The organism is Paracoccus sp. MC1854 (genome assembly GCF_014164635.1).
Classification (GTDB): domain Bacteria; phylum Pseudomonadota; class Alphaproteobacteria; order Rhodobacterales; family Rhodobacteraceae; genus Paracoccus.
Genome location: NZ_JACJFU010000002.1, coordinates 56,863 through 111,697 on the forward strand (window position 1 = coordinate 56,863; position 54,835 = coordinate 111,697).

Annotated in this window: 57 protein-coding genes and 3 pseudogenes (2 of these 60 running past the window's edge); 21 read left to right on the plus strand and 39 right to left on the minus strand. The window is 67.9% G+C overall.

From position 1 onward, the window contains the following. On the plus strand, positions 1-412 hold the final stretch of the coding sequence (locus H5395_RS02275) for a cytochrome b/b6 domain-containing protein (protein WP_182790919.1). Its footprint begins 818 nt before the window's first position; only the last 412 of its 1,230 coding nucleotides appear in the window; its start codon lies off the left edge, out of view; the stop codon is at positions 410-412. Positions 413-473: 61 nt separating this feature from the next. On the opposite strand, the gene ndk is transcribed toward H5395_RS02275, so the two are convergent. From ndk to H5395_RS02290, 3 genes are all read right to left on the minus strand, one after another. Next, positions 474-896, minus strand: a complete 423-nt coding sequence (ndk, locus tag H5395_RS02280) for a nucleoside-diphosphate kinase (RefSeq protein ID WP_182790920.1) — start codon at positions 894-896, stop codon at positions 474-476. A 148-nt stretch (positions 897-1,044) separates the two neighbouring features. Continuing rightward, the gene (locus H5395_RS02285; RefSeq protein WP_182791100.1) at positions 1,045-1,251 is read right to left on the minus strand and encodes a cold-shock protein; all 207 of its coding nucleotides are present in this window, start codon (positions 1,249-1,251) and stop codon (positions 1,045-1,047) included. Positions 1,252-1,307: 56 nt separating this feature from the next. Then, positions 1,308-1,469 (minus strand): hypothetical protein, encoded by a 162-nt coding sequence (locus H5395_RS02290; protein ID WP_182790921.1) that lies wholly within the window; start codon positions 1,467-1,469, stop codon positions 1,308-1,310. Between H5395_RS02290 and H5395_RS02295 the strand changes: the two genes are divergently transcribed. The 4 genes from H5395_RS02295 (at position 1,450) to H5395_RS02310 (ending at position 5,093) form a co-directional block, all read left to right on the plus strand. Continuing rightward, positions 1,450-3,294, plus strand: a complete 1,845-nt coding sequence (locus tag H5395_RS02295) for an ABC-F family ATP-binding cassette domain-containing protein (RefSeq protein WP_182790922.1) — start codon at positions 1,450-1,452, stop codon at positions 3,292-3,294. The two genes, H5395_RS02290 and H5395_RS02295, sit on opposite strands and share 20 nt — an antisense overlap. Before the next feature lie 59 nt (positions 3,295-3,353). After that, positions 3,354-4,103, plus strand: coding sequence for a MipA/OmpV family protein (locus H5395_RS02300; protein ID WP_182790923.1), 750 nt, complete (start codon positions 3,354-3,356; stop codon positions 4,101-4,103). 70 nt (positions 4,104-4,173) lie between these two features. Further along, on the plus strand, positions 4,174-4,539 hold the full coding sequence (locus tag H5395_RS02305) for an SUF system Fe-S cluster assembly protein (protein ID WP_182790924.1): 366 nt from the start codon (positions 4,174-4,176) through the stop codon (positions 4,537-4,539). After that, positions 4,539-5,093, plus strand: a complete 555-nt coding sequence (locus H5395_RS02310; protein ID WP_182790925.1) for a sugar O-acetyltransferase — start codon at positions 4,539-4,541, stop codon at positions 5,091-5,093. Before H5395_RS02305 ends, H5395_RS02310 begins: the two co-directional genes overlap by 1 nt. 55 nt (positions 5,094-5,148) lie before the next feature. On the opposite strand, the gene H5395_RS02315 is transcribed toward H5395_RS02310, so the two are convergent. Then, entirely contained in the window at positions 5,149-5,835 is a 687-nt protein-coding gene (locus tag H5395_RS02315; protein WP_255440471.1) for a DUF1523 family protein, read from the minus strand. A 143-nt stretch (positions 5,836-5,978) separates the two neighbouring features. On the opposite strand from H5395_RS02315, the gene H5395_RS02320 reads away from it, so the two are divergent. The 4 genes from H5395_RS02320 to H5395_RS02335 all read left to right on the plus strand — a co-directional run bounded on the left by H5395_RS02320 (position 5,979) and on the right by H5395_RS02335 (position 10,235). Further along, entirely contained in the window at positions 5,979-6,278 is a 300-nt protein-coding gene (locus tag H5395_RS02320; protein WP_182790926.1) for a septum formation initiator family protein, read from the plus strand. A 74-nt stretch (positions 6,279-6,352) separates the two neighbouring features. Further along, positions 6,353-7,396, plus strand: a complete 1,044-nt coding sequence (gene pdhA / locus H5395_RS02325) for a pyruvate dehydrogenase (acetyl-transferring) E1 component subunit alpha (RefSeq protein WP_182790927.1) — start codon at positions 6,353-6,355, stop codon at positions 7,394-7,396. Between the two features lie 10 nt (positions 7,397-7,406). After that, entirely contained in the window at positions 7,407-8,837 is a 1,431-nt protein-coding gene (locus H5395_RS02330; RefSeq protein ID WP_182790928.1) for a pyruvate dehydrogenase complex E1 component subunit beta, read from the plus strand. 12 nt (positions 8,838-8,849) lie between these two features. Continuing rightward, entirely contained in the window at positions 8,850-10,235 is a 1,386-nt protein-coding gene (locus tag H5395_RS02335) for a pyruvate dehydrogenase complex dihydrolipoamide acetyltransferase (protein ID WP_182790929.1), read from the plus strand. 119 nt (positions 10,236-10,354) lie between these two features. Here the strand turns inward: H5395_RS02335 and H5395_RS02340 are convergent, their stop codons facing one another. The 11 genes from H5395_RS02340 to ffh form a co-directional block, all read right to left on the minus strand. Further along, positions 10,355-13,411, minus strand: a complete 3,057-nt coding sequence (locus H5395_RS02340; protein ID WP_182790930.1) for an efflux RND transporter permease subunit — start codon at positions 13,409-13,411, stop codon at positions 10,355-10,357. Next, a complete protein-coding gene (locus tag H5395_RS02345) occupies positions 13,408-14,667 on the minus strand; it encodes an efflux RND transporter periplasmic adaptor subunit (protein WP_182790931.1) in 1,260 nt (419 codons plus the stop codon). Before H5395_RS02345 ends, H5395_RS02340 begins: the two co-directional genes overlap by 4 nt. A gap of 86 nt (positions 14,668-14,753) precedes the next feature. Continuing rightward, a complete protein-coding gene (locus tag H5395_RS02350) occupies positions 14,754-15,530 on the minus strand; it encodes a division plane positioning ATPase MipZ (RefSeq protein WP_182790932.1) in 777 nt (258 codons plus the stop codon). A 481-nt stretch (positions 15,531-16,011) separates the two neighbouring features. Next, positions 16,012-16,233: a 50S ribosomal protein L31 gene (gene rpmE, locus H5395_RS02355; protein WP_090752488.1), complete on the minus strand. Its 222-nt coding sequence runs from the start codon at positions 16,231-16,233 to the stop codon at positions 16,012-16,014. Positions 16,234-16,244: 11 nt separating this feature from the next. Then, complete coding sequence (gene rplS / locus H5395_RS02360) at positions 16,245-16,643, minus strand: 50S ribosomal protein L19 (protein ID WP_182790933.1); 399 nt, start codon at positions 16,641-16,643, stop codon at positions 16,245-16,247. Positions 16,644-16,656: 13 nt separating this feature from the next. Beyond that, positions 16,657-17,508, minus strand: a complete 852-nt coding sequence (gene trmD / locus H5395_RS02365; RefSeq protein WP_182790934.1) for a tRNA (guanosine(37)-N1)-methyltransferase TrmD — start codon at positions 17,506-17,508, stop codon at positions 16,657-16,659. Next, entirely contained in the window at positions 17,501-17,854 is a 354-nt protein-coding gene (locus tag H5395_RS02370) for a hypothetical protein (protein WP_182790935.1), read from the minus strand. Before H5395_RS02370 ends, trmD begins: the two co-directional genes overlap by 8 nt. Beyond that, on the minus strand, positions 17,847-18,353 hold the full coding sequence (gene rimM / locus H5395_RS02375; protein ID WP_182790936.1) for a ribosome maturation factor RimM: 507 nt from the start codon (positions 18,351-18,353) through the stop codon (positions 17,847-17,849). Before rimM ends, H5395_RS02370 begins: the two co-directional genes overlap by 8 nt. Before the next feature lie 65 nt (positions 18,354-18,418). Then, positions 18,419-18,844, minus strand: coding sequence for a 30S ribosomal protein S16 (gene rpsP / locus H5395_RS02380; protein WP_182790937.1), 426 nt, complete (start codon positions 18,842-18,844; stop codon positions 18,419-18,421). Positions 18,845-18,869: 25 nt separating this feature from the next. After that, positions 18,870-19,166: a chorismate mutase gene (locus H5395_RS02385; protein ID WP_182790938.1), complete on the minus strand. Its 297-nt coding sequence runs from the start codon at positions 19,164-19,166 to the stop codon at positions 18,870-18,872. Between the two features lie 103 nt (positions 19,167-19,269). Next, on the minus strand, positions 19,270-20,766 hold the full coding sequence (ffh, locus tag H5395_RS02390; protein ID WP_182790939.1) for a signal recognition particle protein: 1,497 nt from the start codon (positions 20,764-20,766) through the stop codon (positions 19,270-19,272). A gap of 270 nt (positions 20,767-21,036) precedes the next feature. On the opposite strand from ffh, the gene H5395_RS02395 reads away from it, so the two are divergent. Continuing rightward, complete coding sequence (locus tag H5395_RS02395; RefSeq protein ID WP_182790940.1) at positions 21,037-21,738, plus strand: hypothetical protein; 702 nt, start codon at positions 21,037-21,039, stop codon at positions 21,736-21,738. A gap of 62 nt (positions 21,739-21,800) precedes the next feature. Further along, a complete protein-coding gene (locus H5395_RS02400) occupies positions 21,801-22,382 on the plus strand; it encodes a peroxidase-related enzyme (RefSeq protein ID WP_182790941.1) in 582 nt (193 codons plus the stop codon). 3 nt (positions 22,383-22,385) lie between these two features. On the opposite strand, the gene H5395_RS02405 is transcribed toward H5395_RS02400, so the two are convergent. Then, entirely contained in the window at positions 22,386-23,162 is a 777-nt protein-coding gene (locus tag H5395_RS02405; protein WP_182790942.1) for an HpcH/HpaI aldolase/citrate lyase family protein, read from the minus strand. Positions 23,163-23,343: 181 nt separating this feature from the next. Between H5395_RS02405 and H5395_RS02410 the strand changes: the two genes are divergently transcribed. Then, on the plus strand, positions 23,344-23,868 hold the full coding sequence (locus H5395_RS02410) for a fasciclin domain-containing protein (RefSeq protein ID WP_182790943.1): 525 nt from the start codon (positions 23,344-23,346) through the stop codon (positions 23,866-23,868). A gap of 79 nt (positions 23,869-23,947) precedes the next feature. Here H5395_RS02410 and H5395_RS02415 read toward each other — a convergent pair. Further along, positions 23,948-25,912, minus strand: a pseudogene (locus H5395_RS02415) (methylmalonyl-CoA mutase family protein); the annotation flags it as partial. 231 nt (positions 25,913-26,143) lie between these two features. Between H5395_RS02415 and ccrA the strand changes: the two are divergent. Next, entirely contained in the window at positions 26,144-27,436 is a 1,293-nt protein-coding gene (ccrA, locus tag H5395_RS02420) for a crotonyl-CoA carboxylase/reductase (RefSeq protein ID WP_182791102.1), read from the plus strand. Beyond that, positions 27,429-28,316 (plus strand): FRG domain-containing protein, encoded by an 888-nt coding sequence (locus tag H5395_RS02425; protein ID WP_182790945.1) that lies wholly within the window; start codon positions 27,429-27,431, stop codon positions 28,314-28,316. Before ccrA ends, H5395_RS02425 begins: the two co-directional genes overlap by 8 nt. Positions 28,317-28,396: 80 nt before the next feature. On the opposite strand, the gene H5395_RS02430 is transcribed toward H5395_RS02425, so the two are convergent. Both H5395_RS02430 and H5395_RS02435 read right to left on the minus strand, forming a co-directional pair. Then, entirely contained in the window at positions 28,397-28,954 is a 558-nt protein-coding gene (locus H5395_RS02430) for a lipocalin family protein (RefSeq protein ID WP_182790946.1), read from the minus strand. Positions 28,955-29,025: 71 nt separating this feature from the next. Continuing rightward, entirely contained in the window at positions 29,026-29,334 is a 309-nt protein-coding gene (locus H5395_RS02435) for a hypothetical protein (RefSeq protein WP_182790947.1), read from the minus strand. Positions 29,335-29,469: 135 nt separating this feature from the next. On the opposite strand from H5395_RS02435, the gene H5395_RS02440 reads away from it, so the two are divergent. Beyond that, entirely contained in the window at positions 29,470-31,020 is a 1,551-nt protein-coding gene (locus tag H5395_RS02440) for an ATP-dependent RecD-like DNA helicase (protein WP_182790948.1), read from the plus strand. A 60-nt stretch (positions 31,021-31,080) separates the two neighbouring features. Here the strand turns inward: H5395_RS02440 and H5395_RS02445 are convergent, their stop codons facing one another. Together H5395_RS02445 and H5395_RS02450 are read right to left on the minus strand one after the other, a co-directional pair. Next, positions 31,081-31,893: an EcsC family protein gene (locus H5395_RS02445; protein WP_182790949.1), complete on the minus strand. Its 813-nt coding sequence runs from the start codon at positions 31,891-31,893 to the stop codon at positions 31,081-31,083. Positions 31,894-31,990: 97 nt separating this feature from the next. Then, a pseudogene (locus H5395_RS02450) lies at positions 31,991-32,473 on the minus strand (GNAT family N-acetyltransferase); the annotation flags it as partial. A 134-nt stretch (positions 32,474-32,607) separates the two neighbouring features. Between H5395_RS02450 and H5395_RS02455 the strand changes: the two are divergent. Together H5395_RS02455 and H5395_RS02460 are read left to right on the plus strand one after the other, a co-directional pair. Beyond that, complete coding sequence (locus H5395_RS02455) at positions 32,608-33,207, plus strand: flavin reductase family protein (RefSeq protein ID WP_182790951.1); 600 nt, start codon at positions 32,608-32,610, stop codon at positions 33,205-33,207. Continuing rightward, on the plus strand, positions 33,204-33,743 hold the full coding sequence (locus H5395_RS02460) for an adenine phosphoribosyltransferase (protein WP_182790952.1): 540 nt from the start codon (positions 33,204-33,206) through the stop codon (positions 33,741-33,743). The genes H5395_RS02455 and H5395_RS02460 overlap by 4 nt, the downstream gene beginning before the upstream one ends. Here the strand turns inward: H5395_RS02460 and H5395_RS02465 are convergent. The 11 genes from H5395_RS02465 to coxB all read right to left on the minus strand — a co-directional run bounded on the left by H5395_RS02465 (position 33,713) and on the right by coxB (position 43,270). Next, entirely contained in the window at positions 33,713-34,165 is a 453-nt protein-coding gene (locus tag H5395_RS02465; protein ID WP_182790953.1) for a PACE efflux transporter, read from the minus strand. The two genes, H5395_RS02460 and H5395_RS02465, sit on opposite strands and share 31 nt — an antisense overlap. A gap of 93 nt (positions 34,166-34,258) precedes the next feature. Continuing rightward, positions 34,259-35,653: an FAD-binding oxidoreductase gene (locus tag H5395_RS02470; protein WP_182790954.1), complete on the minus strand. Its 1,395-nt coding sequence runs from the start codon at positions 35,651-35,653 to the stop codon at positions 34,259-34,261. A 93-nt stretch (positions 35,654-35,746) separates the two neighbouring features. Then, a complete protein-coding gene (locus tag H5395_RS02475; RefSeq protein ID WP_182790955.1) occupies positions 35,747-36,331 on the minus strand; it encodes a GNAT family N-acetyltransferase in 585 nt (194 codons plus the stop codon). After that, positions 36,331-37,596: a pitrilysin family protein gene (locus tag H5395_RS02480; RefSeq protein ID WP_182790956.1), complete on the minus strand. Its 1,266-nt coding sequence runs from the start codon at positions 37,594-37,596 to the stop codon at positions 36,331-36,333. Before H5395_RS02480 ends, H5395_RS02475 begins: the two co-directional genes overlap by 1 nt. After that, positions 37,593-38,981, minus strand: coding sequence for a threonine synthase (gene thrC, locus H5395_RS02485; protein ID WP_182790957.1), 1,389 nt, complete (start codon positions 38,979-38,981; stop codon positions 37,593-37,595). The genes H5395_RS02480 and thrC overlap by 4 nt, the downstream gene beginning before the upstream one ends. A gap of 10 nt (positions 38,982-38,991) precedes the next feature. Continuing rightward, positions 38,992-39,666 (minus strand): SURF1 family protein, encoded by a 675-nt coding sequence (locus H5395_RS02490; RefSeq protein ID WP_182790958.1) that lies wholly within the window; start codon positions 39,664-39,666, stop codon positions 38,992-38,994. Positions 39,667-39,757: 91 nt separating this feature from the next. Beyond that, the gene (locus H5395_RS02495) at positions 39,758-40,576 is read right to left on the minus strand and encodes a cytochrome c oxidase subunit 3 (protein ID WP_182791103.1); all 819 of its coding nucleotides are present in this window, start codon (positions 40,574-40,576) and stop codon (positions 39,758-39,760) included. Between the two features lie 33 nt (positions 40,577-40,609). Continuing rightward, positions 40,610-41,191, minus strand: coding sequence for a cytochrome c oxidase assembly protein (locus H5395_RS02500; RefSeq protein WP_182790959.1), 582 nt, complete (start codon positions 41,189-41,191; stop codon positions 40,610-40,612). Then, positions 41,188-41,454, minus strand: a complete 267-nt coding sequence (locus tag H5395_RS02505; RefSeq protein WP_182790960.1) for a hypothetical protein — start codon at positions 41,452-41,454, stop codon at positions 41,188-41,190. The genes H5395_RS02500 and H5395_RS02505 overlap by 4 nt, the downstream gene beginning before the upstream one ends. Continuing rightward, the gene (gene cyoE, locus H5395_RS02510; RefSeq protein ID WP_234450787.1) at positions 41,454-42,386 is read right to left on the minus strand and encodes a heme o synthase; all 933 of its coding nucleotides are present in this window, start codon (positions 42,384-42,386) and stop codon (positions 41,454-41,456) included. The genes H5395_RS02505 and cyoE overlap by 1 nt, the downstream gene beginning before the upstream one ends. A gap of 5 nt (positions 42,387-42,391) precedes the next feature. Beyond that, positions 42,392-43,270, minus strand: coding sequence for a cytochrome c oxidase subunit II (gene coxB, locus H5395_RS02515; protein WP_370576360.1), 879 nt, complete (start codon positions 43,268-43,270; stop codon positions 42,392-42,394). Positions 43,271-43,465: 195 nt separating this feature from the next. Between coxB and tldD the strand changes: the two genes are divergently transcribed. Continuing rightward, positions 43,466-44,884: a metalloprotease TldD gene (gene tldD / locus H5395_RS02520; protein ID WP_182790961.1), complete on the plus strand. Its 1,419-nt coding sequence runs from the start codon at positions 43,466-43,468 to the stop codon at positions 44,882-44,884. A 62-nt stretch (positions 44,885-44,946) separates the two neighbouring features. Then, positions 44,947-46,302, plus strand: a complete 1,356-nt coding sequence (gene dprA / locus H5395_RS02525; RefSeq protein WP_234450786.1) for a DNA-processing protein DprA — start codon at positions 44,947-44,949, stop codon at positions 46,300-46,302. 599 nt (positions 46,303-46,901) lie between these two features. On the opposite strand, the gene H5395_RS02530 is transcribed toward dprA, so the two are convergent. The 5 genes and pseudogenes from H5395_RS02530 to H5395_RS19390 form a co-directional block, all read right to left on the minus strand. Next, positions 46,902-48,023, minus strand: a complete 1,122-nt coding sequence (locus H5395_RS02530; protein WP_182790963.1) for a FliM/FliN family flagellar motor switch protein — start codon at positions 48,021-48,023, stop codon at positions 46,902-46,904. 123 nt (positions 48,024-48,146) lie between these two features. Further along, on the minus strand, positions 48,147-48,989 hold the full coding sequence (locus H5395_RS02535; RefSeq protein ID WP_182790964.1) for an ATP-binding protein: 843 nt from the start codon (positions 48,987-48,989) through the stop codon (positions 48,147-48,149). Continuing rightward, positions 48,979-49,833, minus strand: coding sequence for a twin-arginine translocase subunit TatC (gene tatC / locus H5395_RS02540; RefSeq protein WP_182790965.1), 855 nt, complete (start codon positions 49,831-49,833; stop codon positions 48,979-48,981). The genes H5395_RS02535 and tatC overlap by 11 nt, the downstream gene beginning before the upstream one ends. Before the next feature lie 3 nt (positions 49,834-49,836). After that, entirely contained in the window at positions 49,837-50,355 is a 519-nt protein-coding gene (gene tatB, locus H5395_RS02545) for a Sec-independent protein translocase protein TatB (RefSeq protein ID WP_182790966.1), read from the minus strand. A 153-nt stretch (positions 50,356-50,508) separates the two neighbouring features. Continuing rightward, positions 50,509-50,715: pseudogene (locus tag H5395_RS19390) on the minus strand (twin-arginine translocase TatA/TatE family subunit); the annotation flags it as partial. Between the two features lie 223 nt (positions 50,716-50,938). Here H5395_RS19390 and H5395_RS02555 point away from each other — a divergent pair. After that, the gene (locus H5395_RS02555) at positions 50,939-51,514 is read left to right on the plus strand and encodes a TIGR02281 family clan AA aspartic protease (protein ID WP_182790968.1); all 576 of its coding nucleotides are present in this window, start codon (positions 50,939-50,941) and stop codon (positions 51,512-51,514) included. Positions 51,515-51,726: 212 nt separating this feature from the next. On the opposite strand, the gene H5395_RS02560 is transcribed toward H5395_RS02555, so the two are convergent. Together H5395_RS02560 and H5395_RS02565 are read right to left on the minus strand one after the other, a co-directional pair. Continuing rightward, on the minus strand, positions 51,727-52,176 hold the full coding sequence (locus H5395_RS02560) for a DNA polymerase III subunit chi (protein ID WP_182790969.1): 450 nt from the start codon (positions 52,174-52,176) through the stop codon (positions 51,727-51,729). A 9-nt stretch (positions 52,177-52,185) separates the two neighbouring features. Beyond that, positions 52,186-53,799: a leucyl aminopeptidase gene (locus H5395_RS02565; protein WP_182790970.1), complete on the minus strand. Its 1,614-nt coding sequence runs from the start codon at positions 53,797-53,799 to the stop codon at positions 52,186-52,188. Between the two features lie 142 nt (positions 53,800-53,941). Here H5395_RS02565 and lptF point away from each other — a divergent pair, with 142 nt between their 5' ends. Next, on the plus strand, positions 53,942-54,835 hold the 5' portion of the coding sequence (lptF, locus tag H5395_RS02570; RefSeq protein ID WP_182790971.1) for an LPS export ABC transporter permease LptF. 246 nt of this gene lie beyond the right edge of the window; the window shows 894 of its 1,140 coding nt (coding positions 1-894); its start codon is at positions 53,942-53,944; its stop codon lies beyond the right edge, outside the window.

Sequence of the window (54,835 nt, forward strand, 5' to 3'; positions counted from 1 at the left end):
CCAGTTCGGCACCTGGACCGCCGCCATCACCTATGACGAGGCCACCGGCACGGGCGAGGTCGTGGCCGAGGTCAACATCGCCTCGCTGACCCTGGGCGCGGTCAGCGGCATGGCGACCGGGCCGGACTTCCTGAACGCGAGCGCCTTCCCGACCGCCCGCTTCGAGGGCGCGATCATCCGCGCCCCCGAGGGCGGGACCGCGTATCAGGCCACCGGCACCCTGACGGTCGCGGGCCAGTCGCAGCCCGCCGCCCTGCCCTTTGACCTGACGATCGAAGGCGATCAGGCGACGGCGACGGGAACCCTGACGCTGGACCGCCGCGATTTCGGCGTGGGGGCGAACTATGCGGATGAAAGCATGGTCTCGTTCCCCGTGGCCGTGGCCGTCGATCTGACGGCCGCCCGCAGCTAGGCGCACGGACGAAAAAGGGCCGCCCCGAAAGGCGGCCCTTGTCATTCCTGCGGCGAATGGATCAGCCGACCAGTTCCAGCCCCGAGAAGAAGAAGGCGATCTCTTCCTTGGCCGTTTCCGGCGCGTCCGAGCCGTGGACCGAGTTCTCGCCCACCGACAGCGCGAATTCCTTGCGGATGGTGCCTTCGTCGGCATTGGCGGGGTTGGTCGCGCCCATCACCTCGCGGTTCTTGGCAATGGCGTTCTCGCCTTCCAGCACCTGCACGACAACGGGTTCCGAGGCCATGAACTCGACCAGCTCGCCATAGAAGGGACGGTCCTTGTGGACCTCGTAGAACTTGCCGGCCTGGGCGGGCGACAGGTGGATGCGCTTCTGCGCGACGATGCGCAGGCCCGCCTCCTCGAACTTGGCGTTGATCTTGCCGGTCAGGTTGCGGCGGGTGGCGTCGGGCTTGATGATGGAAAGCGTGCGTTCGGTGGCCATGATATCCTCGGACTCCGGGAGTTGTCTGATCGGCCGGGCGGCTAGCACGAGGCTTCCGCGAAGGAAACCCCGCCCCGACGACCACGCGCGAACGGAAAAGGGCGGACCCGCAGGTCCGCCCTTTCCGATTCACGTCGCTGGAATGCGATCAGGCGAAGCGGACGTTGATCGCCGATTCGCGGCCATCGCGGCCTTTTTCCAAGTCGTAGCTGACCTTCTGACCGTCGGCGGGGGCCTGCAGGCCGGCGCGTTCCAGCGCCGAGATGTGCAGGAACACGTCGCGGTTGCCGTCGTCCGGCTGGATGAAGCCGAAGCCTTTGGTCGAGTTGAACCATTTCACGGTGCCGTTGGCCATCGTGAGATCTCCTGTCATGTTGCCATCCGCGACATGCGATGGCCCGGCGCAGTCAGTCATAGCAGCATACTGAAGCCGGTAGACGGAGACAGAGAGCAGTAGAAAAACGTTGCCAAGCCCATATAGCCCGGATCGATCCTCCCGGCAAGGGCAATAGCCGCGTTGACGCCGCCGCGCCGCTGCTGCAATCCCGCGCCCATGCTGCGGATCGACGACATCTCTTATTCCATTGCGGGCAGGCCGCTGTTCCAGAACGCCTCGGCGGTGATCCCGACGGGGCACAAGGTCGGCCTTGTCGGCCCCAACGGGGCGGGCAAGACGACGCTGTTCCGGCTGATCCGGGGGGAACTGACGCTGGACGGCGGCGCGATCAGCCTGCCATCCCGCGCCCGCATCGGCGGCGTCGCGCAGGAATCGCCTGCAAGCGGCGTTTCGGTGCTGGACACCGTGCTTGCCGCAGACACCGAGCGTCACGCCCTGCTGGCCGAGGCGGACACCGCCGCCGACCCCCACCGCATCGCGGAAATCCAGACCCGGCTGGCCGACATCGACGCCTGGTCGGCGGAAGGCCGGGCAGCCTCGATCCTGCAGGGCCTTGGCTTTTCCACCGAGGACCAGTCGCGGCCCACGGCCGACTTCTCCGGAGGCTGGCGGATGCGGATGGCGCTGGCGGGGGTGCTGTTCGCGCAACCCGACCTTTTGCTGCTGGACGAGCCGACGAACTACCTCGACCTCGAAGGCGCGCTGTGGCTGGAGGGCTATCTCGCCCGCTATCCCCACACGGTCATCGTCATCAGCCACGACCGGGGGCTGCTGAACCGCGCCGTGGGCTCGATCCTGCATCTGGAAGACCGCAAGCTGAACCTCTACGCGGGCGGCTACGACAGCTTCGCCCGCATCCGGGCCGAGCGCCGGGCGCTGCAGGCCGCCGAGGCGAAGAAGCAGGAGGTCCGCCGCGCCCATTTGCAAAGCTTCGTGGACCGCTTTCGCGCCAAGGCCACCAAGGCCGCGCAGGCGCAGTCGCGCCTGAAGGCGCTGGCGAAGATGGAGCCGATCACCGCCCCCGAGGAAGCGAAGTTCCACCGCTTCACCTTCCCCCAGCCCGACCAGTTGTCGCCGCCGATCCTCGCGCTGGACGGCGTGTCGGTCGGCTATGGCGACCGCGCCGTGCTGAAACGGCTGAACCTGCGGATCGACCAGGACGACCGCATCGCCCTGCTGGGCCGCAACGGGCAGGGCAAATCCACCCTGTCCAAGCTGCTGGCCGACCGCCTGCCGGCGATGGATGGCCGGATCGCACGATCGTCCAAGCTGCGCGTCGGCTACTTCGCCCAGCATCAGGTGGACGAGCTGCATCTGGACGAGACCCCTCTGGACCACGTCCGCCGCCTGCGCCCGGACGAGGCCCCCGCCCGGCTGCGCGCGCGGCTGGCAGGCTTCGGGCTGATGGAGGCGCAGGCGGAAACCAAGGTCCGCGCCCTCTCGGGCGGGCAGAAGGCGCGGCTCTCGCTGCTGCTGGCGACCATCGATGCGCCGCACTTGCTGGTGCTGGACGAGCCCACGAACCACCTCGACATCGAATCGCGCGAGGCGCTGACCGAGGCGCTGAACGACTATACCGGCGCCGTGGTGCTGGTCAGCCACGACATGCACCTGCTGGAACTGGTGGCCGAGCGGCTGTGGCTGGTAGCTGGGGGCGCTGTCTCGCCCTATGCGGATGATCTTGAGACCTACCGCAAGTCGCTGCTGACGGCCGAGGAACCCGAGCGGCCCAAGGAAGCCCCCAAGCCCCCGAAAAAGGCCGGCCGCGACGAGATCCTCGACCTGCGGGCCGAGGTGCGGCGCGGGGAAGAACGGGTCGGGAAGCTGACCGACATGATGGCGAGGATCAGCGAGAGGATGGCCGACCCTGCGCTTTACGACGACCCCGCCGAGGCCGAGAAATGGGGCCGCAAGCACGCCGAGGCGGCCGAGGCCTTGCCCCGCGCCGAGGCCCTGTGGCTGGACGCGCTGGAACGGCTGGAAGCGGCCGAACGCAACTGATCGCCCTTGCGCCGAACCGCGCGCCGGCAAATGCTTGTTCTGAACACCGGAGACATCCCATGCGCGCCAGCCTGCCCCTGCTTCTCGCCGCCCTTGCCCTGCCACTGGCCGCTCATGCCCAGGACGGCTGGGGCCTTGCCGCCGACATCGGCCTTGGCGCCGAGGTCGAGCCGGACTGGCTCGGCTCGGACGATATGGAGACCTCGCCCTGGGTCATCTTCCGCAACCTCGACGTGATGGCGCCGGGACAGCCCGCGACGCGGGACGGATCGTCCGACGGGCTGCGGGTGGTGCCGACGATCAACTGGCGCAGCGGGCGGGACGCGGATGATTCGGACGCGCTGACCGGGCTTGACGACATCGACCGCACCATCGAGGCCGGTGTCCGCTTCCGCTATACCCAGGGGCCCGCCAGCGGCTACCTGGTGGTCCGCAAGGGCTTTGACGGGCATGAGGGGCTGGTGGGCGCGGTCGGCGCGAAATACCGCATCGCCCCGAATGACCGCCTGACCATCTGGCCGGGGATCGAGGGCAAGTTCGGCGACGACCGCTTCACCCGCACCTTCTTCGGCGTGACCGGGGACGAATCGCTGCGCAGCGGCTATGCGGCCTATCGCCCCGATGGCGGCTTCTATGCGGTCGGCGCCAGCATCGAGGCGCGCTACGCCCTTTCCCCCACTCTCGCCGTGGTGGGCGAGGCGGAATATTCGCGCCTGACGGGCGATGCCGCCGACGCCCCGTTCATCGAGGAAAAGGACCAGCCCGCCCTGCGGATCGGCCTCGTCAACCGCTTCAGCCTGCGCTTCTGATCCCTTCGGCCTTCCGTCCTGGGCACAAAGCCCCTATATCCGCCCGGAACCTGAGACGGGAGCCGATGCCATGTATCAGCCGCAGACGCAGCCGGGCGAGGGCGAGCCGCTGATCGCGCCCTCGACCACCGACCATCCGCTTTACGACGGCGTCGTGGAAGCCTGCCGGTCGGTCTACGACCCGGAAATCCCGGTCAACATCTACGACCTCGGGCTGATCTACACGATCGCCATCGACGACACGAACGCGGTCCGCATCCTGATGACCCTGACCGCGCCGGGCTGCCCGGTGGCCGGTGAAATGCCTGGCTGGGTCGCCGATGCCGTCAGTGCCATGCCCGGCGTGCGGCAGGTGGACGTGGACATGGTGTTCCAGCCCCCCTGGGGGATGGAGATGATGTCGGACGAGGCGAGGCTGGAGCTCGGCTTCATCTGATGGCCTCCGAGCGGCAGAAGATGCTGGCGGGGCAATCCTACGACCCCGCCGACCCCGAGCTTGCCGCCATGCGGACCCGCGCTCAGACCCTGATGCGCGAGTTCAACCGCACCATCGAGGGCGAGGATGCCGGCATCCTGTCCCGGCTGCTGGGCACCTGGAACGGTGCCGTGATCCGGCCGCCCTTCTACGTCGATTACGGCAGCCACATCCATTTCGGCCCCGGCTGCTTCCTGAACTACGGCTGCGTCTTCCTGGACGTGACCGAGATCCGCCTGGGCGCCCGCGTCCAGATCGGTCCCATGGTGCAGGTCCTGACCGCCGACCACCCGCGCGAGGCCCATCGCCGCGCCGCAAGGGAAGAATGGGGCCGCCCCATCACGATCGGTGACGATGTCTGGATCGGTGCCGCCGCCCTCATCCTGCCCGGCGTCACGATCGGCGCAGGCGCCATCATCGGCGCGGGCACCGTGGTCACGCGCGACGTGGCCGCCCTCGCGACCGTCGCCGGCAATCCCGCGCGTCCTGTCGGAAACCCGCGCCCTCTTTCATAATCCCCCGCATAGGCTTCTTTCTGGCCCAAATACCCATGCGGCGGTGACGAAAGCCTCAGCGCCGGGGCGGCCGCCAGCTTTGCGTCCAGCTTCGGAAACGCCCCCGCCCTTCGCGGGTGCCCGCGGGCGGCTGCCCCTCGGCCCCTGCCTCTGCACTGACGCGCCGGCGATGGACACGCCGCACGGCCGCGTCGATGCGCCGGTCGCGCAGCCGGTTCCACCAGCGCCAGAACAGCGCCAGCAGCAGCCCAAGGATGCCGAGAATAGTCAGCGCCTGCCAGTTCAGCGGCCGCTCGTTCGGACCCGCCACCGGCGTGATTGCGATGGCGTTCGGGAAGATCGTCACCAGGTCGTTGCGCCACCCGTAAGAGGTCACGCTGACCCAGCGCGGATTGTCCGCCGTGGATCTCAGGTCCCCTGCGACGGCATGCAGGTTCGAGCTGTCGTATTTGAAGTAGGGCGGCCAGATCAGCCCGGTATCCTCGTTGCGATAAACCCTCGGCTTGCCGTTCGGGCGCACCGTGTCGATGAAGCGGACATCGCGCGACCCTTGCGCGTTCTCGACCGTGCCGGTCCTGGACGACGCATAGAAGATCCGGTTGCTCCAGTTCAGGTCAGTCAGCTTGTTGTAGGTGTTGGTGATCCGCACTGTTTCGCGCGAGGGCAGCGCGTAATCCAGGAACAGGAACACAGCGACGCCGAACACCACCCCCAGAACGACCTGGACGTTACGCATGAACATGGGACTCTCCTGAGGCTGCGGCGGCTGGGATCATAGACGGGACCATGTGCGGGGGAAACGTCCCTCCGGCATAAACGGCGGTGCGGCACCCACCGTTCCGCTTCGCGCGCCGCCATGCGATAGGGGCGGAAAGACATGAGGCCATGACCGTGACCAGGAACCTGCCGATCGCGTCGCTGATCTACTTCCTCGCGACATTGCTGTTGTCGCTTTATTTCGCCTTCGCCGCCGTGCAGGGCCCGTCCGGTATCCTGCGCCGCGTGCAACTGGAAGCCGAGACCGTCGAGCTGATCGCCGAACGTGACCGGCTGACCGCCGAAGTGGACCGGATGCGCAACCTGACCCGGCGCTTGTCGGACCAGTATCTGGACCTGGAACTTCTGGACCAGCGCGCCCGTGACGTGCTGGGGCTGGTCCGCGCCGACGAACTGATCGTCCGCTGAATCGGCTTGCACCTGCGGAACCGGCCGCCGTAACGTTGGTTCAACGCTGAACTATCCCGTGCCGGAGGATGCAGATGGCCAGAAAGCCGACCGAGACTGCCGCGCCAGCCCCGCCCGCCAATGTCTCGCGCGACGAACTGCTGAAATACTACCGCGACATGCTGCTGATCCGCCGGTTCGAGGAAAAGGCCGGCCAGCTTTACGGCATGGGCCTGATCGGCGGCTTCTGCCACCTGTATATCGGGCAGGAAGCCGTCGTCGTCGGGCTGGAAGCCTCGGCCAAGGAAGGCGACAAGCGCATCACCAGCTACCGCGACCACGGCCACATGCTCGCCTCGGGGATGGAGGCGCGGGGCGTGATGGCGGAACTGACCGGGCGTATCGGCGGCTATTCCAAGGGGAAGGGCGGCTCGATGCACATGTTCAGCCGCGAAAAGCACTTCTACGGCGGCCATGGCATCGTCGGCGCGCAGGTGCCGCTGGGGGCGGGCCTTGCCTTCTCCGACAAGTACAAGGGCAACGACAACGTCACCTTCACCTATTTCGGCGATGGCGCGGCCAACCAGGGCCAGGTCTACGAGACCTACAACATGGCGGAACTGTGGTCCCTGCCGGTCGTCTTCGTGATCGAGAACAACCAGTATGCCATGGGGATGAGCGTCCAGCGATCCACCAAGTCCACCACCTTCTTCGGCCGGGGCGAGGCCTTCGGCATCCCCGGCGAGCAGGTGGACGGCATGGACGTGCTGGCGGTGAAAGCTGCCGGGGGAAAGGCTGTCGCCCACTGCCGTGCCGGGAACGGGCCGTATATCCTCGAGGTGATGACCTACCGCTATCGCGGCCATTCGATGTCCGACCCCGCGAAATACCGCACCCGCGAGGAGGTGCAGAAGATGCGCGAGGAACGTGACGCCATCGAGCACGTCCGCCAGCTTCTGCTGCAGGGCGGCCACGCCTCGGAAGACGATCTCAAGTCCATCGACAAGGAGATCAAGGACATCGTCAACGACTCGGCCGACTTCGCCCGCGAAAGCCCCGAGCCTCCGGTCGAGGAGCTTTGGACCGACATCTATGCCGACGACGTGCCGCAGAAGACGGCCGAAGACGTGAATGTGTGAGGGCTGACGCATGGCAACCGAAATCCTGATGCCCGCCCTGTCCCCCACGATGGAGGAGGGGACTCTGGCCAAATGGCTGGTCAAGGAAGGCGATACGGTGAAATCCGGCGACATCCTGGCCGAGATCGAGACCGACAAGGCCACGATGGAATTCGAGGCGGTCGATGAAGGCACCGTCGGCCGCCTGCTGGTGTCCGAAGGGACGCAAGGCGTGAAGGTGAACACTCCCATCGCCGTGCTGGTGGCCGAGGGCGAATCCGCCGATGCCGCGCCGCAGGGCGGCTCCGACACCTCGGTCCCTCACGCCGTCCAGCCCCCGGCCCAGTCCGGCAAGGGGGAAGCCAGCAAGGACGAAACCGGCGAGGCCCCTGAACGCGCCCCCGCCGCCGCGAAATCGGCGGTCGAGGCGGTGAACACCCCCGAGCCCGACGACTCCCCCGACTGGCCGGAAGGCACCACCGTCAAGCAGATGACCGTCCGCGAGGCGCTGCGCGAGGCCATGGCCGAAGAGATGGACCGCGAGGAGACCGTCTTCCTGATGGGCGAGGAAGTCGGCGAATACCAAGGCGCCTACAAGATCAGCCAGGGGCTGCTGGACAAGTTCGGCCCCCGCCGGGTCGTGGACACGCCCATCTCGGAAATGGGCTTTGCCGGCATCGGTGTCGGCGCGGCCTTCGGGGGCCTGCGCCCCATCGTCGAGTTCATGACCTTCAACTTCGCCATGCAGGCGATGGACCAGATCATCAACTCGGCGGCCAAGACCCTGTATATGTCGGGGGGCCAGATGGGCTGCCCCATCGTCTTCCGCGGCCCGAACGGCGCCGCCGCCCGTGTGGGCGCGCAGCATTCGCAGGACTTCGCCGCCTGGTATGCCGCGATCCCCGGCCTCAAGGTGGTGATGCCCTACACGGCCGCCGACGCCAAGGGGTTGCTGAAGACCGCGATCCGCGACCCGAACCCGGTGATCTTCCTCGAAAACGAGATCCTCTACGGCCGCAGCTTCGACGTGCCGCAGATGGACGACTTCACCGTTCCCTTCGGCAAGGCCCGCGTCGCCCGGAAGGGCAAGGATGTCACCCTCATCAGCTTCGGCATCGGCATGGCTCATTCCTTGGAAGCGGCCGAAAAGCTGGCGGCGGACGGCATCGACGCCGAGGTGCTGGACCTGCGGACCCTGCGCCCGATCGACTATCCGGCGATCCTGAAGTCGGTGCAGAAGACGAACCGCGTGGTGACGGTCGAGGAAGGCTTCCCGGTCGGCGCGATCGGCAACCACCTGTCGGCCTGGATCATGGAAAACGCCTTCGACTGGCTCGACGCCCCGGTGATCAACTGCACCGGCAAGGACGTGCCCATGCCCTATGCGGCGAACCTGGAACGCCTTGCGCTGATCACGGCGGACGAGGTGGTCGAGGCCGTCCGCAAAGTGACCTATCGGTAAGAGGACAGACAGATGGCAACGCAGATCCTGATGCCCGCCCTGTCCCCGACGATGGAGGAAGGGACGCTGGCCAAGTGGCTGGTGAAAGAGGGCGACGAGGTGAAATCCGGCGACATCCTCGCCGAGATCGAGACCGACAAGGCCACGATGGAGTTCGAGGCCGTGGACGAGGGCGTGATCGGCAAGATCATGGTCGCCGAAGGCACCCAAGGGGTGAAGGTCAACACCCCCATCGCCGTGCTGGTCGAGGAAGGCGAAAGCGTGGATGACGCGGTGGGTGCGTCGGCACCTGCCCCAGCGGCTTCCGGCGGCGAGGCCAAGGCACCTGCTGCGGAAGAAAAGGCCGCTGCCGAAAAAGGCTATGGCGGACCGATCGGCGCTCCGGTCGCGGGTCAGGGCGGCGGGGAAAGCGGCACGCAAGCTGCTGCGGCCCCGGCGAAGAGCAAGGGCGAGCGCATCTTCGCCTCGCCCCTCGCCCGCCGCATCGCGGCGGAACGTGGCCTCGACCTGTCGGCCATCACCGGCAGCGGGCCGAAGGGCCGGATCGTCAAGGCGGATGTGGAAAAGGCCCAGCCCGGCGCTGCCAAACCCGCGGCTCAGCCCGCAGCCGCGCAGGCCCCCACGCAACCTGCCGCCGAGGCGCCCAAGCCTGCCGCCGCTGCGCCGCAGGGCATGGGCTACGAAACCGTCAGGAAGATGCTGGACGGCCGCGAGTTCGAGGAGGTCGCGCTGGACGGGATGCGCCGCACCATCGCCGCGCGTTTGTCCGAGGCCAAGCAGACGATCCCGCATTTCTACCTGCGCCGCTCGGCCAAGCTGGATGCGCTGATGGAGTTCCGGGGCACGCTGAACAGCCAGCTCCAGTCGCGGGGCGTCAAGCTTTCGGTCAACGACTTCATCATCAAGGCCTGCGCACTGGCGCTGCAGCAGGTGCCGGATGCCAATGCCGTCTGGGCGGGCGACCGGATCATCAAGCTGAAACCCTCGGACGTGGCGGTGGCCGTCGCCATCGAAGGGGGGCTGTTCACCCCGGTCCTGAAGGACGCCGACAAGAAGACGCTGTCGGCGCTGTCGGCCGAGATGAAGGATCTCGCCAATCGCGCCAAGACCAAGAAGCTCGCGCCGCATGAATACCAAGGCGGCAGCTTCGCCATCTCGAACCTCGGGATGTTCGGGATCGAAAACTTCGACGCCGTGATCAACCCGCCCCATGGCGCGATCCTGGCCGTGGGCGCGGGCATCCAGACCCCGGTGGTCGAGGACGGGGAAATCGTCATCCGCAACATCATGTCGATGACGCTGTCGGTCGATCACCGGGTCATCGACGGGGCGCTGGCAGCACAACTGCTGCAGGCCATCGTCGGGCACCTGGAAAACCCGATCGGGATGCTCGCCTGACCCCCCGCAAGACCGCATTGGAAAAGGGCGCCCCGAAAGGCGCCCTTCTTCTTTCCCAGGTATTTTTTTTCTGGCCCGGATACCGTGAGGAGGCGCAACGCGCCGGGGGGCGAAGCATCCTACTCCGCCGCGGCAGGCGCGGCCCGGTTCAGCCCCAGCCGGCGCCGCAGCCAGCCGCCGACCCGCTCCTGCCCGCCATGCAGCAGAGAGAAAAGCGAAGGCACGAACAGCAGCGACAGCATCGTGGACAAAAGCAGCCCCCCGATCACCGCAATCGCCATGGGGGAACGGAACTCGGACCCCTCGGCGGTCGAGATCGCCGAGGGCAGCATTCCCGCCGCCATGGCGATGGTCGTCATGATGATCGGCCGCGCCCGCTTGTGGACGGCGTCAAGGATCGCCTCGCGCTTGGGCGCCCCCCGCTCCATGGCCTGAACGGCGAACTCGACCAGCATGATCGCGTTCTTGGTCACGATCCCCATCAGCATCAGGAAGCCGATGACCACGGCCATGCCGATGGCGTTGCCGGTGACGAACAGCGCGAGGATCGCGCCGCCGATGGCCAGCGGCAGCGACAGAAGGATGCTTATCGGGGTCACGAAGTTCTGGAACAGCAGCACCAGCACGACATAGACGAACAGCACCCCCGCCCCCATGGCGAAGCCGAAGGCGCCGAAGACCTCGCCCATGATCTCGGCATCGCCCGATGTCTGGAACTCGGTCCCCGGCGGCAGTTCGATCCGGTCCTGCAACGCCTGCACCTGGGCTGCGACCGGCCCCAGCACCGCGCCATCGGCAAGGTTCGCCGACACCGTCGTGCGATAGCGCTGATCATAGCGGGAAATCTGCGTGGCCCCCGCCGACAGCGACACGTCGGCCACCGCCCCCAGCGGCACCTGCCCCACTGACGAGGGCACCCGCAGGTTCCGCAACTGCATCAGATCCTCGCGCGCGGGTTCGTTCAGTCGGACCATGATCGGCACCTGCTCGTCGCCGGCATTGAACTTTGGCAGGTTCGCCTCGGCATCCCCCAGCGTCGCCACCAGCAGGGTCTGCGCCATGGCCGCCGTGGACACCCCAAGCTGCGCCGCGATGTCGGTGCGGGGCGTGATCTGAATCTCGGGCCGCTGCAGCGCCGAGGAGGAGGTGACGCTTTCCAGTTCCGGCATCTGCCGCATCTGCGCCACCAGCAGATCGGCCGCGCGTGCCGCCCCTGCCTCGGTATCGCCCATCACGCTGATGGTCAGGTCGTTGCCGCCCGCCTCGTTCTGGAAGTTCAGGCGCACGTCGGGCGTGTCGGCCAGCAGCAGCTTCAACTGCTCCTCGATCTCGAACTGGCTGCGCTCGCGGCTGGCCTTGGTTCCATAATTGATCATCAACCGCGACTTGGTGGGTTCCGAGGTGCCGCCCATGACAAAGACCGACTGCACCTCGGGGATGACGGCGACGCGGGCGGTCAGGGCGCTCGTGATCCCTTCGTTCTGGTCCACGGTTGATCCGGGGGGCAGTTCGACCTCGATCTGGCTGCGGCCGACATCGCCCGAGGCGATGAACTCGGTCGGCAGCAGGGTCGCCGACCATATCGAGCCCGCGAAGACGCCCACCCCCAGCAGCAGCGTCAGGCCGCGATGCCGCATGGTCCAGGCCAGCACGCCCATCAGCCCCCGCATGGCACGGCCATCGCGCGGCTCTTCGGGGTGGCCGGTGCCGCGGATGAAATAGGCCGACAGCATCGGCGTGATGATCCGTGCCACCAGCAGCGAGAACAGCACCGACACCGCGACAGTCAGGCCGAACTGCTTGAAATACTGCCCCGCGATCCCGCCCATGAAGGCCACCGGCGCAAAGACCGCGACGATGGAAAAGCTGATGGCGATGACGGTCGTGCCGATCTCGTTCGCGGCTTCCTCGGAGGCCTGATAGGGCGACGAGCCCATGTGCATGTGCCGGACAATGTTCTCGATCTCGACGATGGCGTCGTCCACGAGGATGCCCGTCACCAGCGTGATCGCCAGCAGGCTGATCCCGTTCAGGGTGAAGCCGAGCCATTGCATGACGAAGAAGGTCGGGATCACCGACAGCGGCAGCGCGATGGCCGCGATCACCGTCGCTCGCCAGTTGCGCAGGAACAGCAGCACCACGATCACCGCCAGCGCCGCGCCTTCATACAGCGTGTGCATCGCGGTCTCGTAGGACTGTTCGGTATAGGTCGTGGTGTCATCGACCAGCGTGATCGTCAGGTTCGGATAGCGTTCGGCCATCTCGGCCAGCCGCTCCTTGGCATTGTCCCCGGCCATCAGGTCGGATTCGCCGGTCGCCCGATAGACGCCGAAAGCCACCACGGGCTTTCCGTCCAGCAGGGCGAAGCTGCGCTCGTCGCTGGGGCCGTCGGTCACGGTCCCCAACTGGTCCAGCCGCACGGTCTTGCCATCCGCGATGGAAATGGGCGTCGCCGCAAGCTGCGCCACCGTGTCGGCTGAGCCGAGGGTGCGGATGGAATATTCCGTCCCCGCCAGATCGCCGCGCCCGCCGCCGGCGTTCAGGTTCTGCGAGCGCAGCGCGTTCGAAACCTCGGCCGCCGTCAGCTCATGGGCGAGCAGCCGGTCGGGGTCCAGCGCGACCTCGATCTGGCGGTCGGCGCCGCCGATGCGGCTGACCTGCCCGATACCCCGCAGGGTGGTCAATTCGCGGGCGATCACGTCGTCCACGAATTTCGACAAGCCCTCGATGGACCGCGTCGGGTCGCCCACCGCATAGGTCAGGATCGGCATCCCCGTCACGTCAAGGCGGCGGACAAGCGGTTCGGTGATCGACTGCGGCAGGTCGGAACGAACGCTCGCCACCGCGTCCTTGACATCGTTCAGCGCCCGGTCGCTGTCGGTTTCCAGCTCGAACTCGACGGTCAGGCTGGCGGCGCCGTCCGAGGCCGTCGAGGTCACATGGCGCATCCCTTGGATGTTGGATATCTGGTCCTCGATGGGCCGGACGACCTGCGAGATCAGCTCGGTCGGCGCGGCGCCGGGCTGGCCGACCGTGACCTGGATGATCGGCAGGTCGATGTTCGGCATCGCCGTGACCGGCAGCCGCATGAAGCTGACCAGCCCCAGCACCAAGAGCACAAGGAAGATCGCGATGGGCGGGACCGGGTGGCGGATGGACCAGGTGGAGAGGTTCATGGCTGCGCCCCCGCGGGCGCCGCCGTTCCTGCCTCGGCGTCAGGTGCGACGGCCACGGCCAGCGCCACGCTGGGCGGCGCATCGAGACTGTCGGTCGTGACATTCACCCGGTCGCCGGTGGTGAAGAAGGCGCCTGCGCGGGCGATCACCGTTTCGCCGGCCGCAACGCCCGCGCGGATCTCGCGCCTGTCCTGCCACAGAAGGCCCGCGTCGATGGCGCGGGTTTCCACGGTCCCGTCGGTGACGACCTGAACCCGCTCGCCCGAGGCATCGGCAAGGATGGCCGAGGCAGGCACCGTCACCGCCTCGCGCCGTTCGGTGATGATGTCGCCGCTGGCGAAAAGGCCGGTCAGCAGCCGGTCGTCATAATCCAGCCCCACCCGGACAAGGCCCAGCCGCGTCGTCGCATCGACCGCTGCCGGCAACTGGCGCACCCGGCCCTCGACGCGGCCCACGCCCGCGACCTCAAGCTCGACCGGCTGGCCGGGCTGCAGCAAGGGCAGGTCGGTTTCGATCACCTCGCCCTGAAACTCGATCGAGCCATCCGCGATCAGGATGAACATCGGCCCCGCCGCCGCCGAGGCGATGGTGCCCAGTTCGGCGTTGCGGCTGGCCACCCGGCCCTCGACGGGCGAGGTGATGCGGGTGCGGTCCAGGTTCAACTGTGCGATCTCGCGCGCAGCCCGCGCCTGCGCCTCGACCGCCTGCGCAACGGCCAGACCTTCGCGGACGCTCGCCGCCGCCGCGCGGGCCGAAGCTTCCGCCACCACTGCCTGATCCAGAGAGGCCTGCGTGCCGCTGCCGCTTTGCCGCAGCGATTGCGCGCGTTCCAGCGCAGTCACCGCCTGCGTCAGCGCCGCCTCGGCCGAGGAAATCTGGCTTTGCGCTTGGGCGACGCTGGCCACCGCCCGCTGCAATTCGGCGTCGGCCTGCGCCAGTTGCGCCCGCAGGGTAGTGTCGGACAGCCGAACGAGTTCCTGCCCGGCCTCGACCCGGTCGCCCGGCTCGGCGCCGAGCGCGACGATTTCCAGCCCCTCGACCTGCGGATAGACCTGCACCTGCGCCCGCGCGACCAGGGTGCCGGACAGCGGCACCCGGCGCTGCACCTCGGCCGGGGCCGCCGCCGCGATCGTCACCGTCGGCAATGCAGCCTGCACCTGGCCCGCAGCGGGCTGTTCGGGCGGCGCGCCCCCCATCGGCAAGGCTGCGGCAGGAGCCAGCAGGAACAGGGCTGCGATAAGGGAAAGGCGCCGCATGGGTGATGTCTCTCTGGTGCCGGTGGCACATAGGCGCGAGCATATCCTGCGGCAATGGCGGCGTCTGCGGCTGCGGGGGGCAGTGTCTAGATGTTGACCTTGACGCCGGGCAGCCGCAGTTCCGTCAGCAGGTCGCGCAGTTCCTGCCTGGCGGCGATGTTCGACATCGACAGGGCTTGGGTTCCGACGTCGCGCAGATCCAGCAGTGTCAGCCCGCGCGGGAACAGTTCGCGGAAAATCACCCGCTCGGCAAAACCCGCGGCGACGCGGAAGCCGATGCGGCGCGACAGCCGGGTCAGCGCCTCGCCGACCTTGCGCTTGTTGTGCATTTCCGTGGTGCCGAGGCGGTTGCGCAGCACCACCCAGTCGATCGCCCCCGCCCCCGCCTGCCCGCGCAACTGGCGCGCGGACCAGACCATCTCGGCATAGATCGACGGTCCCAGCACCTCGCCCTGCGGCGAGATGCGGGCCAGCAGATCGAAGTCGATGAAGCTGTCGTTCATCGGCGTGACCAGCGTGTCGGCCAGCGTATGCGCCATCTGGCTCAGCTTCGTATGCGAGCCGGGGCAGTCGATCACGATGAAATCATGCTCGGCGTCCAGAGCGGCCACGGCCGGGGAGAGCGGGTCCGTGCCCTCGTCGCGCGACAACTCGCCCAGCGTAGGGCCGGGCAGGTCCAACCCCTCGCCTTCGACAAAGGCCCTGCGGTTTTCCAGATAGCGGGCGAAGCTGCGCTGGCGAACGTCAAGATCCAGCGCGCCGACCCGATGCCCCATCCGCGCCAGCGCGGTTGCGACATGCATCGAGGTCGTGGACTTGCCCGAACCGCCCTTCTCGTTGCCTACGACGATGATATGCGCCACGAATCGCCCCGCTTCAAACCAGCCGCAAGGTAACGGGAGAGCCGCCGCAAGTCATGGTGGCTGGCAGGGGCGGCAGAGCCCGGCCCCCCAAGTCAGCAGCGCACCGCCCATCGGATGAGCCAACGAAACAAATGCAGCCTTGACGGGAACGCCTTTGTGACACGAAGGTTAATAACCGGTTAACGATTTGTGTTTGCGAGTAAGCCGATGTTGCAATCCGTCAAGAACAAGGTTTCTGCACAGTACTGTTCTGTCGCAGCGGTTTCGCTGGGCAGCGGTGGCACTGTCCAGGGCAGGATCGTCGCCGTCTCGCCGGATGGGCGGGTGACACTGGACACGCCGCAGGGCAGCGTGACGGGCCGTCCGGTGGTCCCCGAGACGACGCGGGGCCAAGGGCTTCTTGCCACGATCTTCCGTCTCTGACCTGCGAACGAGAACGCCGCCCCTCGGGGCGGCGTTTTCGTCATTCCGACACGCGGGATCAGAAGCCCAGGCCGGCGTATTTGTTCTTGAACCGGGACACGCGCCCCCCGGTGTCCATCAGCTTGGCCGAGCCGCCGGTCCACGCGGGATGCGAGGTCGGGTCGATGTCCAGGGACATCGTGTCGCCCTCTTTCCCCCAGGTGGAACGGGTCTGGTAAGTCGTGCCATCCGTCATCTTGACGGTGATCATGTGGTATTCGGGATGGGTATCGGCTTTCATGGCGCGCGACCTCAGACGTTCTGGTTGGCGTCGGCCTTGGCGGCCTTCGGCTTGTAGTTGGAGACTTCGGCGATGCGGGCGGATTTGCCGCGGCGATCGCGCAGGTAATACAGCTTGGCGCGGCGGACGCGGCCACGGCGCACGACCTCGATCGAATCGACGTTGGTCGAATACAGCGGGAAGACGCGCTCGACGCCCTCGCCGAAGGAGATCTTGCGGACGGTGAAGGACGCGGCCAGCGTGTCGCCGCCCCTGCGGCTGATGCAGACGCCTTCGTACATCTGCACGCGGGTGCGGGTGCCTTCCGTCACCTTGTAGCCGACGCGGACGGTGTCGCCGGCCTTGAAGTCGGGAATGGTCTTGGCCAGAGCGGCGATCTGCTCGGCTTCCAGTTGGGCGATCAGGTTCATCGCGGGTTCCTTGTCATGGCTCGCGGTGGTCCCGCGATTGGTCTGATGCGCCCGAGAGCTGCGTCCTTTGGTCCGGGTCCATACCGTCACGGTATGCCCGCCACAGGTCGGGGCGGCGTTGCTTTGTCAGCCTTTCGGCCTCGTCCTGCCGCCAACGCGAAATTGCCGCGTGATTTCCCGACAGAAGAACATCTGGAATCGCACGGGCTTCCCATTCGGCGGGCTTCGTATACTGCGGATGCTCAAGCAGGCCGTGGGAAAAGGACTCCTCGGCCAGAGATTCCTGATTCCCCAGCACGCGGGGTATAAGGCGGATCGTCGCGTCGATCAAGACCTGAGCGGCGATCTCTCCGCCGGTCAGGACGTAATCGCCGATGCTGATTTCCGTGACGTCGAAGGCGTCCAGAACGCGCTGGTCCACGCCCTCGAAGCGCCCGCAGATGAGGGTGACGCCGGGGCCTTGCGCCAGACGGCGAGCGATAGCCTGGGTCAGCGGGCGGCCTCGGGGGGAAAGATAGACCACCGGCAGGTCAGGAGCGGCGGCCCTGGCCTCGCGCAGCGCGGCGGCCATGACATCGGCGCGAATGACCATGCCTGCGCCGCCGCCCGCCGGCGTGTCGTCCACGTTGCGGTGCCGCCCGATGCCATGGTCGCGCAACTGGATCGTGCGCAGCGACCACAAGCCCTCGGTCAGCGCGCGGCCGGTCAGCGACAGGCCCAGCGTGCCGGGGAAGGCCTCGGGGAACAGGGTGATGACCTGCGCGGTCCAGGCGCCCGCGAGTTCGGGCGGCGCCATCAGGTCGCGCGGCCGCAGCGAGGGGCGCACCGCGACCCGGCCGTGGGAGCGGGAGGGTGGCTCAGCCATCGCCGCCTCTGACCGGGAACCAGCCGGTTCCCGCCAGCACCGCGCCCGCGGCCGACAACGCCAGAGGGCCGAGGCCGCCCCAGTTGCCCGACCAGCCGAGGCTGCGGCTGACGGCATCGGCGCCGACATACAAAGCCACGCAGCCCAAGGCGGCCAGCGCCGTGACCGCTGCGAGATGAAAGGGCGAGCGCCAGCTTTCCGCAGGCGCGGCCAGCACCAGCCCAAAGACGGCGAGCAGCGCGAACAGCCCCACCGTCCAGCCTCCTCGACTACCCAAACCCGCCAGCACCGGCCCGGTGACGATCAGCGCCCGGCCGATCCACAGACGCAACGAGGCCCTATTCATCCGAACCCGGCGGGTCCGCGACAATGCGCCTTGCGGCCAGATCGACGGTCGGCACCGCCGCTTGCGTGAATGGAATCAGCAGCACGCCCGAGGGGCCGTAAACCTCAAGGATGTCGCCCGCACCGTGGTCGTAGATGGCGCGGACGCGGCCGAGGCTCGCGCCGCCCGTGTCCATCACCTCCAGCCCGATCAGGTCGGCGTGGTAGAACTCGTCGTCCGGCAGCGAGGGCAGCGCCGCGCGGTCAGCCCAGAGCGTCACGCCCTTCAGCGCGTCGGCCTGCTCCTTGGTTTCCACCCCTGACAGACGCGCGCCCAGCCCGCCATTGACAGGCCGGGTCAGCTTGACCGTGAAGCGGCGCCCGCCGTCCTCGCTGGTCAATTCGCCATAGGTGGCGATGTCCTCGGCGACAGTGCAGAAGCTTTTCAGCCGCACCTCGCCGCGCACGCCGAAGGCGCCGGCGATGGCGCCGACGCAGATGCGGTTGGACGGTTCAGCCATGCGGGTGCCCCTTGCCGAACGTCGGACGGGCGGGCGCAAACGCGCGCCCGCCGGTGATCCGTGGATCAGGGCGACTCGGTGCCGCTGGTCGATTCCGAGGCGTCCAGCGCGGTCTCGTCGGTCGCGGCGGGCGCATTTGCAGCCTCGGCGGCGGCGGCTTCGCGGGCGGCGCGCTTCTCGGCGCGGTCCTTGGCGGCCTTGCCCGGCTCGCCCTTCTTGAGGTTGGCGCGCTCGGTCTTTTCCTTCACGCCGGCGGCTTCCAGGAAGCGGGCCACGCGGTCGGTCGGCTGGGCGCCCTGGGACAGCCAGTGCTGCACGCGCTCGACATCCATCTTGATCCGGTCTTCCGAATCCTTGGGCAGCAGCGGGTTGTAGGTGCCCAGCTTCTCCAGGAAGCGGCCGTCGCGCGGCATGCGCGAGTCGGTGGCGACGATGGCATAATGGGGACGCTTCTTGGACCCGCCGCGGGCGAGCCGGATCTTCATGGCCATAGGTTCATCTCCTTGATATGGCGTTTTATTTCTGGAACTGCTCGTGATGCCGGATGACCTCCGAGATCACGAAATTGAGGAACTTGCGGGCGAAGGCGGGGTCCAGATCCGCCTCGGCCGCCAGCCGTTCGAGCCGGGCGATCTGGGCGGCCTCGCGCGCGGGGTCCGAGGGCGGCAGGTCGTGCTGCGCCTTCAGCCGCCCGACGGACTGGGTGTGCTTGAACCGCTCGGCCAGGGTGAAGACCAGCACGGCGTCCAGCCGGTCGATGCTGGCGCGATGGTCGGCCAGCAGCTCGGCGGCGCGGGCGGAAAGGTCGGTCATGGGGCAAAACCGGGCAGTGCATCCGATGCACGGACCATGCACAGGCGATGCACGGACGGTATGAACCGCCCGGTCCCAGTCACCGGGATGCCGGTCAGCGCCGTCATTTCTTGCCGAACAGCCCCGAAAGCCCGCCGGGCAGGTTCATCCCGCCCAACTGGCCGCCAAGGCCCTTCTGGTCCTGCAGCATCTTCGTGGCCTCGGCCATCTTGGCCGGATCGACGTCGCCCAGATCGGGCAGCCCGCCGCCCTTGCCGGACATGGCGCGCATGGCCTGCTTCATCATCGCGCCCTTGCCCATCTTGCTGACCTTCTTCATCGTGTCGGCCATCTGGCGCTGCATCTTCAGCAGCTTGTTCAGTTCCGCCACCTCCATCCCCGCGCCCGCGGCGATCCGCTTCTTGCGGCTGGCCTGCAGCAGATCGGGGTTGGCGCGTTCCTTCTTGGTCATCGAATTGATCAGCGCGACCTGGCGGCGCAGCATGGTGTCGTCGATGCCCGCGGTTTCGGCCTGCTTCGCCATCTTCCCCATGCCCGGCATCATGCCCATGATGGACTGCATCCCGCCCATCTTCTGCATCTGCTCAAGCTGGTTCCTCAGGTCGTTCATGTTGAACAGGCCCTTGGCAAAGCGCTTCATCATGCGCTCTGCCTGCTCGACCTCCAGCACCTGCTGGGCCTTCTCGACCAGGGCCACGATGTCGCCCATGCCGAGGATGCGGCCCGCGACACGTTCCGCGTCGAAGCTTTCCAGCGCGTCCATCTTTTCGCCGACGCCGACGAAGCGGATGGGCTTGCCGGTGATCTGGCGCATCGACAGCGCAGCACCGCCGCGCCCGTCGCCGTCCATCCGGGTCAGGACCACGCCCGAGACGCCGAGCTTGGCGTCGAACTCGGTCGCGACGTTCACGGCGTCCTGGCCGGTCAGGCCATCGACGACCAGCAGCGTCTCGCGCGGGTTCGCCACGTCGCGGACGGCCTGCACCTCGTCCATCAGCACGTCGTCGATGTGCAGGCGGCCCGCGGTGTCGAGCATGTAGACGTCATAGCCGCCCAGCGTCGCCTGCTGTTTCGCGCGCTTGGCGATCTGGACCGCGTTCTCGCCCTTGATGATCGGCAGGGTATCGACGCCGACCTGGCTGCCGAGGATCGCCAACTGCTCCATCGCCGCGGGTCGGTTGGTGTCCAGCGAAGCCATCAGGACGCGCTTCTTCTCGCGGTCCTTGAGCCGTTTCGCCAGCTTGGCAGTGGTGGTGGTCTTGCCGGACCCCTGCAAGCCGACCATCAGGATCGGCGCAGGGGGCACGTCGATCTTCAGCGTCTCGGGCGCATCCTCGCCCTGCAGGGTGCGGATCAGCTCGTCATGGACGATCTTGACGACCTGCTGGCCGGGGCTGACCGACTTGGTGACATTGGCGCCCGTGGCCTTCTGCGTGACAGCGCGGACGAAGCTGCGCACCACCGGCAGCGAGACGTCGGCGTCCAGCAGCGCCTGGCGTACCTCGCGCATGGCGGCGGTGACGTCATCCTCGGACAGCGCGCCCTGCCTGGTCAGGCGGTCGAAGACTCCGCCGAGGCGGTCTGACAGGCTCTCGAACATCGGCGGCCTCCGTGGCAGCGACGAAAACAGGACGGCCCCCGTGGGCGCAACGCGCTGACGGGGGTCGATCCCCGCGCAAGATCGGGGACCGGAAGGCAGAGCTTCCGGGCGTGGAACCCCGTTACGCCAGACAAGCGCCCGAGTCAACCGCCGGGCTGGAAAGCCGACCGGCAGCACCTTGCCGATGCGGCGCTTCCTCGTGCGACAGAATCATGACAATCTGTTAACGATAAAATGTTTGTTCTGTTAACGATGGGATCGGGTTTGCACATGGCGTGGCCGAATGTGACTGTGAATGGCGCGGCGGCTTGGGGGGCCGGTTCGTCGCGGCTCCATGCGCCCCTGCTGACGGCGGCCTATGGGATCTGGGCGGTGCTTCTGTGCCTGCACCTGCTGCAGACGCTGTCCGGACCCTGGCCTGCGCCCCTGCCCCGCCTTCTGGACCCGAACGAGGAAAGCAGCCTTTACACCTGGTTCTCGGTGCTGGCGCTGGGGGTTGCGGGGCTTCTGATGCTGGACCTCGGGCTTCGCACCCCGCCGTCCGACCGCATCCTGCGCTGGGGCTGGATCGGCGTCGGGCTGGCGGTGCTGGCGGTGTCGGCCGACGAGCTGCTGATGATCCACGAGGCCGTCGCCGTGCGGCTGCATGACCATTTCCAATGGGGCGGTTTTCTCAGGTTCGCCTGGGTGGTCCCGGCGATCGCGGTGGTCGCGCTGGGCGGGTTGCTGGTGCTGCCGTTCCTTGGACGGCTGCCCGCATCGACCCGCCGGTGGATGATCGCCGCAGGCGTCGTCTTTGTCGCGGGCGCGGTCGGGATCGAGATGATCGGCGGCAAGCTGTGGGACGACGGGCTTGAGGACAGCATCTCCTACGCGCTGGTCAGCGGCGCCGAGGAGGCTTTCGAGGGTCTGGGCGTCCTGATCCTGCTGGGCGGGATTCTGCGATATCGGCAGATGACCGGGGTCTCCTGACCCGCGGCTTTTGCCGAAGGGGGCGGTCATGGTAAGCCCGGACGAACATCAAGGGACCGACCATGACCCAAGCCATCAGCCGCTTCGACATTCCCAACCTGCGCAGCCTTCCGCCCGACATTCAGGAGATGATCCGCGCCGTGCAGGAGAAGTCGGGCTTCGTGCCCAACATCTTCCTTGCGCTGGCCCATCGCCCGGCCGAGTTCCGCGCCTTCTTCGCCTATCACGACGCGCTGATGGAAAAGGACGAGGGGCTGTCGAAGGCCGAGCGCGAGATGATCGTGGTTGCCACCTCGGGGCTGAACCGCTGCCAGTATTGCGTGGTGGCCCATGGGGCGATCCTGCGCATCCGGGCGCGTGACCCGATGATCGCGGACAAGGTTGCGATCAACTGGCGCAAGGCGGGCCTGAGCGAGCGGCACTATGCCATGCTGTATTACGCTGAACTTGTGGCGACGGATGCCGACAATATCACCCAGGACGATTACGAGGACATGATCGAGGCGGGCTTCACCCCCGACGAGATCTGGGACATCGGCGCGATCACCGCCTTCTTCGGGATGTCGAACCGGCTGGTGAACATGGCCGACATCCCCCCGAACGACGAGTTCTTCCTGCTGGGGCGGCTGCCGAAGCAGGGCTGAATCTTACGGCTTCAGCGCCAGCCCGCGCGCGGCCGCATCGCGGATCGCGGTGGCATAGGTGGTGACGTCGATGGCGGTCGCGACAAAGCGGGCGCCGTCGGCCACGGCGTTCCGCGCATTCGCCTCGTCGGTCCAGAGGATGCCGGGCGCCTTGCCCGAAGCAGCGATCACCCGGAGCGCGGCGCGGACCGCCTGCTGCACCTCGGGGTGGTCCAACTGGCCCGGAAAGCCCATGTCGGCGGCAAGGTCCGAGGGGCCGATAAAGACGCCGTCCACGCCCTCGACTGTCAGGATCCCGTCCAGGGCGGCAAGGCCCGCGCGGGTTTCCACCTGCACCCCCAGCCAGATCTGCGCATCCGCCGTGGCAAGGTAGTCCGGGATCGCGGAAAAGCCCGAGGCCCGCGCCAGCGCCGCCCCCACCCCGCGGTTGCCGTTCGGCGCATAACGGGTGGCGCGGACCAGTTGCACGGCCTGCGCGGCGCTTTCGACCATGGGGATCAGCAGCGACTGAGCGCCGATGTCGAGCGCCTGCTTGATCGCCCAGGTCTCTCCCATCGGCAGGCGCACCACGGGGGCGCTGCCGGACGCCTCGACCACCCGCAGTTGCGCGAGGATCGAGCGGAGGTCGTTCGGCGCGTGTTCCCCGTCGATCAGCAGCCAGTCGAAGCCGGCGGTGGCGGTGATCTCGGCGGCATAGGCGTCGGCCAGCCCGACCCAGGCGCCGATCAGGGTCTCTCCGGCCGCAAGGCGGGATTTGAAGCGGTTCTCGGGGGCGGGCATGTGCAGGCTCCGGTCTGTGCGGGGGCAGAGTGGGGAAGGCGCGGCGCTTGTGCAAGCGGGTGGCCGGGGCGGCCGGGCGGCGCGGGGTTCACGCGCAAGTGATGGCAACAAATGTGAGCGTGCAGAGTTGGTCGGCACTATCCTGTAACACCTGTAACAATCCATCCCAGGAGACAGCCCGATGACCTTCGCAAGAACTTCCGCCGCTGCCGCCCTTTTCGCCCTTGGTGCAAGCGTGGCCTTTGCCCAGACCGCCCCGGCGACCGTTGTCGATGTCGCGGTAGGGTCGCCCGATCACACCACGCTGGTGCAGGCCGTGACCGCTGCCGGACTTGCCGAGACGCTGCAGGGCGCCGGTCCCTTCACCGTCTTCGCGCCGACGAACGCGGCCTTCGCGGCGCTGCCCGCGGGCGCGCTGGATGACCTGCTCAAGCCCGAGAACAAGGACCAGCTTGTTGCCGTGCTGGGCTGCCACGTCGTCGAGGCCAAGGCCATGGCCGCCGACGTGGCGCAGATGATCGCCAACGGGAACGGCACGGCCACGGTCCCCGCGCTGGGCGGCTGCAGCCTGACGGCCACGGAATCGGGCGGCACCGTGACGATTGCCAGCCCCGGCGGCACTTCGGCCACCGTGGCGACGGCCGACCTTGAGGCCGGGAACGGCGTCGTCCATGTCATCGACGGGGTGCTGCTGCCGGCCTCGTGACCGGAACTTCCGCTGTCCGGGAAGCCTGCCGACCCGGCAACTCAGGGGGCGCCTCTCGCGCCCCCTTTTTTCATGGCGGTCAGGCCGCCTGCGCCTCAGGGTCGACCAGCGCGACCAGGTCCATCATGATCCGGTTCAGCTCGAAGTCCTTGGGGGTGTAGACGCGGGTCACGCCCATCTCGGCCAGCCGCTTGGCGTCGTCGTCGGGGATGATGCCGCCGACGATCACCGGGATGTGGCCCAGACCCGCCGCCCGCATCCGGTCCATCACGTCGCGGACCAGCGGCAGGTGGCTGCCCGAGAGGATCGAGAGGCCGACCACATGGGCGTCCTGTTCGCGGGCGGCGGCCACGATCTGTTCCGGCGTCAGGCGGATGCCGTCATAGGTGATGTCGATGCCGCAGTCCCTTGCACGGAAGGCGATCTGCTCGGCCCCGTTGGAATGGCCGTCGAGACCGGGCTTGCCGACCACGAACTTCATCCGGCGTCCGAGGCGGGTGCTGACGGCGTCCACCGCCTCGCGGATCGGCTCCAGCCCCTCGGTGCGGTTGGAGGGGTTCGGGGATACGCCGGTCGGGCCGCGGTATTCGCCGTGGACCTGCCGCATGACGCCTGCCCATTCGCCGGTTGTCGCGCCTGCCTTCGCCGCGGCGATGGAGGCGGGCATGACGTTGCGGCCGGCCTGCGCGTCTTCGCGCAGGCGCGACAGGGCGGCCTCGACGGCCGCAGTGTCGCGATCCTGCCGCCATTGGTTCAGCCGGGCGATCTGGTCCTGTTCCACCGCCGGATCGACGACCATGATGCCGCCGTCGCCTGCGGTCAGCGGCGAGGGCTCGCCCTGCTGCCAGCGGTTCACGCCGACCACGACCGTCTCGCCGTCCTCGACCCGGTTCAGCCGCGCGGCGTTCGATTCGACCAGCCGCCCCTTCATGTAGTCGATGGCGGCGATGGCGCCGCCCATTTCGTCCAGCAGCTTCAGTTCCGCGCGGGCTCCGTCCTTGAGTTCCTCGACCTTGGCCGCGACGGCCGGATTGCCGTCGAAGAGATCGCCGTATTCCAGCAGGTCGGTTTCATAGGCCATGATCTGCTGCATCCTCAGCGACCATTGCTGGTCCCAGGGGCGCGGCAGGCCCAGCGCCTCGTTCCACGCCGGAAGCTGGACCGCGCGGGCGCGGGCGTTCTTGGACAGCGTGACGGCCAGCATCTCGATCAGGATGCGGTAGACGTTGTTTTCCGGCTGCTGTTCCGTCAGGCCGAGGCTATTCACCTGCACGCCATAGCGGAAGCGGCGGTATTTCTCCTCCTCGATGCCGTAGCGGTCGCGGCAGATCTCGTCCCAAAGCTCGGTGAAGGCGCGCATCTTGCAGAGTTCGGTGACAAAGCGGATGCCCGCGTTCACGAAGAAGCTGATGCGGCCGACCATCGCCGGGAAATCCGCGGGCGCGACCTTGCCCTTGAGGTCGTCCAGCACCGCGATCCCCGTCGCCAGCGCATAGGCGAGTTCCTGTTCCGGCGTCGCCCCGGCTTCCTGCAGGTGATAGGAACAGACGTTCATCGGGTTCCACTTGGGCAGGTGCTGCGCCGTATAGGCCGCAACATCCGTGATCATCCGCAGCGACGGCTTGGGCGGGCAGATATAGGTGCCGCGCGACAGGTATTCCTTGATGATGTCGTTCTGGACGGTCCCCTGAAGCTTGGACACGTCCGCCCCCTGTTCCTCGGCAACCGCGACATAGAGCGACAGCAGCCACGGGGCGGTGGCGTTGATCGTCATCGAGGTGTTCATCTGTTCCAGCGGAATGGCGTCGAACAGCGCCCGCATGTCCCCCAGATGGCCGACGGGGACGCCGACCTTGCCGACCTCGCCCCGCGCCAGCACGTGGTCGCTGTCATAGCCCGTCTGGGTGGGCAGGTCGAAGGCCACCGACAGGCCGGTCTGCCCCTTGGACAGGTTGTTGCGGTATAGCTCGTTCGACTTGGCGGCGGTGGAATGGCCGGCATAGGTGCGGAACAGCCAGGGTTTGTCCTTCTGGGCCATGCGGCGCCCCTTATGAAAGAATCTGTCGCTTGGGGCGAGTTAAGGGACAGGATGCTGCGCCGTCAACTCGCCGCAGTGCGGCACAAGGCTAACGCAGGCCCTGAAAGATTGTTTCGCCTGCCAGACATATTGTTGCGTCACTTTCCGCTGCATCTATTGCAATGTTGCTTGGCCGCGCATAGCACTCGACTCGCAAGCCCGGCTTCTGCGCTGCGGCATGAACGCGAGGAGATCATGATGGCCCTGGACGCCCCGTCCGCGATCGCCCCCTACGACGCGCCGATCAAGGACCTGTACGAAATCGGCGAGATGCCGCCCCTCGGCCATGCGCCGAAACAGATGTATGCCTGGGCGATCCGTCGCGAACGCCAGGGCGAACCAGACCAGGCCATGCAGCTTGAGGTCGTCGACACCCCCACCATCGACAGCAACGAGGTGCTGGTCCTGGTGATGGCGGCAGGCGTCAACTACAACGGCATCTGGGCTGGTCTTGGCGTTCCGATCAGCATGTTCGACGTCCACAAGCAGCCTTATCACATCGCGGGGTCCGACGCCTCGGGGATCGTCTGGGCGGTCGGCGACAAGGTCCGCAACTGGAAGGTGGGCGACGAGGTCGTCATCCATTGCAACCAGGACGACGGCAACGACGAGGAATGCAACGGCGGCGACCCGATGTATTCCCCCACCCAGCGCATCTGGGGCTACGAGACGCCGGACGGCAGCTTCGCCCAGTTCACCCGCGTCCAGGCCCAGCAACTGATGCCGCGCCCCAAGCACCTGACCTGGGAGGAATCGGCCTGCTACACCCTGACGCTGGCCACGGCCTACCGGATGCTGTTCGGGCACGAGCCGCATGAGTTGAAGCCCGGCATGAACGTGCTGGTCTGGGGGGCTTCGGGCGGCCTCGGGTCCTATGCGATCCAGTTGATCAACGCAGCGGGGGCGAATGCCATCGGCGTGATCTCGGACGAGGACAAGCGCGAGTTCGTCATGGGCCTTGGGGCCAAGGGCGTCCTGAACCGCAAGGACTTCAACTGCTGGGGCGCGCTGCCCAAGGTCGGGTCCGAGGAATACAAGGACTGGTTCAACGAGGTCCGCAAGTTCGGCAAGGCCATCTGGGACATCACCGGCAAGGGCCAGAACGTCGACATCGTCTTTGAACATCCCGGCGAATCGACCTTCCCGGTGTCGGTCTTTGTCTGCAAGAAGGGCGGCATGGTGGTGATCTGCGCCGGCACCACCGGCTTCAACTGCACCTTCGACGTGCGCTACATGTGGATGCACCAGAAGCGCCTGCAGGGATCGCACTTCGCCCATCTGAAGCAGGCGGCGGCGGCCAACCGGCTGATGCTGGAACGCCGGCTCGACCCCTGCATGTCCGAGGTCTTCCCCTGGGCCGAGATCCCGCAGGCGCATGTGAAGATGCTGCGCAACGAACACAAGCCGGGCAACATGGCGGTGCTGGTGCAGGCCCCGCGCACGGGCCTGCGGACCTTCGAGGACGCGCTGGAAGCAAGGGAAAATGGCTGACTCCGAAACGGTCCCCAAGCGCCGGCAGATCAGCAGCGTTGGCGACCTTATCGCTTGGGTCAAGGACGTGAAAGGCTGTCCCCTGTTTGAAAAGGCAGGGGAGGTTTGCTATCGCGGCCATGAGGACGCCGCATTTTCGCTGCTGCCGTCCGTCCAGCGCAGCCTGCGCGCTGACGCGGAACAGAACATCATCAGCGAACTGCTGCTGTATTCAAGCGATGCGTTCCTGTCGGACCGCACCATGTTCGAAAAACTGGTACGGGCGCAGCATTACGCGCTGCCGACACGATTGCTGGATGTGACCATGAATCCGCTTGTCGGGGCCTATTTCAGCCTTGGGACCGACGACCGGACGGATGGCCAATTGTATATGTTCGGCTTCGCCCCGGACAGGATCAAATATCCCGACAGCGACTCGGTTGCGCTGATCTGCAACATCGCCCGTCTCACCAGCAAGGAACGAGAGGATCTGCGCAATGCCTGTAGTCAGGTCAAAAGCGACGATCCGGCGGAGGTAGAGAAGTTCCGCAGTCACAAGTCCATGCGCCGGCTGCTTCATTTCGTGCGCGATGAAAAGCCGGCGTTTGAGGATCGCGTCGAACCAAAGGATCTGACGACCTATTACTTGGTCAGGGCCAAGCAGAGCAATCGCCGCATCATTGCACAAAGCGGGGCGTTCATCGCGTCGGGGCTCAATTCCTACCAAAGGGTCGGCGGCAGTTCGACATTCCCAAGGGCCGAAGCCATCATCCCAAAGGAGGCCAAGCCGGACCTTCGCCGCGAACTAGAACTGTTTGCCATAAACCACCGGACCATGTTCCCTGACCTAGAAGACGTGGCTAGGCATATCGCGCGCAAGTGGAAGGTCGAAAGCATCTGATCCGATAACCGCAAGATAAGGATCGGCGCCAGCGAATCTTGGCGCCGATCTTGGGCATTGCAGCCTTCTCCCGTGAAGGATTACTGGCCGGGCTGGTAGCTCTGCGGCGGCTGCGCGGTGTCGGTCAGTTGCGACACGTCGAGGCCCGTTTCAGCCAGCGCCGCCTCGGCCTGCTGGCGGGTCTCGGCGTCGATCTGCGGCTCGCGCGCGAGAATCCAGCCGATCGGGCCTTCGGGCGACTGCACGGCCGCCCATTGGTATTGCCCGTCCTCGATGTCGCTGGCGGCGGCCACGACATAGTTCACGCCCTGGCTTTCCTCACCGACCGAGAACGAGACGTTCAGGGTGTTGAAGTTGTTGTTCACCACCTCGGCCTCGCCGGTGATGCCCTGAGTCTCGCCACCCTCGGCATCACAGCGGTTCGTGACCTTGACGGTGGCCTCATCGATCAGCTCGTAGGTCGCGGTCACGCCGCCCGCGCACATCTCCTGGAAGGGGGCGGGGGTGCGGGCGATCTCGTACCAGGTGCCGATATAGGCCTGCGGGTCGATCTCGGTCGCGGCGGTGGTGCCGGCGTCCTGTGCGAAGGCGGGGGCGGTCGTCATCAGCGTTGCGGCAAGGCCGAGGGTGAATCTCATCTGGGGTCTCCTGTGTGGTGTGGCGGGACAACGCGGGCGGTCCCGCATCGTTCAGACACGCGGTATCACGATCAGTAGTTGCCGGGCGGGTCGCTGGCGGGAAAGGATTCGTCCGCCTGCTCGTCCACGCGGTCCCAGCCGCGGCGCGGGCGGTCGCGCATCGACTCTGGTCCCGCATCGCGGACGAATCCGGGGGCGCAGAGTTCGTCGGTGCCTTCCGCCACCTTGGGGTGGATGGCCGCCATGCCATCGGGGACGCGCCTGGACGACGACCTGCGCGGCCGGTTGTCGCGCAGGAACGAGACGGCCAGCGCGGCGATCCCCGCCAGCGCGAGCAGCGGCAGCAGCGGGTCGGGGCGGTGATGATGCCGGTATCTCATGGAATATCCTTTCCTGTTGGTGGCGGCGCGCGGGGCGTCTTCAGCCGCTCAACGCCCTGACCCGGCGCTGGGTCCGTCGCGGCGAAAATTGCCGCCGGGCGTGGCGGTGCGCCGCCGGTGCCGCTAGGATGCGGCATGGAACTTTCCCCGGCCTCCCCCACCCTGCCCGCCTTCTCGCCTGATCAGGCTGAGGCATGGGATGCGCTGTCCGGGGCGCTGACGAGCGCGGGCATCGACCTTCTGTCCGAGGAACTGGCGCCCGCTCAGGGGGGCAAGGGCCGGGTGATGGCGGTGCTGGGCAAGGCGGGATCGGGCAAGACGCTGCTGCTGGCGGAGCTGACCCGCGCGCTGGCGGCGCTGGGCGTGCAGGTCGTCAGCGGGGATTACGAGGGCAAGCGGAAGAAGGACGCCCGCACCGTCGCAGTGCTGGCGCCGACGAACAAGGCGGCCTTCGTGCTGCGCACGCGCGGGGTGCCCGCGACGACGATCCACCGCATCCTTTACACGCCCGTCTATGACCCGGAATACGAGCGGCTGGCCGAGTGGCTGACCGGCACCGGCGAGCGCCCCCGGATCGAGGGGCTGACCGACGAGGCGCTGGACCGGGCGCTGCTGTTCTTCCAGCAGCACGGGTCCATCCCCGGCGCTCTGGCGACGGCGGGGCTGCGGGGGTCGGATTTCATCCAAGAGTGGAAGCGGCGCGAGGACCCGCTGGACGTGGGGCTGATCGACGAGGCGTCCATGCTGGACGAGCGCCAGTTCGACGACCTGCGCGAGATATTTCCGCTGCTGGTCCTGTTCGGCGATCCAGCGCAGTTGGCCCCGGTGGGGCAGTCGGGCGAGATGGTCTTCGACCGGTTGGCCGCGTCCCAGAAGCTGGAACTGCACCGCATCCACCGGCAGGCGGACGACAGCCCGATCCTTGATCTGGCACACGCGCTATCCGATCCGGCTGTCGATTTCCCGGCGTTCGAGCGGCTGGTGCGCGAGGCTGCCGCCAGCGATCCGCGCGTGGTCTGGGCGGAACGGATGGACGCCGACCTGATGGCCCGCAGCCCGGCACTGGTCTGGCGCAACGCGACGCGGGTGCGGCTGATCACCGCCTTCCGCGCCGCCCACGCTGCGCCCGGCGATCTGCTGCTGCCGGGGGAACCCCTGGTCTGTGACGGGCTTGAACTGCCGCTGAAGCACCGCAAGAAGCGCATCGACCTTGAGGCGCGCGGCCTCATCAAGGGCGCGCAGGTGATCTATCTGGGACCGGGCAAGAAGCCCGGCTTTTCGCGCCTGCACGTCATCGGCACGCCCGAGCCGCGGCTTTCGGCGGCCAGCATCGTCAAGATCGAGACGCCGGATGTCGAGGAGCCCTTCATCCCCTTCGCCGCCCGCATGGGCGCGACCTTCCTGCATGGCGCGGCGGTGACGATCCACAAGGCGCAGGGGTCGCAATGGCCCGAGGTGCAGGTCTTCGGCCCCGATCTCTCCGCCGCCGCCTGGTCGAACCGGATCGAGGCGGGACTGCCCTTGTGGAAGCGGCTGGCCTATGTGGCGATCACGCGGGCGCAGGAGCGGCTGTTCTGGGTCACGCGGGCGGCCTTGGCGCGTCCCAGGGTGGGGCTGTCGGTGGATGATCTGACGGTCGAAGCGGCGCCTTTGGAACTGGCGGCCCCAGAGTCCGAGGCGGAGTGAAGGGTTGCACCGCCGGAGCCTCCGGCGGGGATATTTAGGGCCGAAAGATGCGGATTGGCGTCAGGCCTTGCGGGTCTTGGCGCCCCGGTCTGCCTGAAGCTGCTCGATGCGGTCGCGCAAACGCTCGGTCAGCGCCTCGCGGGGCAGGCCGGTTTCCTGCGCAAGACGCAGGACGCCGAAATGGACGCGGGCCACTTCCTGATAGTAGCCGGCGAAGGCGAAGTTGATCGAGGCGCCGGCCATTGCGCCGAAGACGGGCGTGGCCTGCGCCGCGAGCTTCTGGCCGAGCACCAGCGACAGGCGCGGCGCGATGCGGGCGATGAGGCCCTGCACGGTCTGGCCGGTGATCGAGAGCTTGGCGGCCAGCAGGCCGAGGTCGGTGCCGTCGTCCTCGGACATGGGACCGGCGGCGGCGAAGACACGCAGCGCCTCCATTCGCACCTCGTCGCTGTCGGGATCGAGGCCATGCTCGGCGGCGATCTCGAGGATCGCGCGCAAGAGCATCGTCACCGTCAGCGGCAGTTCGACCACCGCGCCCGGCAGGCCCGCCATGCCGCCCGCTGCCCCCGAGACGGTCGAGGCCAGCCGGTTGAACCAGTCGCCCCGGTCGCGGACATAGCGGCGCGATTGCGTGGCCGCGTCAAAGGCGCGGTTCAGCGCCGCCAGCGTGATCCGGTCCATCCGCTTGCGGACAAAGCCCGGCAGCCGGTCGATCAGTCCCTGCGCGCTGCCCCCGACCGAGGCGAGCATCTCCATGACCAACCCGCCCGCCTCGACATAGCGGCGAGCGAGCTTGTCGATCTGGACATGGACCAAAGGGTCATCGATCGGCGGCAGAATGGCTTGGCGCGAGGTGATGCTGGTCGCGGGCATGGGAATCGTCCTTCGTAACCTCAACCTCGGAACAGGAGGAGAGCAGATCGGGGTCGTCGATTTCGGCAAGCCCCGCCAGCACCTCGGGCCGGGTCTCGCGCGTCACCGCGCCCCGCACACCAACCCATGCGCCGGGGCGAAGTTCCAGCCCCAGCACCCGGTCGGGGTTGGTGGGGGGCGGCATCTCGACGTGGTCGAGCTTGCGGAAACCGAAGCGGCCGTAATAGGGCGCGTCGCCGACCAGCATCACGCGTTCCCAGCCCATCGCGGCGGCGCGGGACAGGCTTTCGCGCATCAGGAAGGCGCCGAGCCCCTCGCCCTGCGCGGTCGGATGGACGGCAACCGGGCCGAGCAGCAGGACGGGGCGGCCGCCTACTCGGACGGGCCAGTAGCGGATGGCGGCGACCATCGATTCGTCCGGGTCGCCTGCCCGCATGGTCAGGCAAAGCTCGGGCACCGGGGGCACGCCGTCGCGCAGTCGGTAGGAGGACAGCGCCGTGCGGCCGGGCCCAAAACACAGGTCCAGCAGCGTCTCGACCTCGGGGGTGTCGGCGGCGGATTCGGGGCACAGCGTGTACATCGGACCTCATCGCCGCCAGTCGCCGCGGCCTTAGCATCGACCCACGGGGGGTGAAAGAAACAAAGCCGTGCAAGCGGTTGCCCATGGCGGCGGGCGTGTTCATATGGCCGCGCCACAGCAGCAAGGGCCCGGCCATGTTCTATCGACCCGAGGCGGGCCACGGCCTGCCGCACAACCCCTTCAACGCCATCATCGCGCCGCGGCCCATCGGCTGGATTTCAACCCGCGGGCGGCAGGGGGATAACCTCGCGCCCTATTCCTTCTTCAACGCCACGGCCTACGTTCCGCCGCAGGTGATGTTCGCCTCGACCGGCGCCAAGGGGGACCGACCCGGCACCAAGGACAGCGTGGCGCAGATCGCCGAAAGCCGCGTCTTCTGCGTCAACATCGCCGACGCGCCGCTGAAAGAAGCGATGAACGCGAGTTCGGCCCACCTGCCCGCCGGGACAAGCGAGTTCAAGGCGGCGGGCCTGACCGCCGTCCCCTGCGAGACCATCGAGTGCCCGCGCGTGGCGGAAGCGGCGGCGAGCCTTGAATGCCGCGCGACCCGGATCATCCGGCTGGCGGGCGAGTCGAACCACATGGTGCTGGGCGTCGTCACCGGCATCCACCTGCGCGACGACTGCCTGGTGGACGGGCGGTTCGACCTGACCCGCTCGGGCTGGCTTTCGCGAATGGGCTACCGCGATTACGCGGTCGTCACCGAGTTGTTCGAGATGGAGCGTCCGGCATGAACCGGCAGAAAAGCGTCAAGGATTACATCCGCACCATCGTGGATTTCCCGCACGAGGGGATCCTGTTCCGCGACGTGACGACGCTGTTCGCCGACGCCCGCGGCTTCCGCATCTGCGTGGACCAGTTGCTGTCCCCTTACGCGGGCATCCCCATCGACAAGGTCGTGGGGCTTGAGGCGCGCGGCTTCATCCTCGGCGGGGCGGTGGCGCATCAACTGACCACCGGCTTCGTGCCGATCAGGAAAAAGGGCAAGCTGCCCGGCGCGGTCATCAGCCAGGCCTATGCGCTGGAATACGGCGAGGCGGTGATGGAGATCCACGACGACGCGCTGCGTGCAGGCGAGCGGGTGCTGATCGTGGACGACCTGCTGGCCACCGGCGGCACCGCCAGCGCCGCCATCGAGCTGTGCCGCCGCTTAGGGGCCGAGGTCGTGGGTGCGGCCTTCGTCATCGACCTGCCCGAATTGGGCGGACGGCAGGTGATCGAGGCCATGGGCGTCGAGGTTCACGCTCTTTGCGAGTTCGAGGGGGTCTGAGCCGCGCGCATCTCGGGCAAGGGGAAGATCCGGTCATAGGCCCAGTTGAAGGCGTAGCCGTAGATCAGGTAGAAGATCACGATCCCGATGTCGAACAGGAATGCCTGCCACAGCGTCCCCCCCAGCATCCAGGCGATGAAGGGCAGCAGGATGACCAGCAGGCCCAGTTCAAACAGCAGCGCGTGCAGCGCCCGGATCGGATGGGTCTTCACCACGCTGCCGCGCAGCCGCAGCATCGCGCGGTCGAACATCCAGTTGTAGACGAAGACCCAAGCCGTCGCCACCAGCGACGAGACAACGCCGATCACGCCAAGGGCCTGGACGTCGAAGCCGGTCAGCAGCGCGCCGCCTCCGATCAGAAAGATGAGGCCGATCACTTCGAACAGGATGGCGTGGCGGATACGGTCGGCGGTGGTGCGCATGGGGATCGGTTCCTTTGCGGGCCGTCCCGAGCGCTGCCCATGATGGGGAAGGTCGTCCTTCGCCGTCCGATATAGGCCGGGCGGTGATGGGGATCAACTCAGCACCGCGCCGGGGTTCATGATGCCCTGCGGGTCCAGCGCGGCCTTGATCGCCCGCATGGACGACAGCTTCACCGGGTCGCCCCAGCGTTCGAGATCCGCGACCTTCAGCCGCCCGACCCCGTGTTCCGCCGAGAAGGAGCCGCCGCGTTCCACGACCATCCCGTAGATCGCCTCGGGCAGCCGGAAGCGCAGGTCGGCGTAATCGGCGCGGGTGCGGCCGGGACCGGGGAAGACGTTGTAATGCAGGTTGCCGTCGCCCAGGTGCCCGAAGCAGTTGATCCTGAGATCGCCCATCCCCGCGATCATCGCGCCCGCGTCCGCGATGAAGCGCGGGATTTCCGACAGGGGCAGGCTGATGTCATGCGAGGAAATCGCGCCGATGCGGCGGTTCGCCTCGGGCAAATGCTCGCGCAGGTTCCAGAACTCGGCGGCCTGCTGGCCGGACTGGGCAATGGCGCCGTCAAGGACAAGGCCTTCCTCCATCGCCCGGCCCAGCAGGTCTTCCACCGCCGCCTCGGGGTCCATTCCCTTGGGAAGCGACAGTTCCAGCAGCACCGACCAGGGGGCGCCGGGCAGGGGCTGGCGGATTTCGGGCAGCGTCTCGGCCACGAAGGCGAGGCCCTGACCCGAGATCAGTTCAAAGGTGGTCACGCAGCCCGCCATCATCTCCTGCGCCAGCGACAGCAGTTGCAGCGCGGCCTGCGGGTCGGGCACTTCCAGCATCGCGGTCGCCATCGCCGCCGGACGCGGCGCGAGCTTCAGCGCCGCCGCCGTGATGATCCCCAGCGTGCCCTCGGCCCCGATCAGCAGATCCCGCAGGGAATAGCCGGTGTTGTCCTTCCGCAGCCGCTTGAGGTCGCGCAGGATGGACCCGTCCGGCATCACCGCCTCGATCCCGAGGCAGAGCGCACGCGCATTGCCCCAGCGCAGGACACCCGTGCCGCCTGCGTTCGCGGCCAACACGCCGCCGATCTGCGCCGTGCCCTGGCTTGCCAGCGACAGCGGGAACTGACGGCCCGCAGCCGCTGCGGCCTCCTGCACCTGCTGCAGAGTGACGCCCGCCTCCGCCACCAGCGCATCCTCGTCCGGCCAGACATCGCGGATCGTGGTCATGCGTTCCAGCGACAAAACCAGCGGTGGAACCCCGTCGGGCATCACCGCACCCGCGACCAGCCCGGTCCCGCCCCCGCGCGGCAGCACCGCCACCCGTGCCTCCGCGCAGGCGCGGACGATGGCCGCGACCTCCTCGACGGTGCGCGGCGCCGCCAGCAGCCCGCCCTGCCCGGCGAAATAGCCGCGCGGCTCGTCCAGATGCCGCGGCTCCAGCGGGCGGACGACGCCTGCCGGCAGGGCGGCGACCAGGCGATCATCGGCGGGGTTCAGCATGCAGTTCTCCTTTGCCCAAATATCCCGGGGGGTGAATGGGGGTGGGGCCCCATTCACACTCGCAGAGTGGCGGGGGCAGCGCCCCCATGCGCCCTATCCCGCCTCGGTCCGCCCGCGCCGGTCGGGGCGCAGATAGGAATAAAGGACGTGGTTCCGCCAGCGCCCGTTGATCTGCAGATAGGACTGCGCGACCCCTTCATACTTGAAGCCGCATTGCTCCAGCACGCCCCGGCTGGCGGTGTTCTCGGGCAGGCAGGCGGCCTCGATCCGGCTGAGGTCCATCGAACTGAAGGCATGGCCGACGACCGCCCCGATCGCCTCGCGCATGTAGCCCTGCCGGGCAAAGGGCGCGCCGATCCAGTAGCCCAGCGTTCCCATCTGCGCCGGGCCGCGGCGGATGCCGTCCAGCGTGATCGCGCCCAGCAACTCGCCGTCATCGCGGCGGGTCAGGAACAGCGGCAGCGAGGTGCCGCTGCGGCTCGCCCGTGCGGCCCAGTAGACGCGGTTGGTGAAGGCGCGGCGCGACAGGTGGTCGGCGTGCCAGACGGGTTCCCACGGGGTCAGGAAGGCCCGGCTTTCGGCCCTGAGGCCGGTCCAGGCGGTGAAGTCGCCATGTCCGGGCAGGCGCAGCACCATGCGCTCGGTTTCCAGCCGGGGCGCATGGCGCCGCCAGAACATCAGGCGGCGAGCCGAAGGGCCAAGGCCTCTCGCGCGGGGGCCTTGCGGACGGGACCATACAGCGCCAGCGCCGGCTGCGCCCGCGCGATCATCCGCTGCGCGTGGTCGCGCACGTCACCGGCGGTCACGGCGTCGATGCGCCGTGCGACCTCCTCGGCATCGGGCACCCGGCCCCAGATCGACAGTGCCCGGGCAATGCGTTCCGCCTGCCCCGAGGGGCTTTCCAGACCCATCAGCAGCCCGGCCTTGAGCTGCGCCTTGGCGCGCGCGACCTCGGCTTCGCCCAGATCCCCGGCGGAGCGGCGGATCTCGTCCACCGTCAGATGCGCAAGGTCAGCCACCTGATCGCCCGAGGTGCCCGCATAGATCGTCACCATCCCGGTGTCGTCGTGGAAGCCCGACTGCGCGAAGATGGAATAACACAGCCCCCGCTCCTCGCGGATCTTCTGGAACAGGCGCGAGGACATCCCGCCCCCCAGCGCATTGGTCCAGATCTGCGCGGCGTAGAAGTCGGGGTCCCGGAAGCCCGGCCCCTCGAAGGCCAGGGCGAAATGCGCCTGTTCCAGCTTCTTGACGCGGCGGGCCTCGCTGCCCTGCCAGACAGCGCCTTCGCGGGTGACGCCGACAAGCGGCTTGAGATGACCGAAGATGTCCTCGGCCTGCCGCACCAGCGCCTCGTGATCGACCGCGCCGGCAGCGGCCACGATCATCTGGCCGGGACCGTAATGCTCGGCCACGAAGCCCGCGAGGTCGTCGCGGGAAAAGCCCGAGACACGCTCGGCAGGACCGAGGATCGTGCGGCCCATGGGCTGGCCGGGATAAGCCGCCTCCTGCAGCCAGTCGAAGATCACGTCGTCGGGCGTATCGAGGCTTTGGCCGATTTCCGACAGGATCACGCCGCGCTCGACCTCGATCTCGCGCGGGTCGAAGGTCGGGTTCAGAACGATGTCGCCGATCACGTCCAAGGCCAAGCCCACGTCGCCCGACAGCACGCGGGCGTAATAGGCAGTCACGTCGCGCGAGGTATAGGCGTTGATATAGCCGCCCACGTCCTCAATGGCCTCGGCGATCTGCAGGGCCGACCGGCGGGCGGTGCCCTTGAAGGCCATGTGTTCCAGGAAATGCGCGATGCCGTTCTGCTCGGCGCGTTCGTCGCGGCCGCCTGCATTGACCCAGATGCCGACGCTGGCGGAATGCAGGCCCGGCATCAGGCGGGTGGCGACCCGCAGGCCGTTCGGAAGGGTGGTGATCTGGACGTCGTTCAAGCCATTCTCCGTTCTAGGATCAAGGACTTAAGCGCCTCGTTGTCGTTTTCAACCCGAGTGACACGCTCGGGCAGGTCGAAGAGGCGGCCCATGTGCGGCGGCAGCGGGGGCCGGATGCCGACGGCCTGTTCCACGGCATCGGGGAACTTGGCCGGATGGGCGGTCGCCAGCGTGATCATCGGGACGCCGGGCTTGCGGTGGTCATCCGCGACCCTGATGCCGACGGCGGTGTGGGGGCAGACGACCTCGCCCGTCTTGGCGCGGACGCGGGCGATGGTGGCGAGCGTCTCGGGTTCCGACACCCGGCCCGAGTTGTAGATCTCGCGCAGGTGCTGCAGCGCGCCTTGCGGGACGCTGAAGCTGCCCCCTTTCAGTTCCTGCATCAGTTGCGCAACGGCCGCGCCATCGCCGTTCAGCGCATAGAACAGCGCGCGTTCGAAGTTGGAGCTGACCTGGATGTCCATCGAGGGCGACACGGACGGCTCGACCCGGCCCACCTCGTAGGTGCCGCTGCGCATGGCGCGGTCGAGGATGTCGTTCTGGTTGGTGGCGATCACGAGGCGATCCACCGGCAGGCCCATCTCCTTGGCGATGGTGCCCGCGAAGATGTCACCGAAGTTGCCGGTCGGCACGGTGAAGCTGACCGGGCGGTGCGGCGCCCCCAGGCTGACCGCGCTGGTGAAGAAATAGACCACCTGCGCCAGCACCCGCGCCCAGTTGATCGAGTTGACGCCCGCCAGCCCCACGCCGTCGCGGAAGTCGTGGTCGTTGAACAGGTCCTTCAGCCGCGCCTGCGCGTCGTCGAAGGTGCCGTCGATGGCCAGCGCATGGACATTGGCCTCGTCGGGCGTGGTCATCTGACGCCGCTGCACCTCGCTGACCCGGCCATGCGGGTAGAGGATGAAGACATCGACGTTCGGCAACCCGCGGAACGCCTCGATGGCGGCCGAGCCGGTGTCGCCGGAGGTCGCGCCGACGATGGTGATGCGGCGGCCTTCGCGGGCCAGCGCGATCTGGAACAACTGCCCGATCAACTGCATGGCGAAGTCCTTGAAGGCCAGCGTCGGCCCGTGGAACAGTTCCAGCAGGTGATGGCCCGGCGCAAGCTGGACCAGCGGCGCGCGGGCGGCGTGGCCAAAGCCCTGATAGGCGCGGCGAATGGCCTGGCGCAACTCGTCCTCGGAAAAGCTTTCCGCCACGAAGGGCCGCATGACGCGGAAGGCGGCTTCCTCGTAGCTGACGCCTTCCAGCGCCGCGATCTCCGCCGCGTCCATCTGCGGGATGGTCTCGGGGACATACAGCCCGCCGTCACGGGCGAGGCCGGTCATCATCGCCTCGGCAAAGGGCAGCACGGGCGCCTGCCCGCGGGTCGAGATATAGCGCATCGTCTTCCCTTCAGTCGGTCCGTCGCCGGATACGCCAGGCCAGCGCCATTGTCATCCCGAAGCAGATCAGGGCGAACAGAAACCACTGCACCGCATAGGAGAGGTGGTTGTTCGGGATGCCGCCGATGTCGAGCGGGATCGGCATTACTCCCTGCGCGTCGCCCTGCACGGCGCTGGCGACGACCAGCACCGGCTCGGTCCCCAGATGCGCGGCCATCCGCGGCACTTCGCGGGCGAACCAGATGTTGGCGGCAACGTCGGGTTCGGGAGTCGATCCGCCTTTCTCGTCCGGCCAGTGCAGGTTGCCTGCGACCGTCAACGGCACAGGCGGGCGTGCGGCATGGCGGTCGTCCTGCGGAACATAGCCACGGTCCACCATGATCCGGCGGCCGTCCGCGGTCTCGAAGGCCGAGACGATGTTGTAGCCCCCGCCTTGCTCTTTCGTGTGCGAAAGGACGAGGATCTCCTCGCCAGTGGTGCGGCCCTCTACCACCACCGGCAGGTAGCGCAGCGACGGGTCAATGGTGGCAGGCAAAGGAACCGGCGGCTGCTCGATCCCGGTCTGGATGGCGGCGAGCTGCTGGGCCTTCCATTCCATCCGCTGCAACTGCCAGACGCCCAGCGAGGCCAGCACGGCGGTCAGGGCGATCCCCGGAATCAGCAGCAGAAGCAGGCGGCGCAGCATCGAAGGTGCCCTGAGCGGATGGGGCATCAGCCCCCTGAACGGCAAAGGCGCGCGGGACCTGCCCGCGCGCCTGCTTGGCTGTGAATGGGGATCAGCGGCCCCAGACGTAGATGGCGGCGAACAGGAACAACCAGACCACGTCAACGAAGTGCCAGTACCAGGCGGCAGCCTCGAAGCCGACATGCTGGTGCTGGGTCATGTCGCCGCGGATGAAGCGGATCAGGCAGACGAAGAGGAAGATCGTCCCGATGACGACGTGGAAGCCGTGGAAGCCGGTCGCCATGTAGAAGACGCCGCCATAGGCCGTGTCCGCCAGGCCGAAGGCCGCATGGCTGTATTCATAGGCCTGCAGGGCGGTGAAGGCGACGCCCAGGATCACCGCCACGATCAGGCCTCGGATCACCGTCTTGCGGTCGTTGTCATGGACCAGCGCATGGTGCGCCCAGGTCACGGCGCAGCCCGACAGCAGCAGGATCAGCGTGTTGATGAAGGGCAGATGCCAGGGGTCGAAGGTCTGGATGCCTTCGGGCGGCCAGACGCCGTCCACAATCGGGCTCATCTCGCCCATCGGGTAAAGCGCGTGCTTGAAGAAGGCCCAGAACCAGGCGACGAAGAACATCACCTCGGAGATGATGAACAGGATGATGCCGTAGCGCAGGCCGATCTGCACGACGGGGGTATGGTCGCCGGTGTTGCCCTCATGCGTGACGTCCGCCCACCAGCCGTACATGGTGTAGATCACCAGCAGGAAGCCGACGGCGAAGACCGCCCATTCGGGCAGGCCCAGCACGCCCATGCCCTTCATCCAGAAGACGCCGCCGGTCAGCATGATGAACGCGCCGACCGCGGACAGGAACGGCCACAGGGATGGCGGCAGGATGTGATAATCGTGGTTCTTGGCGTGGGCCATGATGGCGGGCTCTCTCTGCGTCGTCATGTGCGGTCAGTTCAGGGCGGTCGCCATGGCGCCGGTCTCGGCCCGGGCCGATTTCTGCGCGTCCTGGCGGAAGAAGGTGTAGCTGAGCGTGATGTCGCGGATATGGGCCGCGTCGCGGTTGTCCAGCATGTCGGGGCTGACGAAGAAGGTCAGCGGCATCTCGATCCGCTCGCCGGGGGCGAGCGTCTGCTCGGTGAAGCAGAAGCATTCGATCTTCTCGAAGTAGTATCCGGCGTCCGAGGGGGCGACGTTGTAGGTGGCGCTGCCCGTGACGGTTTCGTCCGAGGTGTTGACGGCCTCGTAATAGGCCATGGCCGTCTCGCCCAGACGCACCGTCATCTCGGTCTGCATCGGGCGGAAGGTCCAGCCGAGGTCCGACATGACATTGGCGTCGAAGCGCACGCGGATGGTGCGGTCCAGCACCCGGTCGGATTCCTGCGTGGCCACCTGCGTGGTGCCGGCGAAGCCCGTCACCTGGCAGAACCAGGAATAGAACGGCACCGCCACCCAGGCCAGCGCACCCATGGTCACGACGACCGCCAGCAGCCGCCAGACCACCCGCTTGTTGGCGTCGGGATGCGTGCTCATGGCCGCACCGGCGCGGGTTGCGCGTTAGGCAGGTCCGCCCCCGGCGTGCCGGGCACGGCAACGGGGTTCGCGGCAGGTCCGGGCAGCGAGGTCGGCGCAGGTGCAGCGGGGCGATGGTCGAAGCCCTGGATCATGCCGCCCTGCTGCACCTTGACGATGGACAGGGCAAAAACCAGCGTCACGAACAGCACCAGCACGATGCCAAGGCCAAGATTGCGCCCGCTGCGGCGGCGGTGCAGTTCATGTTCCGCACGAATTCCCATCACCATGTCCCCACCGTGGCCTGCAGCGCCAGCGCGGCGAAATGCAGTGCAAGATAGTACAGCGACAGCCGGAAGAAGCTCTTCTCGACGCGATAGCCGTCGGCCTGCGCCCTTTCCTCGCTCCGGCGCAGGATCTGCCAGCCGCCGTGGATGAACAGGGCGTTCAGCACCAGCGCCACCGCCATGTAGACCGGCCCGCCGATGGAGGTCAGCCCCAGCGCGACGGCGAAGGGCGCCAGCACCAGCGTATAGCCGAAGATGTGGCGGCGCGTGGCCGCGCGGCCATGCGTCACTGTCAGCATCGGCACGCCGGCCTTGTGGTAGTCCTCCTTCATGAACAGCGCCAGCGCCCAGAAATGCGGCGGTGTCCAGAAGAAGATCAGCGCGAACATCAGAACCGATTCGACCGCGATCCCGCCCGTGGCGCAGGCCCAGCCGATCATCGGCGGGAAGGCCCCCGCCGCACCGCCGATCACGATGTTCTGCGGCGTCGAGCGCTTGAGGAACACCGTGTAGATCACGGCATAGAAGAAGATCGTGAAGGCCAGGAAGGCGGCCGCGAACCAGTTGGCCGCAAGCCCCAGCATCAGCACCGCAAGGCCCGACAGGAACAGCCCGAGGCTCAACGCCTCGCCCGCCGTCACGCGGCCCGCGGGGACCGGGCGCTTGCGGGTGCGGTTCATCACCGCGTCGATGTCGGCGTCATACCACATGTTCAGCGCGCCGGACGCGCCGCCCCCCAGCGCGATGAACAGGATCGAGGCGAAAGCCACGACCGGGTTCACCGACACCGGCGCCACGTAAAGCCCGACAAAGGCGGTGAAGACCACCAGCGACATGACGCGGGGCTTCAGCAGGGCGACATAGTCGCCGAACTCGCCCTCGCCCCCTGCGGACAGGCCATGGGCCTCGTATGAACGGATGTCCGTCACGCCGATCAGTTCGCCGAAGCCAGCCGCACCGGCGCGGCAGGCAGGTGGTCAGAGGCATCGGCGGCAAAGGTCGTCTGCGCCTCGGCCAGCCAGGCGTCATAGGTTTCCTGGCTCACCGCCTTGACCACGATGGGCATGTAGGCGTGGTTGATGCCGCAGAGTTCCGAGCACTGGCCGAAATAGACGCCTTCCTGCGTCGCCTCGAACCACAGTTGCGCGATGCGGCCGGGCACGGCGTCCTGCTTCACGGCAAAGGCGGGGATGGTCCAGGAATGGATCACGTCGGTCGCCGTCACCTGCATCAGCACCGTGGCGCCGACCGGGACCACCACGGCGGTATCGGTGGCCAGCAGGTATTCATCCTCGGAATAGCCGTAATCCGCCAGTTCCTCGCGCGTCAGCATCAGCGAATCGAAGGCGATGCCGTCGTTCGGATATTCATAGGACCAGTACCACTGATGACCGACGGCCTTGATGACCACATCGGGGTCCGCCGGCATTTCCTGCGACCGGAACAGCGCCGGAAGCGAGAAGATGCCGATGGTCAGCAGAATCAGCACCGGAATCACGGTCCACAGCACCTCGACCGGGGTGTTGTGGGTGAAGCGCGCCGGCACCGGGTTCGCGCGCCGGTTGAATCGGACGATGCACCACAGAATCAGCAGGCAGACGATGGCCGTGATCACCGCGATGATCCACAGCACGAAATGATCCAGCCATTGCTGATCGGCCGCCAGCGGGCTGGAGGCCGGCTGGAAGCCGATTCCGCCCGGCTCGGGCTTGCCGATCACCGGCAGTTCGCCCAGCACGTCCTGCGCCATCGCCGCACCGCTTGCCACCAGGTTCGTTGCGGCAAAACCCGCCGCCATCAGCCCTGCCGTCATGCGGCCCCTTGCCCAGTTCGCCATTCGTCGTTTCCCGTCTTGGTCCCTGCGTCTTCCGTGGGGGTCCGGTTCATGCAACCGCGGGCGGCACCCCTTGCCGCCCCGTCGCGTCATCTTGTCACAACCACATCTACCGCCACCCGGCAAGCCATTGCTATCGACTTCATCCTAAAAAACCCCTATCTCCCGGCTGTCATGACCGATCGCTTCGACCCTTTCGCCGCCCTGATCGACCCCGACCGCGCCCTTGCCATCCTGCGCGAGGCGGTCTCGGGCGCCGACGATGGCGAGCTTTTCCTGGAACGCGCCCGCAGCGAGAGCCTCGTCTTCGACGACGGGCGGCTGCGCAGCGCGGGCTATGACGCCTCGCAGGGCTTCGGCCTGCGCGCGGTCCGGGGCGAGGTCACGGGTTACGGCCATTCCACCGACATCACCGAACCCGCCCTGCGCGACGCCGCCGCCATGGCGCGGCTTGCGGTCGGCAACGGCGGCGGCGTAATGGCGCCGCCCCCCGCCGGTCCCGGACCGCGGCTTTACACCGACGCCGATCCCGTCGGCGGGATCGAGTTCGCCGCCCGCATCGCCACCCTGCGCGACATCGACGCCTTCGCCCGCGACCTCGACCCCCGGGTGGTGCAGGTGACGGCCTCGATGGCGACCTCGTTGCAGGAGGTCGTGATCCTGCGCCCCGAGGGCGGCATCGTCACCGACACGCGCCCGATGGCGCGGCTGAACGTCTCGGTCATCGTGGAATCGAACGCCCGGCGGGAAACCGGCACGGCTGGCGGCGGCGGGCGATTCGGGCTGGCGGCGCTGATGCAGCCCGACCACTGGCAGGGGCTGGTGCGCGAGGCGCTGCGGATCGCCCAGGTCAACCTGCGATCGGTCCCCGCGCCTGCGGGCGTCATGGACGTGGTGCTGGGGCCGGGCTGGCCGGGAATCCTTCTGCACGAGGCAGTGGGCCATGGGCTGGAAGGCGACTTCAACCGCAAGAAGGCCTCGGCCTTTTCGGGACTGATGGGCCAGCGGATCGCCGCGCCCGGCGTGACTGTGGTGGACGACGGCACCCTGCCCGACCGGCGCGGGTCCATCACCGTGGATGACGAGGGCACCCCGCCCCAGCGCAACGTTCTGATCGAGGACGGGATCCTCGTGGGCTACCTGCAGGACCGGCAGAACGCCCGGCTGATGGGCGTCGCGCCGACCGGCAACGGCAGGCGGGAAAGCCATGCCCATGCGCCGATGCCGCGGATGACCAACACCATGATGGACCCTGGCAGCGATGACCCTGCCACGATCCTGTCGGGCCTGAAGGACGGCATCCATGCCGTGGGCTTCGGCGGCGGGCAGGTGGACATCACCAACGGCAAGTTCGTCTTTTCCTGCACCGAGGCCTATCGCGTCAGGAACGGCGAGGTGGGCGAACCCATCCGCGGCGCCACCCTGATCGGCGACGGGGCGACCGCCCTGCGCCAGATCCGGGCGGTCGGCAACGATCTCGCGCTTGATCCCGGCGTCGGCAACTGCGGCAAGCAGGGCCAGTGGGTGCCGGTGGGCGTGGGCCAGCCCACGCTGCTGATCGGCGGGCTGACGGTCGGCGGCTCGGCCGCCTGACGTTAACGCTTTCTTAACACCCCCATGCGATGAGTTCCCTGCGGATGAGGCAGGGACCGGTATTGCAGGCGCAATCGCTTTCTTTCAGCAACTCCTTTTCTCCGCGCGCCGCTCGGGACGATGACCTGACGGTTCTTCGCCTCATCCGTTCCCGCCGCGTCGGACCGGCGACATTCCACCGGCTTCTGGCCGAACACGGCAGCGCCGCCGCGGCGCTTGACGCCCTGCCCCGGATCGCTGCCGAGGCCGGGATCGAGGGCTACGAGATCTGCCCCGCGGGCGTGGCCCATGGCGAGCTTGTGGCGGGTGCCCGCGCGGGCGCACGGCTGATCCGCTTCGACGATCCGCTTTATCCCGCACTTCTTGCCACGATTCCCGATGCGCCGCCCGTCCTGTGGCTGAAGGGCCGTACCGAGGCGCTGGATCGCGCCTCCATCGCCGTCATCGGCGCCCGCAACGCCTCGTCGCTGGGCCTGCGGATGGCGCGCGGACTTGCGCGCGGGCTGGCCGAGGCGGGACTGACAGTGGCCGCCGGCCTGGCCCGGGGCATCGACACCGCCGCCCATGAGGCAAGCTGCGAGGCCGGCACCCTGGCCGTCATGGCGGGCGGCATCGACGTCATCTACCCGGCCGAGAATCGCGCCCTTGCCGACCGCATCCGCGAGAACGGCTGCCTGCTGACCGAGCAGCCGCCGGGGGTCGAGCCGGTCGCCCGCCATTTCCCGGCCCGCAACCGCATCGTCTCGGGCCTGTCGGCGGGCGTGGTGGTGATCGAGGCCGCGCATCGGTCTGGCAGCCTCATCACCGCCCGCTGCGGGGCCGAGCAGGGGCGCGAGATCATGGCCGTTCCGGGCCATCCGCTCGACGCCCGCGCGGCGGGTTGCAACGCCCTGATCCGCGACGGCGCGACACTGGTGCGCAATTCCGACGACGTGCTCGCGGCCCTGGCGGGCGCGGGCGGGCTGGCGGGGCTTTCCTGCGGTAAGCCGGAAGATGCAGATGGCCCTGTGCGTCGGAAAGGTCGCGCGGGGTCCGAAGGGCAAGCGCGCCGGATGGCGGGTGAGAGCGGCAGCCCTGATCAGGCAGTGGTCCGTGACGGGCCTGACCAGGGTGGCAGGGCGAATGTCACGTCCGACAGCGGCGACATTCCGCCTCGTGCCAAATCTCTGCGGAAGCCGGAAGGTAACGACTCGGATGTGGTGCAAGGTCCATCCGGGATGGCGTCCAGCGATGCTGATCGGTCATCGGACCTGCGCCATCGGCTGCTGACCCTTCTCGGCCCTTCTCCATCCGACGAGGACAGCGTCATCCGGGACATCGGCGTTTCGCCGGCGCATCTCGCCCCCACGATCCTCGACCTGGAACTGGAGGGCCGCGTCATCCGCCTGCCCGGTGGCCGCATCGCGCTGGCGACGTAAGTCTGTTGACGGAAGCCGGCCATGAATCCTGTCACCCGCGCAGTCTGACAACCGCCCGGCACGGCACGGCACGGCACGGATGAATACCGCTTCGGTGAATAGTGGCGCAATTCACTCCCGCCTGTGGGACTCAGGGCAGCCTTCATGCGCGGTCTCGGTAGTGAGCCTGTCCCGACATTCTGTGTCCCGCGACGGGTCTTCGGGCCGGGTGTCCAAGTCGGTTATCTCGGGTGGGTGCGAATGAACAGCGCCGGATGAAGAGAACGCGCACGCGGCCCGAACAATGGTCGGGCGAGATCGGCCCGGATGGTTTTCCGGTCAGACAAGGACTGTTCGGCGATCCTTGAAAAAACCGAAAAGGAGAAGCAGCAAGTCCGCCGCAGCGGTCGCAATCCCCCGATCCCATGATCCCGGCCGGCAGCAACGACAGGATGTTTCCGGCATTCTGCCAAACCTGAAGACATTTGAATTCTCGCATTCCCCCCAGCATGAAAGCACCTGAAGCAGGAGCGTGCGAACGCTCCTGATTACTCCTGCTGACCCAAGTGCACCGGGGAACGCGGTGGCGCCAGACCCGTGCGCCGACAGCGTGGGACGGATCAGCCGGCTTTCAGGGGCAGCGATGCCATGTCGCCGTGCCGGAACTCGTCGGGCGCGTCCAGGTCGGCGATCGGCGGCTCACCAGCATCCCGGTGGATCGGCCCGGTCAATGCGCCGGCACCCTGATCCCTGGCGGCTGGTTCGGGGACGGCCGGTTTCTCTGCCTCGCGTGTCAGGCGCAGGGCGTGTCGGCCTGCAAGCTCGCCCAGCTTGCCGCGGAACAGCACCTGGCCCGTTGCCGTCTCAAGACTGGCATTCGCCAGCACATGCGGCGGCAGGGCGATCATGTCGCCCGGCATCAGCCCTCGCAGTTCCCCCAGCGAGATCATGCGGCGGCAGAGAATCCCCGCAAGGTCGATCGGAGCCGCGCGGACCGCCTCGGACAAGGTCGCCGCGGCGGAAGCTCCTGCGGGGGCCAGTGCGGGTTTGTCCACTGCCATGGCAGTCGCGGGACGCGCGGCGGGTTCTGGCCGCGCCGGCAGCGCGATGAGGATGCGGCCGTCGCGCTGGCCGGTCTCGCCGGCGCGAAGCCGGGCCTGCACAAGATGGAAGCTGCCGTCCTCCAGCATCAACTCAAGCGGGCGGGGGTCCTCAAGGAAGCTCGCGTAGCGGAAACCGCGCAGTCCCTCTCCATCGGGCGGCAGGACAAGTTCCTCGCCCAGTTCGGAAAGACAGGCGTTGATGAGATCGGCGCAGATCAGGCCATCGGCCCGTGTCGGCCGCCGCACCGAGGGCGCACGGGCCGAGATGCGGCCTGTGGCCTGCATCTCGATCACCGCGCCGAGAAGGCCGGGGCAGATTGCGACGACCCCCAGGGCTTCGCCCGGCCCCTCGACGACAGAAATCAGCGCCCGTTCGGGGAAAAGCTCGGCCAGTTCGGCCAGGGCGGCCCGGTCATAGTCCAGCCGATCGAAGAACAGGCGCAGTCCGTGGACCCGATCCGCCGCCCGACCGATCGCCCCGGCGACGATCCGGTCCAGCCCGCGTCCCGTGGAAATTGGCAGGGCGGCCGCTTCGGATGCGGCACCTGCAGCGGCCCGGCGCGCCCCCGCGGCCGCAACATGGCGGCGCAGAGCCGATCCGCCCGCCGGCGCTTTCCCGTTTTCTGCCGCGGCCTGCATCGCCTGCCCGAATCGCCAATGTCCTGCGGCGAATCTGGCGGAAAATCCTTTCCGGCAGGTTAGCGTCGCCCCGTCAGAACCTAAAAATCGGCTTGCACCGGAAAGACAGGCAAAGCCCCCGGCTTAGAGCGACAGCCCCCTGCGCCCCGCCAGATCGGTGAAGAATTGCCAGGCAACCCGGCCAGAGCGCGCCCCGCGCGTGGCCTGCCACTCGATGGCCTCCGCCCGCAGGGTGGCGGGATCGACCTTGAGCCCGTAGGCGGCGCAATAGCCCTGGATCATCGCCAGGTATTCGTCCTGCCCGCAGGTGTGGAACCCAAGCCACAGGCCGAAGCGGTCGGACAGCGAGACTTTTTCCTCGACCGCCTCGCCGGGGTGGATGGCGGTCGCGCGTTCATTGTCGATCATGTCGCGCGGCATCAGGTGACGCCGGTTCGAGGTCGCATAAAGCACCACGTTCGGCGGGCGCCCGGCAAGGCCGCCATCCAGCACCGCCTTCAGGGACTTGTATTGCGCGTCGTCGCCGGAAAACGACAGGTCATCCGCAAACAGGACGAAACGCCGGTCGCTGTCGGCCAGGATCGCCAGCAGCCGCCCGACCGAATCGAGGTCGTCGCGGGCGATTTCCACCAGCACCAGCGGCAGGCCCTGCGCCACCGCCTCGGCATGGACGGCCTTGACCAGCGAGGATTTTCCCATCCCCCGCGCACCCCACAGAAGCGCGTTGTTCGCCGCATGGCCGCGGGCGAATTGCAGCGTGTTGGCCAGAAGGGTGTCGCGGGCGCGGTCAATGCCGACCAGTTGATCCAGCGGCACCCGGTTCACGCGGCGAACGGGGTCAAGCCGGTCAGGGCCGGTGTGCCAGACATAGGCCTCGGCCTCGGTGAAGCTGGGGGACGGTGCAGGCGGCGGCGACAGGCGGTCCAGCGCATCGGCGATCCGCGTCAGCGCGGGATCAGTCGTCATCAACATCGACCCACAGCCCTTCCGCGCGCAACTGCGCCTCTCGTTTCGCTTCGATGCGTTTCACAAGCTGGATAGCGACCTCGTAAAGCGCGTAGATCACCGTGAACAGCACAAGCTGGCTGATGACATCCGGCGGCGTGACCATGGCGGCCAGTATGAGGATCAGCACCACCGCATAGCGCCGCATGGAGGCAAGCCCCGCTGCCGACACCAGCCCCGCCTTGCCCATCAGCGTCAGCGCCACCGGCAGTTGGAACGACAGGCCGAAAGCCAGCACGAACTTGGTCGTCAGCGACAGGTATTCGCTGATCGAGCCTTGGAAGACGATGCCCGCCATCCGGTCGTCGGTGGCGACCGGGACGGTTGGATCGTCGGGCAGGTCCAGCGGGCCGCTCTGGAAGCCCAGGAAGAAATCGAAGGCCCAAGGCAGGATGATGTAATAGGCGAAGGCGCCGCCGATCATGAACATCACCGGCGAGGCGACCAGGAAGGGCAGGAAGGCGTTCTTTTCCGAACGATAAAGCCCCGGCGCGATGAAGCGCCACAGTTGATAGGCGATCACCGGGAAGGCGAGAATGAAGCCACCGAACATGGCGATCTGCATGGCCAGGAAGAAGCCTTCCTGCACCTTCAGCATGATCAGCCCGCATTCCTGCCCGCGCTTGGCCAGCGCCCCGCAGATCGGATGGGTCAGGAAGTCGAAGATCGGCTTCCAGACGAAATAGCACAGGATGGCGGCACCGACAAAAGCCATCACCGACCAGATCAGGCGGGTGCGAAGCTCGGCCAGATGCTCGATCAGCGGGGCGGAACTGTCGTCGATGTCGTCAGGACGTTGGGCCAAGCCTCAGCTCCGGTCGGTGCGGCGGACGGCGTGCAGCCGGCGGGCGCCGGGTTGTGGCGCCTCGGCCGAGGGTGCGCCGGTGGCGGGCGGCGCGGCGGGGGCCACGACCTTCTCCTCCCCCCCGGGGGCGGAAGCTGCGGGGGCGGGGTCCGCCTTGGCCTCAGGCTTCGGGGGCTTCGGCGCGGAAGGATCGGGTATGGCGGACTTGCCCTCCTTCCCCTCGCGCACCGGCTGCAGCGGGTCCCATTTCTCGAACTTGTCGGCGGCGCGGCCCAGCGCGTCCAGGCCCATCGACTTGGTGCTGGTCAGCTTCTGCAGGTCGCGCAATTCCTTGGTGGCCTCCTGCACGCCCGAGGCTCTTGCCGCGTCCTCCATCGCCGAGGAGAATTCGCGCGCCATGCCACGGGCACGCGACAGGATGCGGCCAAGCGTGTGAAACATCACCGGCAGATCCTTGGGGCCGATGACGATAAGCGCCACCACCCCGATCAGCAGAAGCTCGGTCCAGCCGACATCCAGCATGACTTTCCCGTGTGCTCGTTCGACTTACAGGCGGTCGGTGTCGCGCGGGGTCACGTCGCGCAGCGCCTCGGTGCGGCTGGCGCGGGCAGCATCGGCTTCGGCCTGGATGCGCTCGGCCTCGGCGCGGGCCTTGGCGGCGGCGCGTTCCAGATCGTCGGCGGTGCGTTCAGCGGTAACGGCGCGCTCGGTCGTGGCGTCGGCGGTGCGCTCGATTTCCTCGCTGCCGTCGCGCACGCCGCGCTTGAAGGCGGTGATCCCCTTGCCGACCTCGCCCATCAGGGACGAGACCTTGCCCCGGCCGAACAGGACCAGGACGACGATGGCGATCAGCAGAAGCGCCATGGGTGAAGGTGCGTGCATCGTCTCTCTCCGTTGTCGGGCCGCGGGGCCCGGCGCGGACGCTCGGGCATGAGCGGCCGTTTCACTGCATATAAGGACATGGGGGCCGGGCCGAAAGACCCTTTGCGGTCACAGGTCAGAGCGTCGCAGGCCCCTTTCTTTCCCCCGGAATCCGGCCCGAGGCTGGCGCTTTGCCGCTGCCGACCCCAGATCGGCGCCATCCGCCCGACAAGGAGCCCGCCGCATGAGCGTCGATCCCGCCCGACTGATGTTCCTGCTGCTGCTGGTCTTCGCGCTGGGTGGGTTCGTGGTGGTCGAGTTCCGCCGCAACGCCGGCTCGACCTCGCGCGCGGTGATGGCCTGGACGCTGATCTTCGTCGCAGTGATCGCGGCGGCCGGCCTGTGGGAGGACATCCGCCGGCAGGTCCTGCCCCGCCAGGCGATGGTCAGCCCGACCCGGATCGAGGTGCCCATCGGGCCGGACGGCCATTTCCACCTGACGGCCGAGCTGAACGGCGTGCCCGTGCGCTTTGTCGTGGATACCGGAGCGTCGTCCATGGCGCTCAGCCCGCGCGATGCGGAACGGGTGGGCATCGACCTTGACCGGCTGGCCTTCGCCGGTCAGGCGCGCACCGCGAACGGGCTGGTGCCGACCGCCACGGTGCGGCTGGACAGCGTGGCCATCGGCGACATCGTGGACCAGAACGTCCCCGCCATCGTGATCCGGGGCGAGGTGGATCGCTCGCTTCTGGGGATGGACTACCTCGGCAGATTCGCCCGCGTGGGCTTCGAGGGCGGCACGCTGGTGCTGGAACGCTGAGGCCGCCTCAAGGCACCGTCGCTTGTGCGACCGAGGTCCACCCGGGGGCCAACCCCATCATCGTATACGACCATCCCGGATATCTTGCCGAAGAAAAAAGGCTGCTCGCCTGCTTCAGGCGCATTCTTCTTTGCCCAAATATCCCGGGGTCCGGGGCAGAGCCCCGGTCCGAGGATCCAGCCGGAGGCGCGGCATCCCGGTCCGGCGTCCTGTCACCGCTTCTTCTCCCACCGCCCAGCGGCCTCGGACCAGTATTCCGCGGCAACCCTTGCGCCCGTCAGGTTTCGCCACTGATCCCGCGCGCGCTCTACTGCCGCGGGGTCGTTGCCGTCGAAGACCACGCAGACCCGTTGTGCCCGAATACATTCGGCCGGGTCGATGGCCGCGCCGTCGATTGCGATCAGGCAATCGGCGCCCGGCGGCTCGTCCTGCCCGGCCACGGTCAGCAGCACCGGCTGCAACGCGTCATGCGGCCCGCCCGCAAGGCCGTGGGGCAGGAAGCCGTCGCCCTGCCACAGAAGCTCGTCCAGCCGCGCCATGCGGGCGGATTCGGTGCCGCGCAGTTCCACCCGCCAGCCGGCCTGCCGCGACTTGGCCGCCAGCGACGGCACCAGCGCCTCGGCCGTCGAGCGGGTCAGGTGATAGAACAGCGCGTTGCCCAAGAATCGGCCTTATTCCGCCTCGAACCGGTCGCGGATCAGCCGGTCGAGCGTCATCACCCCCCAGCCCGTCGGTCCCTTGGGCGCCAGCGTGGTTTCCCCCGGCGGCAGCGCCACCCCCGCGATGTCCAGATGCGCCCAAGGGGTGCCCTTGCGGATGAAGCGCTGCAGGAACTGCGCCGCGGTGATGGACCCCGCGGGCCGCCCGCCCGAGTTCTTCATGTCCGCCAGCCGCGACTTGATGAGATCGTCGTAAGCCGGCCCCAGCGGCATCCGCCACAGCCCCTCGCCCGTGGCATCCGCCGCCCTCAGCAGATCCCCCGCCAGCGCGTCGTCGTTGGAAAACAGTCCGGCCTTCTCATGCCCCAGCGCCACGATGATCGCGCCCGTCAGGGTGGCGAGGTTCACCACCGCCGCAGGCTGGAAGCGGTCCTGCGCGTACCAGAGGACATCGGCCAGCACCATCCGCCCCTCGGCGTCGGTGTTCACGACCTCGATGCTGTTGCCCTTCATCGAGCGCACGATGTCGCCCGGCCGCTGAGCGCGGCCGTCGGGCATGTTCTCGACCAGCCCGACCAAGCCCACGACGTTGGCTTTCGCCCGGCGCAGCGCCAGCGTCCGCATGACGCCTGCGACGACGCCCGCGCCGCCCATGTCCATGGTCATCTCCTCCATCCCCTGAGCGGGCTTGATGGAGATGCCGCCGGTGTCGAAGACCACGCCCTTGCCGACGATCGCGAAGGGAGCTTCCTCCCCGCCGCCCTGCCAGCGCATGACGACGACCTTGGTGGGGCTTTCCGACCCCTGCCCCACCGCCAGCAGCGCCCGCATGCCGAGGCGCGCGAGTTCGTCCTCGTCCAGCACCTCGACCTCAAGGCCAAGCTCGCGCATCGCCAGCAGGCGGTCAGCGAAATCGGTGGTGGTCAGGACGTTCGCGGGCTCGTTCACCAGATCGCGGGTGAAGAACACGCCCTCGGCCAGCGCCGCCCCCGCCTGTGCCTCGCGCGCCGCCGCCTCGGGGTCGGCGCAGAGGACGGTGACGCGGGCCTTTTCCGGCTGCGGCGGCTCGGCGGTTTTTCCGGTCGTGCCCGGCTCGGGTTCGGCACCCGCGGCGTCATTCAGCCGCGCGTCGGGCGCGGCACCGTGGGTGGTGCTTTGCGGCGCGGCGGCGGGCAGGTCGCCGGCGGTCTCCTCGGCCCCGGCCTCGGCCTGCGGCGCGGACTTGTAGGCCGGAAAGTCATAGCCGCGCAGCGCGATCCCCAGCGTCAGGTCGGCCACCGGCGTGCGCGGATCGCAGACCACCGTGACCTCGCCCTTGCCCATGCGGGCGCCGATGGCGGCCCCGGCCTTGCGCGCCAGCGCCGCATCGGCGCGGCGGGGCAGGCGGACAAGCTGCACCGCATCGGCGGCAAGGCCCGCCGGAAAGGCGATCTCCATTGCGCCGCCCGGCTTGACCTCGGCCCATGCCTTCGACCCCAGCGCGCGGGACAGGCTCTTGCGGACAGGGCCCGGCAGCCCCTTGGGCAACTGGTCGCGCTCGCCGACGATCAGGGCAAGCCGCCCCTCGCGTTCCGAAAGATCGGCGTCGGCGGCGGGCATGAAACGGATTTCGACGGGATGGGTCATCGGGAAGCCTTCGGTTGCGCGAGCGTGGCAGAGCCTAAGCCCCACCCGCCGCCTTGACCAGACCGGCCAGGCAGCGGCCCGAAGGGCTTTCGCCGGACCCCTCGCCCGGCTAATCAGGACGGGCCCGCAGCCAGGATGGGACATGACCCGGATCGACCGATACATGCTGTCGCAATTCCTGACCCAGTTCGGGTTCTTCGCGCTGGTGCTGGTGTCGGTCTACTGGATCAACCGCGCCGTGCGGCTGTTCGAGCAACTGATCCAGGATGGCCAGACCGCGCTGGTGGTGCTGGAATTCACGGCCCTGACCCTGCCCGTCGTGATCGCGCTGGTGCTGCCGGTGGCGGCCTTTGCGGCCACGGCCTACGGAACCAACCGGCTGGCGTCGGAATCCGAGCTGACGGTGATGCAGGCGGCAGGGCTGTCGCCCTGGCGGCTGGCGCGCCCGGCGCTGGTCTTCGGGCTTCTGGTCGGGCTGATGGTCGCGATCCTCGCCCATGGGCTGGTGCCCATGGCCCGCGCCCGGCTGGCCGAGCGGCAGGCCGACATCGCAGAAAACGTTTCCGCCCGCTTCCTGCGCGCAGGCGCCTTCCAGCATCCCGGCGACGGCGTGACCCTGTTCATCGGCGAGATCGCGCCCGACGGCCGCCTGATCGACCTGTTCCTGGAAGACGCGCGCAACCCAGGCAGCCAGACCATCTACACCGCCGAGGAGGCGCTGGTCCTGCGCGGCGAGACCGGCCCCCGGCTGGTGATGGCGCGGGGCATGGTCCAGACGCTGCGCAGCGCGCCGGGGGCCGAGCCGCGCCTGTCCACCACGCGCTTTGCCGACCTGACCTATGACATCGGCGCGCTGTTTTCCGTCACGGCGCGGCGCGGGCGCGACCTGCGCGACTATTCGACGCCCCGGCTGCTGAATCCAGACCCCGAGATCCTGTCCGCGACCGGCGCCTCGGCCGAGCGCGCGCGGGCGGAAGGGCACGAGCGGCTGGCGCAGCCTCTGCTCGCCCCGGTGGGGGCGCTGCTGGGCTTTTCC

Excerpts from the sequence above, each read along its gene's own strand:
- ndk (WP_182790920.1), bottom strand. The coding sequence starts at position 896 with ATGGCCACCGAACGCACGCTTTCCATCATCAAGCCCGACGCCACCCGC.
- H5395_RS02285 (WP_182791100.1), bottom strand. The coding sequence starts at position 1,251 with ATGGCCAACGGCACCGTGAAATGGTTCAACTCGACCAAAGGCTTCGGC.
- H5395_RS02295 (WP_182790922.1), top strand. The coding sequence starts at position 1,450 with ATGCTGCGGATCGACGACATCTCTTATTCCATTGCGGGCAGGCCGCTG.
- H5395_RS02290 (WP_182790921.1), bottom strand. The coding sequence starts at position 1,469 with ATGTCGTCGATCCGCAGCATGGGCGCGGGATTGCAGCAGCGGCGCGGC.
- H5395_RS02300 (WP_182790923.1), top strand. The coding sequence starts at position 3,354 with ATGCGCGCCAGCCTGCCCCTGCTTCTCGCCGCCCTTGCCCTGCCACTG.
- H5395_RS02305 (WP_182790924.1), top strand. The coding sequence starts at position 4,174 with ATGTATCAGCCGCAGACGCAGCCGGGCGAGGGCGAGCCGCTGATCGCG.
- H5395_RS02310 (WP_182790925.1), top strand. The coding sequence starts at position 4,539 with ATGGCCTCCGAGCGGCAGAAGATGCTGGCGGGGCAATCCTACGACCCC.
- H5395_RS02315 (WP_255440471.1), bottom strand. The coding sequence starts at position 5,835 with ATGTTCATGCGTAACGTCCAGGTCGTTCTGGGGGTGGTGTTCGGCGTC.
- H5395_RS02320 (WP_182790926.1), top strand. The coding sequence starts at position 5,979 with ATGACCGTGACCAGGAACCTGCCGATCGCGTCGCTGATCTACTTCCTC.
- pdhA (WP_182790927.1), top strand. The coding sequence starts at position 6,353 with ATGGCCAGAAAGCCGACCGAGACTGCCGCGCCAGCCCCGCCCGCCAAT.
- H5395_RS02330 (WP_182790928.1), top strand. The coding sequence starts at position 7,407 with ATGGCAACCGAAATCCTGATGCCCGCCCTGTCCCCCACGATGGAGGAG.
- H5395_RS02335 (WP_182790929.1), top strand. The coding sequence starts at position 8,850 with ATGGCAACGCAGATCCTGATGCCCGCCCTGTCCCCGACGATGGAGGAA.
- H5395_RS02340 (WP_182790930.1), bottom strand. The coding sequence starts at position 13,411 with ATGAACCTCTCCACCTGGTCCATCCGCCACCCGGTCCCGCCCATCGCG.
- H5395_RS02345 (WP_182790931.1), bottom strand. The coding sequence starts at position 14,667 with ATGCGGCGCCTTTCCCTTATCGCAGCCCTGTTCCTGCTGGCTCCTGCC.
- rpmE (WP_090752488.1), bottom strand. The coding sequence starts at position 16,233 with ATGAAAGCCGATACCCATCCCGAATACCACATGATCACCGTCAAGATG.
- rplS (WP_182790933.1), bottom strand. The coding sequence starts at position 16,643 with ATGAACCTGATCGCCCAACTGGAAGCCGAGCAGATCGCCGCTCTGGCC.
- trmD (WP_182790934.1), bottom strand. The coding sequence starts at position 17,508 with ATGGCTGAGCCACCCTCCCGCTCCCACGGCCGGGTCGCGGTGCGCCCC.
- H5395_RS02370 (WP_182790935.1), bottom strand. The coding sequence starts at position 17,854 with ATGAATAGGGCCTCGTTGCGTCTGTGGATCGGCCGGGCGCTGATCGTC.
- rimM (WP_182790936.1), bottom strand. The coding sequence starts at position 18,353 with ATGGCTGAACCGTCCAACCGCATCTGCGTCGGCGCCATCGCCGGCGCC.
- rpsP (WP_182790937.1), bottom strand. The coding sequence starts at position 18,844 with ATGGCCATGAAGATCCGGCTCGCCCGCGGCGGGTCCAAGAAGCGTCCC.
- H5395_RS02385 (WP_182790938.1), bottom strand. The coding sequence starts at position 19,166 with ATGACCGACCTTTCCGCCCGCGCCGCCGAGCTGCTGGCCGACCATCGC.
- ffh (WP_182790939.1), bottom strand. The coding sequence starts at position 20,766 with ATGTTCGAGAGCCTGTCAGACCGCCTCGGCGGAGTCTTCGACCGCCTG.
- H5395_RS02395 (WP_182790940.1), top strand. The coding sequence starts at position 21,037 with ATGGCGTGGCCGAATGTGACTGTGAATGGCGCGGCGGCTTGGGGGGCC.
- H5395_RS02400 (WP_182790941.1), top strand. The coding sequence starts at position 21,801 with ATGACCCAAGCCATCAGCCGCTTCGACATTCCCAACCTGCGCAGCCTT.
- H5395_RS02405 (WP_182790942.1), bottom strand. The coding sequence starts at position 23,162 with ATGCCCGCCCCCGAGAACCGCTTCAAATCCCGCCTTGCGGCCGGAGAG.
- H5395_RS02410 (WP_182790943.1), top strand. The coding sequence starts at position 23,344 with ATGACCTTCGCAAGAACTTCCGCCGCTGCCGCCCTTTTCGCCCTTGGT.
- ccrA (WP_182791102.1), top strand. The coding sequence starts at position 26,144 with ATGGCCCTGGACGCCCCGTCCGCGATCGCCCCCTACGACGCGCCGATC.
- H5395_RS02425 (WP_182790945.1), top strand. The coding sequence starts at position 27,429 with ATGGCTGACTCCGAAACGGTCCCCAAGCGCCGGCAGATCAGCAGCGTT.
- H5395_RS02430 (WP_182790946.1), bottom strand. The coding sequence starts at position 28,954 with ATGAGATTCACCCTCGGCCTTGCCGCAACGCTGATGACGACCGCCCCC.
- H5395_RS02435 (WP_182790947.1), bottom strand. The coding sequence starts at position 29,334 with ATGAGATACCGGCATCATCACCGCCCCGACCCGCTGCTGCCGCTGCTC.
- H5395_RS02440 (WP_182790948.1), top strand. The coding sequence starts at position 29,470 with ATGGAACTTTCCCCGGCCTCCCCCACCCTGCCCGCCTTCTCGCCTGAT.
- H5395_RS02445 (WP_182790949.1), bottom strand. The coding sequence starts at position 31,893 with ATGCCCGCGACCAGCATCACCTCGCGCCAAGCCATTCTGCCGCCGATC.
- H5395_RS02455 (WP_182790951.1), top strand. The coding sequence starts at position 32,608 with ATGTTCTATCGACCCGAGGCGGGCCACGGCCTGCCGCACAACCCCTTC.
- H5395_RS02460 (WP_182790952.1), top strand. The coding sequence starts at position 33,204 with ATGAACCGGCAGAAAAGCGTCAAGGATTACATCCGCACCATCGTGGAT.
- H5395_RS02465 (WP_182790953.1), bottom strand. The coding sequence starts at position 34,165 with ATGCGCACCACCGCCGACCGTATCCGCCACGCCATCCTGTTCGAAGTG.
- H5395_RS02470 (WP_182790954.1), bottom strand. The coding sequence starts at position 35,653 with ATGCTGAACCCCGCCGATGATCGCCTGGTCGCCGCCCTGCCGGCAGGC.
- H5395_RS02475 (WP_182790955.1), bottom strand. The coding sequence starts at position 36,331 with ATGTTCTGGCGGCGCCATGCGCCCCGGCTGGAAACCGAGCGCATGGTG.
- thrC (WP_182790957.1), bottom strand. The coding sequence starts at position 38,981 with ATGCGCTATATCTCGACCCGCGGGCAGGCGCCCGTGCTGCCCTTTGCC.
- H5395_RS02490 (WP_182790958.1), bottom strand. The coding sequence starts at position 39,666 with ATGCTGCGCCGCCTGCTTCTGCTGCTGATTCCGGGGATCGCCCTGACC.
- H5395_RS02495 (WP_182791103.1), bottom strand. The coding sequence starts at position 40,576 with ATGGCCCACGCCAAGAACCACGATTATCACATCCTGCCGCCATCCCTG.
- H5395_RS02500 (WP_182790959.1), bottom strand. The coding sequence starts at position 41,191 with ATGAGCACGCATCCCGACGCCAACAAGCGGGTGGTCTGGCGGCTGCTG.
- H5395_RS02505 (WP_182790960.1), bottom strand. The coding sequence starts at position 41,454 with ATGGGAATTCGTGCGGAACATGAACTGCACCGCCGCCGCAGCGGGCGC.
- coxB (WP_370576360.1), bottom strand. The coding sequence starts at position 43,270 with ATGACGGCAGGGCTGATGGCGGCGGGTTTTGCCGCAACGAACCTGGTG.
- tldD (WP_182790961.1), top strand. The coding sequence starts at position 43,466 with ATGACCGATCGCTTCGACCCTTTCGCCGCCCTGATCGACCCCGACCGC.
- H5395_RS02530 (WP_182790963.1), bottom strand. The coding sequence starts at position 48,023 with ATGCAGGCCGCGGCAGAAAACGGGAAAGCGCCGGCGGGCGGATCGGCT.
- H5395_RS02535 (WP_182790964.1), bottom strand. The coding sequence starts at position 48,989 with ATGACGACTGATCCCGCGCTGACGCGGATCGCCGATGCGCTGGACCGC.
- tatB (WP_182790966.1), bottom strand. The coding sequence starts at position 50,355 with ATGCTGGATGTCGGCTGGACCGAGCTTCTGCTGATCGGGGTGGTGGCG.
- H5395_RS02555 (WP_182790968.1), top strand. The coding sequence starts at position 50,939 with ATGAGCGTCGATCCCGCCCGACTGATGTTCCTGCTGCTGCTGGTCTTC.
- H5395_RS02565 (WP_182790970.1), bottom strand. The coding sequence starts at position 53,799 with ATGACCCATCCCGTCGAAATCCGTTTCATGCCCGCCGCCGACGCCGAT.